Annotated in this window: 54 protein-coding genes and 1 tRNA gene (1 of these 55 cut by a window edge); 25 read left to right on the forward strand and 30 right to left on the reverse strand. The window is 64.3% G+C overall.

Annotated features, from left to right (window positions below):
- The 7 genes from AC1DT7_RS15385 to AC1DT7_RS15415 all read left to right on the forward strand — a co-directional run.
- Positions 1-575, forward strand: a 575-nt coding sequence (locus tag AC1DT7_RS15385) for an NmrA family NAD(P)-binding protein (protein WP_478036908.1), incomplete at its 5' end; no start/stop codon positions are given.
- Between the two features lie 72 nt (positions 576-647).
- A complete protein-coding gene (locus tag AC1DT7_RS15390; RefSeq protein WP_478036909.1) occupies positions 648-1,571 on the forward strand; it encodes an alpha/beta hydrolase in 924 nt (307 codons plus the stop codon).
- 42 nt (positions 1,572-1,613) lie between these two features.
- Positions 1,614-1,997: a hypothetical protein gene (locus AC1DT7_RS15395; protein ID WP_478036910.1), complete on the forward strand. Its 384-nt coding sequence runs from the start codon at positions 1,614-1,616 to the stop codon at positions 1,995-1,997.
- A gap of 453 nt (positions 1,998-2,450) precedes the next feature.
- The gene (locus AC1DT7_RS15400) at positions 2,451-3,668 is read left to right on the forward strand and encodes an MFS transporter (protein WP_478036911.1); all 1,218 of its coding nucleotides are present in this window, start codon (positions 2,451-2,453) and stop codon (positions 3,666-3,668) included.
- Entirely contained in the window at positions 3,665-4,927 is a 1,263-nt protein-coding gene (locus tag AC1DT7_RS15405; RefSeq protein ID WP_478036912.1) for an arsenic transporter, read from the forward strand. Before AC1DT7_RS15400 ends, AC1DT7_RS15405 begins: the two co-directional genes overlap by 4 nt.
- On the forward strand, positions 4,924-5,277 hold the full coding sequence (locus AC1DT7_RS15410) for a hypothetical protein (RefSeq protein WP_478036913.1): 354 nt from the start codon (positions 4,924-4,926) through the stop codon (positions 5,275-5,277). The genes AC1DT7_RS15405 and AC1DT7_RS15410 overlap by 4 nt, the downstream gene beginning before the upstream one ends.
- Complete coding sequence (locus AC1DT7_RS15415) at positions 5,274-5,903, forward strand: DedA family protein (protein ID WP_478036914.1); 630 nt, start codon at positions 5,274-5,276, stop codon at positions 5,901-5,903. Before AC1DT7_RS15410 ends, AC1DT7_RS15415 begins: the two co-directional genes overlap by 4 nt.
- A 177-nt stretch (positions 5,904-6,080) precedes the next feature.
- On the opposite strand, the gene AC1DT7_RS15420 is transcribed toward AC1DT7_RS15415, so the two are convergent.
- On the reverse strand, positions 6,081-7,058 hold the full coding sequence (locus AC1DT7_RS15420) for an SDR family NAD(P)-dependent oxidoreductase (protein WP_478036915.1): 978 nt from the start codon (positions 7,056-7,058) through the stop codon (positions 6,081-6,083).
- Between AC1DT7_RS15420 and AC1DT7_RS15425 the strand changes: the two genes are divergently transcribed.
- A complete protein-coding gene (locus AC1DT7_RS15425; protein WP_478036916.1) occupies positions 7,018-8,580 on the forward strand; it encodes an SDR family oxidoreductase in 1,563 nt (520 codons plus the stop codon). The two genes, AC1DT7_RS15420 and AC1DT7_RS15425, sit on opposite strands and share 41 nt — an antisense overlap.
- Before the next feature lie 155 nt (positions 8,581-8,735).
- Here the strand turns inward: AC1DT7_RS15425 and AC1DT7_RS15430 are convergent, their stop codons facing one another.
- The 4 genes from AC1DT7_RS15430 to AC1DT7_RS15445 all read right to left on the reverse strand — a co-directional run bounded on the left by AC1DT7_RS15430 (position 8,736) and on the right by AC1DT7_RS15445 (position 15,609).
- On the reverse strand, positions 8,736-10,085 hold the full coding sequence (locus AC1DT7_RS15430; protein WP_478036917.1) for a metal-dependent hydrolase family protein: 1,350 nt from the start codon (positions 10,083-10,085) through the stop codon (positions 8,736-8,738).
- A gap of 2 nt (positions 10,086-10,087) precedes the next feature.
- Positions 10,088-12,367, reverse strand: coding sequence for a TonB-dependent receptor (locus tag AC1DT7_RS15435; RefSeq protein WP_478036918.1), 2,280 nt, complete (start codon positions 12,365-12,367; stop codon positions 10,088-10,090).
- 256 nt (positions 12,368-12,623) lie between these two features.
- Entirely contained in the window at positions 12,624-13,136 is a 513-nt protein-coding gene (locus tag AC1DT7_RS15440) for an Lrp/AsnC family transcriptional regulator (protein WP_478036919.1), read from the reverse strand.
- A 253-nt stretch (positions 13,137-13,389) separates the two neighbouring features.
- Positions 13,390-15,609: a TonB-dependent receptor gene (locus tag AC1DT7_RS15445; protein WP_478036920.1), complete on the reverse strand. Its 2,220-nt coding sequence runs from the start codon at positions 15,607-15,609 to the stop codon at positions 13,390-13,392.
- 311 nt (positions 15,610-15,920) lie between these two features.
- Here AC1DT7_RS15445 and AC1DT7_RS15450 point away from each other — a divergent pair, with 311 nt between their 5' ends.
- On the forward strand, positions 15,921-16,685 hold the full coding sequence (locus tag AC1DT7_RS15450; protein ID WP_478036921.1) for an enoyl-CoA hydratase/isomerase family protein: 765 nt from the start codon (positions 15,921-15,923) through the stop codon (positions 16,683-16,685).
- A 4-nt stretch (positions 16,686-16,689) separates the two neighbouring features.
- Positions 16,690-18,315 carry an AMP-binding protein gene (locus tag AC1DT7_RS15455; protein WP_478036922.1) on the forward strand — a complete coding sequence of 542 codons (1,626 nt, stop codon included), beginning with the start codon at positions 16,690-16,692 and terminating at the stop codon, positions 18,313-18,315.
- A 6-nt stretch (positions 18,316-18,321) separates the two neighbouring features.
- Here the strand turns inward: AC1DT7_RS15455 and AC1DT7_RS15460 are convergent, their stop codons facing one another.
- From AC1DT7_RS15460 to AC1DT7_RS15490, 7 genes are all read right to left on the reverse strand, one after another.
- Entirely contained in the window at positions 18,322-18,876 is a 555-nt protein-coding gene (locus AC1DT7_RS15460) for an SDR family oxidoreductase (protein ID WP_478036923.1), read from the reverse strand.
- A gap of 11 nt (positions 18,877-18,887) precedes the next feature.
- Positions 18,888-19,613: an SDR family NAD(P)-dependent oxidoreductase gene (locus AC1DT7_RS15465; protein WP_478036924.1), complete on the reverse strand. Its 726-nt coding sequence runs from the start codon at positions 19,611-19,613 to the stop codon at positions 18,888-18,890.
- Positions 19,610-20,113, reverse strand: coding sequence for a nuclear transport factor 2 family protein (locus tag AC1DT7_RS15470; RefSeq protein WP_478036925.1), 504 nt, complete (start codon positions 20,111-20,113; stop codon positions 19,610-19,612). The genes AC1DT7_RS15465 and AC1DT7_RS15470 overlap by 4 nt, the downstream gene beginning before the upstream one ends.
- A gap of 10 nt (positions 20,114-20,123) precedes the next feature.
- Positions 20,124-21,239 (reverse strand): acyl-CoA dehydrogenase family protein, encoded by a 1,116-nt coding sequence (locus AC1DT7_RS15475; protein ID WP_478036926.1) that lies wholly within the window; start codon positions 21,237-21,239, stop codon positions 20,124-20,126.
- A gap of 14 nt (positions 21,240-21,253) precedes the next feature.
- On the reverse strand, positions 21,254-22,432 hold the full coding sequence (locus tag AC1DT7_RS15480; protein WP_478036927.1) for an acyl-CoA dehydrogenase family protein: 1,179 nt from the start codon (positions 22,430-22,432) through the stop codon (positions 21,254-21,256).
- Between the two features lie 78 nt (positions 22,433-22,510).
- The gene (locus AC1DT7_RS15485) at positions 22,511-23,395 is read right to left on the reverse strand and encodes an SMP-30/gluconolactonase/LRE family protein (RefSeq protein WP_478036928.1); all 885 of its coding nucleotides are present in this window, start codon (positions 23,393-23,395) and stop codon (positions 22,511-22,513) included.
- On the reverse strand, positions 23,395-24,270 hold the full coding sequence (locus tag AC1DT7_RS15490) for an amidohydrolase family protein (RefSeq protein WP_478036929.1): 876 nt from the start codon (positions 24,268-24,270) through the stop codon (positions 23,395-23,397). The genes AC1DT7_RS15485 and AC1DT7_RS15490 overlap by 1 nt, the downstream gene beginning before the upstream one ends.
- Positions 24,271-24,463: 193 nt before the next feature.
- Between AC1DT7_RS15490 and AC1DT7_RS15495 the strand changes: the two genes are divergently transcribed.
- Both AC1DT7_RS15495 and AC1DT7_RS15500 read left to right on the forward strand, forming a co-directional pair.
- Positions 24,464-25,870: a spinster family MFS transporter gene (locus AC1DT7_RS15495; protein WP_478036930.1), complete on the forward strand. Its 1,407-nt coding sequence runs from the start codon at positions 24,464-24,466 to the stop codon at positions 25,868-25,870.
- A 21-nt stretch (positions 25,871-25,891) separates the two neighbouring features.
- Positions 25,892-27,532 carry a long-chain fatty acid--CoA ligase gene (locus AC1DT7_RS15500; protein ID WP_478036931.1) on the forward strand — a complete coding sequence of 547 codons (1,641 nt, stop codon included), beginning with the start codon at positions 25,892-25,894 and terminating at the stop codon, positions 27,530-27,532.
- A 149-nt stretch (positions 27,533-27,681) separates the two neighbouring features.
- Here the strand turns inward: AC1DT7_RS15500 and AC1DT7_RS15505 are convergent, their stop codons facing one another.
- The 5 genes from AC1DT7_RS15505 to AC1DT7_RS15525 all read right to left on the reverse strand — a co-directional run bounded on the left by AC1DT7_RS15505 (position 27,682) and on the right by AC1DT7_RS15525 (position 34,177).
- Entirely contained in the window at positions 27,682-29,337 is a 1,656-nt protein-coding gene (locus AC1DT7_RS15505) for a flavin-containing monooxygenase (protein WP_478036932.1), read from the reverse strand.
- A 140-nt stretch (positions 29,338-29,477) separates the two neighbouring features.
- Positions 29,478-30,263, reverse strand: a complete 786-nt coding sequence (locus AC1DT7_RS15510) for an IclR family transcriptional regulator (protein ID WP_478036933.1) — start codon at positions 30,261-30,263, stop codon at positions 29,478-29,480.
- Positions 30,264-30,850: 587 nt separating this feature from the next.
- A tRNA-Ile gene (locus AC1DT7_RS15515) sits at positions 30,851-30,927 on the reverse strand.
- 14 nt (positions 30,928-30,941) lie between these two features.
- Entirely contained in the window at positions 30,942-31,982 is a 1,041-nt protein-coding gene (locus AC1DT7_RS15520; RefSeq protein ID WP_478036934.1) for a polysaccharide deacetylase family protein, read from the reverse strand.
- Positions 31,983-31,984: 2 nt separating this feature from the next.
- Positions 31,985-34,177 carry a sensor histidine kinase gene (locus AC1DT7_RS15525; protein WP_478036935.1) on the reverse strand — a complete coding sequence of 731 codons (2,193 nt, stop codon included), beginning with the start codon at positions 34,175-34,177 and terminating at the stop codon, positions 31,985-31,987.
- A 184-nt stretch (positions 34,178-34,361) separates the two neighbouring features.
- Here AC1DT7_RS15525 and AC1DT7_RS15530 point away from each other — a divergent pair, with 184 nt between their 5' ends.
- Positions 34,362-34,829 carry an Lrp/AsnC family transcriptional regulator gene (locus tag AC1DT7_RS15530; RefSeq protein WP_478036936.1) on the forward strand — a complete coding sequence of 156 codons (468 nt, stop codon included), beginning with the start codon at positions 34,362-34,364 and terminating at the stop codon, positions 34,827-34,829.
- Between the two features lie 56 nt (positions 34,830-34,885).
- Here AC1DT7_RS15530 and AC1DT7_RS15535 read toward each other — a convergent pair whose 3' ends face one another.
- Both AC1DT7_RS15535 and AC1DT7_RS15540 read right to left on the reverse strand, forming a co-directional pair.
- Positions 34,886-36,175, reverse strand: coding sequence for a hypothetical protein (locus AC1DT7_RS15535; protein ID WP_478036937.1), 1,290 nt, complete (start codon positions 36,173-36,175; stop codon positions 34,886-34,888).
- A gap of 54 nt (positions 36,176-36,229) precedes the next feature.
- The gene (locus AC1DT7_RS15540) at positions 36,230-37,477 is read right to left on the reverse strand and encodes a tetratricopeptide repeat protein (protein WP_478036938.1); all 1,248 of its coding nucleotides are present in this window, start codon (positions 37,475-37,477) and stop codon (positions 36,230-36,232) included.
- 248 nt (positions 37,478-37,725) lie between these two features.
- On the opposite strand from AC1DT7_RS15540, the gene yaaA reads away from it, so the two are divergent.
- Both yaaA and AC1DT7_RS15550 read left to right on the forward strand, forming a co-directional pair.
- Positions 37,726-38,478 (forward strand): peroxide stress protein YaaA, encoded by a 753-nt coding sequence (yaaA, locus tag AC1DT7_RS15545; protein WP_478036939.1) that lies wholly within the window; start codon positions 37,726-37,728, stop codon positions 38,476-38,478.
- Positions 38,475-39,164 (forward strand): SDR family NAD(P)-dependent oxidoreductase, encoded by a 690-nt coding sequence (locus AC1DT7_RS15550; protein WP_478036940.1) that lies wholly within the window; start codon positions 38,475-38,477, stop codon positions 39,162-39,164. The genes yaaA and AC1DT7_RS15550 overlap by 4 nt, the downstream gene beginning before the upstream one ends.
- Positions 39,165-39,203: 39 nt before the next feature.
- Here AC1DT7_RS15550 and AC1DT7_RS15555 read toward each other — a convergent pair whose 3' ends face one another.
- Positions 39,204-39,623: a hypothetical protein gene (locus AC1DT7_RS15555; protein WP_478036941.1), complete on the reverse strand. Its 420-nt coding sequence runs from the start codon at positions 39,621-39,623 to the stop codon at positions 39,204-39,206.
- Between the two features lie 182 nt (positions 39,624-39,805).
- Between AC1DT7_RS15555 and gyrA the strand changes: the two genes are divergently transcribed.
- The 3 genes from gyrA to AC1DT7_RS15570 all read left to right on the forward strand — a co-directional run bounded on the left by gyrA (position 39,806) and on the right by AC1DT7_RS15570 (position 43,823).
- Entirely contained in the window at positions 39,806-42,580 is a 2,775-nt protein-coding gene (gene gyrA, locus AC1DT7_RS15560) for a DNA gyrase subunit A (protein WP_478036942.1), read from the forward strand.
- 168 nt (positions 42,581-42,748) lie between these two features.
- Entirely contained in the window at positions 42,749-43,093 is a 345-nt protein-coding gene (locus tag AC1DT7_RS15565; protein ID WP_478036943.1) for a DUF952 domain-containing protein, read from the forward strand.
- Positions 43,094-43,169: 76 nt separating this feature from the next.
- Entirely contained in the window at positions 43,170-43,823 is a 654-nt protein-coding gene (locus tag AC1DT7_RS15570) for a GNAT family N-acetyltransferase (protein WP_478036944.1), read from the forward strand.
- 9 nt (positions 43,824-43,832) lie between these two features.
- Here AC1DT7_RS15570 and AC1DT7_RS15575 read toward each other — a convergent pair whose 3' ends face one another.
- From AC1DT7_RS15575 to AC1DT7_RS15590, 4 genes are read right to left on the reverse strand one after another with little or no spacing between them, the layout of a single operon-like run.
- On the reverse strand, positions 43,833-44,219 hold the full coding sequence (locus tag AC1DT7_RS15575) for a VOC family protein (protein ID WP_478036945.1): 387 nt from the start codon (positions 44,217-44,219) through the stop codon (positions 43,833-43,835).
- 23 nt (positions 44,220-44,242) lie between these two features.
- Complete coding sequence (locus AC1DT7_RS15580; RefSeq protein WP_478036946.1) at positions 44,243-44,674, reverse strand: DUF488 domain-containing protein; 432 nt, start codon at positions 44,672-44,674, stop codon at positions 44,243-44,245.
- Positions 44,649-45,314 (reverse strand): lysoplasmalogenase family protein, encoded by a 666-nt coding sequence (locus AC1DT7_RS15585; RefSeq protein ID WP_478036947.1) that lies wholly within the window; start codon positions 45,312-45,314, stop codon positions 44,649-44,651. The genes AC1DT7_RS15580 and AC1DT7_RS15585 overlap by 26 nt, the downstream gene beginning before the upstream one ends.
- Positions 45,315-45,358: 44 nt before the next feature.
- Positions 45,359-45,739: a VOC family protein gene (locus AC1DT7_RS15590; RefSeq protein WP_478036948.1), complete on the reverse strand. Its 381-nt coding sequence runs from the start codon at positions 45,737-45,739 to the stop codon at positions 45,359-45,361.
- Between the two features lie 146 nt (positions 45,740-45,885).
- Between AC1DT7_RS15590 and AC1DT7_RS15595 the strand changes: the two genes are divergently transcribed.
- The 5 genes from AC1DT7_RS15595 (at position 45,886) to AC1DT7_RS15615 (ending at position 49,931) form a co-directional block, all read left to right on the forward strand.
- Positions 45,886-46,434 (forward strand): GbsR/MarR family transcriptional regulator, encoded by a 549-nt coding sequence (locus AC1DT7_RS15595; protein ID WP_478036949.1) that lies wholly within the window; start codon positions 45,886-45,888, stop codon positions 46,432-46,434.
- A gap of 402 nt (positions 46,435-46,836) precedes the next feature.
- Positions 46,837-47,391, forward strand: coding sequence for a phage tail protein (locus tag AC1DT7_RS15600; protein WP_478036950.1), 555 nt, complete (start codon positions 46,837-46,839; stop codon positions 47,389-47,391).
- A gap of 22 nt (positions 47,392-47,413) precedes the next feature.
- Entirely contained in the window at positions 47,414-47,938 is a 525-nt protein-coding gene (locus AC1DT7_RS15605; protein ID WP_478036951.1) for a phage tail protein, read from the forward strand.
- Positions 47,939-47,952: 14 nt separating this feature from the next.
- On the forward strand, positions 47,953-48,537 hold the full coding sequence (locus AC1DT7_RS15610; protein WP_478036952.1) for a phage tail protein: 585 nt from the start codon (positions 47,953-47,955) through the stop codon (positions 48,535-48,537).
- A 206-nt stretch (positions 48,538-48,743) separates the two neighbouring features.
- Positions 48,744-49,931, forward strand: coding sequence for a sugar-transfer associated ATP-grasp domain-containing protein (locus AC1DT7_RS15615; RefSeq protein ID WP_478036953.1), 1,188 nt, complete (start codon positions 48,744-48,746; stop codon positions 49,929-49,931).
- Between the two features lie 34 nt (positions 49,932-49,965).
- On the opposite strand, the gene AC1DT7_RS15620 is transcribed toward AC1DT7_RS15615, so the two are convergent.
- The 4 genes from AC1DT7_RS15620 to AC1DT7_RS15635 form a co-directional block, all read right to left on the reverse strand.
- Complete coding sequence (locus tag AC1DT7_RS15620; RefSeq protein ID WP_478036954.1) at positions 49,966-50,256, reverse strand: PqqD family peptide modification chaperone; 291 nt, start codon at positions 50,254-50,256, stop codon at positions 49,966-49,968.
- A 38-nt stretch (positions 50,257-50,294) separates the two neighbouring features.
- Positions 50,295-51,185, reverse strand: coding sequence for a sulfotransferase domain-containing protein (locus tag AC1DT7_RS15625; RefSeq protein ID WP_478036955.1), 891 nt, complete (start codon positions 51,183-51,185; stop codon positions 50,295-50,297).
- Complete coding sequence (locus AC1DT7_RS15630) at positions 51,182-52,066, reverse strand: hypothetical protein (protein ID WP_478036956.1); 885 nt, start codon at positions 52,064-52,066, stop codon at positions 51,182-51,184. The genes AC1DT7_RS15625 and AC1DT7_RS15630 overlap by 4 nt, the downstream gene beginning before the upstream one ends.
- A 92-nt stretch (positions 52,067-52,158) precedes the next feature.
- The gene (locus tag AC1DT7_RS15635) at positions 52,159-52,317 is read right to left on the reverse strand and encodes a hypothetical protein (protein ID WP_478036957.1); all 159 of its coding nucleotides are present in this window, start codon (positions 52,315-52,317) and stop codon (positions 52,159-52,161) included.
- Between the two features lie 418 nt (positions 52,318-52,735).
- On the opposite strand from AC1DT7_RS15635, the gene AC1DT7_RS15640 reads away from it, so the two are divergent.
- Positions 52,736-54,616 carry an asparagine synthetase B family protein gene (locus AC1DT7_RS15640; RefSeq protein WP_478036958.1) on the forward strand — a complete coding sequence of 627 codons (1,881 nt, stop codon included), beginning with the start codon at positions 52,736-52,738 and terminating at the stop codon, positions 54,614-54,616.
- Between the two features lie 20 nt (positions 54,617-54,636).
- On the opposite strand, the gene AC1DT7_RS15645 is transcribed toward AC1DT7_RS15640, so the two are convergent.
- Positions 54,637-55,683: a 50S ribosomal protein L11 methyltransferase gene (locus AC1DT7_RS15645; protein WP_478036959.1), complete on the reverse strand. Its 1,047-nt coding sequence runs from the start codon at positions 55,681-55,683 to the stop codon at positions 54,637-54,639.
- Between the two features lie 354 nt (positions 55,684-56,037).
- On the reverse strand, positions 56,038-57,021 hold the full coding sequence (locus AC1DT7_RS15650; RefSeq protein ID WP_478036960.1) for a LysR family transcriptional regulator: 984 nt from the start codon (positions 57,019-57,021) through the stop codon (positions 56,038-56,040).
- A 116-nt stretch (positions 57,022-57,137) separates the two neighbouring features.
- Here AC1DT7_RS15650 and AC1DT7_RS15655 point away from each other — a divergent pair, with 116 nt between their 5' ends.
- Positions 57,138-57,184, forward strand: the start of a protein-coding gene (locus AC1DT7_RS15655; protein ID WP_478036961.1) for a carboxymuconolactone decarboxylase family protein. The gene runs 499 nt beyond the window's last position; only the first 47 of its 546 coding nucleotides appear in the window; its start codon is at positions 57,138-57,140; the stop codon falls past the right edge of the window.

Here is a 57,184-nt window from a genome sequence, read left to right on the forward strand (position 1 = left end):
AGGGCGAGGCCTATGCCGACGTTCCCCACTTCGCCAGCAAGATGACCGTCGAGCGCATGATCGACGCCTATGACCTGCCCGCGACGATCCTGCGCCCGGCCTATTTCATCCAGAACGACATGCGGCAGAAGGACGCCCTGCTCGGCGGCGGCATCTACGGCATGCCGGTCGGCGCCAAGGGCATTTCGATGGTCGATGTCCGCGACATCGGCGAGGCCGCCGCCAAGGAGCTCCTGCGGCGCGAGCAGGCGAGCGCGCCGCTTCCCCGCGAGATCTACGAACTGGTCGGTCCCGACGCGCTCACCAGCGATACGCTCGCGGCGCTGTGGAGTGAGATCCTCGCACGCCCGATCGCCTATGCGGGCGATGACCTGGACGGCCTGGAACAGCGTCTCAAGAGTTTCGGTCCGGCCTGGCTCGCCTATGACATGAGGCTGATGATGCGCCGCTACCAGGAGGACGGCGCCGTCGCGACCGACGAAGACGTTGCTCGCCTGACGGCACTGCTTGGCCATGCGCCGCGTTCATACCGTGACTTTGCTCAAGCTGCCGCTTCCAGCTGGTCACAAGGCTGATTGGGACTCCGCCGGTCTTATCGACCGGCGGCGCCGCAATGTTCCTTACGAACACGTTCAAGGACGAACCTGATGACCGAGACCTATCACAAGGAGTATCTGCTCGATCGAGCCGCGATGGTGGCGATGCGCGCTATGATCGCGCTCCAGCCAGCGGCCGATCTCGGCCCCGATGGCCGCGCCGCGTTCGACGACCTGATGGGGAGGACCCCGCCGGCCGACACCGCCACCTACGAAGCCGCCGAGGTCGGTGGCGTTTCGGGCTGGTGGTGCCGCACACCCGAGGCGACGCCGGGCGCCGCGATCCTCTATCTTCATGGCGGCGCGTATGTAGTCGGCTCGGCCCAGGCCTATCGGAACTTCGTGGGGCAGATAGCGCTACGCGCCAAGGTCGATGCGTTCGTTCCGGACTATGGCCTCGCGCCCGAGCGGCCATTTCCGGCTGGGGTCGATGACGCCGAGGCGGTCTATAAAGGGCTGGTTGCTGCGGGCATATCCCGGATCGCGATCGTCGGCGACTCGGCAGGTGGCGGGCTGGCGCTGGTCACCACCACGCGGATGACCGCCGCCGCGCGGGACGGCTTGGCGCCGAAACCGGCCGCCGCGGTCGCCATGTCCCCATGGACCGATCTCGCCTTGACCGGCGACAGCATGACGACCCGCGCCGATCACGATCCGTTGCTGACCCATGGGGCGCTGGAGCAGGCCCGCATCACCTATCTCGGAGACACCGATCCGAAAGATGCGGAAGCGTCGCCTTTATATGGCGATCTGACCGGCCTGCCGCCGGTGATGCTTCATGTTGGGGAAGACGAAATCCTGCTCGACGATGCGCGGCGCATGGCCAGCAGCATCGCAGCTGCCGGTTCGGTCGCCGAACTCCATATCTGGCAGGGCATGGTTCACGTGTTCCCGGCCAACCTCGCTCTCCTGCGCGCCGCCCCTGAAGCGCTCGAGATCATAGCCACCTTCCTGCGTTCCAATCTGCGTGATTGAGAGTTCCAACCCTGTCCTCTGAAAATTTGAAGGAGACTTTCGATGACTCGCATCCTGTTCGTTGGCCAGAAACCAGAGACCGTCGACTTTTCGGACCCCTCGCTGCCGCCGGGGTTCGATGCGGAGAAGATCAACGCCGGCATCGCCGTGGCGGTCGCGAAGATTCACGAGCGCGGCTGGGACGGCGACACGTGCATGATCACGCCCGACGACGCCGGGCGCGCCGTGCTGGAGACGCAGTTGAACAGCGCACATTATGACTGCGTCGTGATCGGCGGTGGTCTGAGGATCCCACCGAAGGGTCTCGTGTTGTTCGAGACGGTGGTCAACGCAGTCCACAAGGCGGCACCCGACGCGAAGATCGCGTTCAACACCCGTCCGGAGGATACGGCGGAGGCCGCTGCCCGTCAGCTTAAGGCCGGCTAAGCCCCGAAGCGATCATCGAGCGTCGATAACCGGCGTTTTGACGGCACCCCGGCTCGCAGGTAGGGGCGCCGGTTCCACCGATCTCAGCGGTCCACGGTGACGCGTGACCGGTTTCGTCCACGATTTTGGGGTGCGCGAGCGCCCGCTGCGACAGCTGACGTACCGGCCCGCACCATCGTGCGGGCCTGCGGCAAGCGTGTCGTGGTTCACTTTGCGTGAGCGCTCACTTAAACTCAAACTGAACGCGCCCGTTCAGCGTGATGGCACCCTGGTACCGTTACTGGAACCACACGCCCGCCTTCGGGTTTCGTGCCGACCACCCGCTCGAGGAAGCCCATCCATGATCTGCTGTCTCCGTCGAGCCAAGAACCTCAAGCCGAACGATCGCCCATCCGATTCGTCCCTGCAGTGACCCGGGCGACGGATCACCAAGCCGGGTCCAAACGCTCGCGCATGGCCCTCGAGGCGTTGAACTTCTCTATGGCCGACATGCAGGCAGGGATCGGCCCGTTTCTGGGCGTTTTCCTTCAGGGCAAGGGTTGGGCGACCGGTGCAATCGGCACCGTGATGACGATCGGCGGAGTCGCCGGAATGATCATGACCGCGCCGGCCGGCGCCTTGATCGACGCGACGCGAAGGAAACGCGTCGCCGTCATCGTGTCCGGGATTTTCACCGTCCTGGCGTCCACGCTTATCTGGTTTTCGCAAAGCGTCTGGGTGGTGGCGACGTCGCAGGTGGCGACGGCGATTGCAGGAGCAGCCATCGGGCCCGCCGTCGCGGGGATAACGCTGGGCATCGTGCGCCAAAAAGGATTCAACCGTCAGAACGGCCGCAATCAGGCGTGGAACCATGCCGGCAACATGGTGGGCGCGGCGCTGTCGGGATATCTTGGCTGGAGGTTCGGCTTCGGCGCCGTGTTCGTGTTGGCCGCCTTGTTCGGCGCGCTGGCAATCGTCTCGGTCCTGTTGATTCCGGAACACGAGATAGATCATCAAGCGGCGCGCGGTCTTGAAGGAGGCGATACCGACGACGGCGGCAAGGCCGAAGGCTTTCGGATGCTGGTCCGAAACAAGCCCCTGCTCATTCTCGCCGCCAGCCTTGCCTTCTTCCATCTCGGCAATGGCGCGCTTCTGCCGCTCTACACGCTGGCTGTCGCATCGACACACGGCAATCCGGCGATCTTCGCGGCGGAAATGATCGTCGTCGCGCAAGCGGTAATGATCGTGGCCGCGATCATCGCAATGCGGATGGCGGAGGCGCGTGGCTATTGGCTTGTGATCCTCATCACCTTCCTGGTCCTCCCGGCTCGGGGCCTGATCGCGTCGGCATACATCACCACCTGGGGCGTGTTCCCCGTCCAGATTCTCGACGGCGTAGCAGCGGGCCTGCAAAGCGTCGCCGTGCCGGGATTGGTCGCCCGCATCCTGGCCGGAACCGGCCGCGTCAATGTAGGCCAGGGCGCCGTCATGACCGTCCAAGGCATCGGCGCATCGCTTAGCCCGGCGATCGGTGGCTGGATCGCGCAAGAGCTGGGCTACCACGTGACGTTCCTCGTGCTGGGCGGGTTTGCCCTTGTATCCGTGGTGCTGTGGATCGCCGCCGCCGGGACATTGAAGCCGGCGTGCTCCGGTCGACCGGACAGGCCGCTTGCAAAGCGCGCCGCGGAATGATTGCTCCGATCACAGCGCGCTGGGCGATCTGGGGTATTTGCGCCCTGGCTACCGCCGGGGTGATCGTTCGCCCCTTCAAACTGCCCGAGGCAATTTGGGCCGTGATGGCAGCAGCAATCCTCGTCATTTTGGGTCTGTTGCCGCTCGGCTCGGCCGGTATCGCCGTGATGAAGGGCGCCGACGTATATCTCTTCCTCACGGGCATGATGCTACTGTCCGAAACCGCGCGTCGCGAAGGCCTGTTCGACTGGGTCGCCGTGCACGCCGTCACAATGGCACGCGGTTCGACGAGCAGACTCTTCACGCTTGTCTTCGCGGTCGGAACCGTTGTGACGGTCTTCCTGTCGAACGATGCGACCGCCGTCGTGATGACACCGGCCGTTTACGCCGCCGCGCGCAAGGCGAAAGCGGATCCGTTGCCGATGCTGTTCGCCTGTGCCTTCATCGCCAACGCCGCCAGTTTTGTGCTGCCGATCTCGAACCCCGCAAACCTCGTCATGTTCAGCGGGCAGATGCCCGCGCTCGGCAGCTGGCTGGCGTCATTCGCATTGCCGTCGCTGCTCGCCATCGGGATCACGTTCGGTGCATTGCGCTGGACGCAGCGAGACATGCTGTCCGGGAAATGCGAGACTCAGGTCACGGTAGCCCCGCTAAAGCTCGGGGGCGTGATTTCGCTCGCAGGCATCCTCGTCATCGCCGTCGTCCTTGTCACCGTTTCCGCTTTCGGTCTCGATCTGGGATTGCCGACCTTCGTTTGTGGTGCGGCAACCGTGACTTTTGTATGTGTTGGCGGTCGCCAGTCTCCTGTCCCGATCGCGCGAGGCGTCTCGTGGTCCGTCCTTCCTCTGGTTGCTGGGCTGTTCGTGCTGGTCGAAGCGTTGACACAAACCGGCCTGATTGACGTGCTCGGCACGGCCTTGCGAAACGCATCGTCCATCTCGCCGGCCTGGAGCGCAATCGGATCGGGATCGGCCCTCGCGCTTGGATCGAACCTCGTGAACAATCTGCCTGCCGGACTGATCGCAAGCGCGACGGTTGCGCAGGCCACTTCGCCCCGGATCGTGACGGACGCGCTACTGATCGGAGTCGATCTCGGCCCCAATCTTTCGATCACTGGTTCGCTCGCCACGATATTGTGGCTGACCGCAATCCGGCGCGAAGGTGAAAATGTCGGTTTCTGGCAATTTCTAAAGGTCGGGGCGATCGTGATGCCGCCCGCATTGCTCGCGGCCCTTGCGGCGCGCATGGTGATGGCATGATTTCACCTCGGCGGGGGCGCCGGCTCCTCATCATTCTGTTTGTCGCCGTGATCGCGTTCACAGGCTATCATCTGGTCCGAACAGTCAGTTCGGCTATCTACTGGCAGCAACATCGCGACGAACAGATCGAGCGCTGGATGCCGATCGGCTACGTCGCGCATTCCTACCATGTCCCGCCGTGGATATTGGAGCGTGCATTGGGCCTGCCACACAAGCCCGACCCGCGGCCGCTCGGACGGATCGCGAAGGAGCAGCGCCGCTCATTCGATGACGTGGTCGCGCGCCTCAACGATGCGATCGTGCATGCCCGCCCGCCCTATCCGCCTCCTGGCCCGCCGCCTCGACCATGACCGCGCAGGTTCTGGAATTGCTGACGACCTATGGTTTGCCGGCCTTGTTCGCGATGATGGTCATTGGTGCGGCCGGCATACCCTTGCCCAACTCGCTGATGTTGATTCTGCTCGGGTCGCTTGTGTCGCAGGGCGATATGGAGTTCTGGCCCGTCATCGCCGTCGGGACCCTTGGCGCCGTGATCGGGGATCAGGCTGGCTATGCCGCCGGACGCTTCGGCGGGCGACCGCTTCTGGGTGCCATCACTCGCCGTATCGGCGGCGCCGACAAAATCGACAAGGCCGAAGCGTTCTCTCGCAAATGGGCTGGGATAGGCGTGTTCCTGACCCGATGGTTGATCGGGCCGCTGGGTCCGTGGGTAAACGTAACCAGCGGATTGTCGGAATATCCGTGGTGGCGCTTTCTTGTCGCGGACGTCGCCGGGGAGTTTCTGTGGCTGCTGATCTACGTGTCGGTCGGTCGCCTTTTCAGCGACCAGGTTCAAGCGATAGCCGACGTGCTCGGAAATCTCACCTGGGTGATCGTCGGTCTTGCCGCCGCAGGTCTGCTAGGCTGGAAACTCTTTAGGCGCACACCGGCGACGGATGAGATCGACGGTAGAGCGACAGCGCAAATCGCACGTTAGCGGCACATAAGCGCCAAATGCCAGCTAGACCACGTGGGCCGGCCAATCGATCCGCTCGTCCGATCGGTCGACTCTAGCCTCGCGGTTGGTCCGATATACCTCGACCAACGTCAGGACGCGGCCGAACGGAACAGCGTTAGTGGAGCCGTTTGGACGACGCGAAGAAGTCGCGGCCGTTCAGGGTATGAAGGCGTGACCAAGACCGCCGTCCACTGCGATCGACTGCCCGTTGATGAAGCTCGATCGGTCCGAGGCCAGCCAAAGAGCGGTTTCGGCGATGTCCCCTGTTTCGCCCAGCCGGCCGAGCGGAGAGCGTTCGAGACGGCTGGCCATCGCCTCCGGCGTGAGCATCGCGAGCAAGCCCTCGGTGGCGATCGTAGAGGGTGCGATCGCGTTGACGCGAATGCCATGCCTTCCAAGTTCGATCGACGCGGACCGGGTCAGACCGTCCACGCCGGCCTTGACGCCGGCATAGATCAGCGCGTTGGGACTGCCGAGACGGCCGGCCATTGAGCCGATATTGATAATCGAGCCACCATTTTCCCGCATTGCCGGCGACGCCGCCTGGATACCCCAGACGATACCGCCGAGACCGATCCGCATCATGCGATCGAAGGTCTCGGGCACGATATCGGCTATGGGTTCATACTTGTTCCACATCGCGTTGTTGACCAGCACGTCGAGCCGGCCGAACGCCGCCAGGGTCTGGGCGACAGTGGCGTGTACCGCATCACGGTCGGCCACGTCGCAGCCGATGCCGATCGCCTTGCCGCCCGCCGCGTTGATTTCGTCGGCGACCGCGCCTGCCCAGGGCTGTTTGAGATCGACGATAGCCACGCTTGCCCCTTGGGACACGAACAGCGTGGCGATCGCCCGGCCAAGACCGCGCGATGCTCCCGTTACGATTGCCACCCGTCCGGCAAGTTCTCCCGCCATTGTCGCTCTCCCGCTGCTTTGTCTTCGACCTATCAGCCGCACGTTCGGCCGGTCACGCGTTCGGCGGAGGCGGTGGTACGTATCCCATCTGCGATAACCGCTCTCCTTCGACGGCGCGCTTTGCTCACGGACGGGCAACGCGGTTGTCTGCCGGCAAAGCGCATGACAGGAGAGTTTGATGTCCGTCCCACCTGCCCCGGCATCCCGCATCGTGATCATTACCGGTGCCGCCGCCGGGATCGGCCTGGCCACCGCTCGCGCATTTGCCGACGCTGGCGATACGGTGGTGCTGACCGATCTCGACATGTCTGCGGTCAAGGCGCGCGCGACGGCATTGGGTGACCGCCATGTCGGGTTAGTGATGGACGTCTCCGACGAAGCGATGGTGATCGCTACCATTGCCGCCGTCATGAACCAGTTCGGGCGGATCGACGTGCTGATCAACAACGCCGGAATCGTCGACCCGACTGCGAGCCAGGTGATCGGCAAGCCGATGAGCGAGGTGCGGCGGTTGATCGCGGTAAACGTGGATGGTTGCTATGTTGCCGCACGCGAGGCGGGGAAGATCATGATCAGCCAGGGATCGGGATCGATCGTCAACCTGTCGTCGGGGGCGGCGCTTTCGGCGCTGCCGGGGCGCACGCCGTACAGCATGACCAAGGCGGCGATCCTTGGTCTGACGGATGCGCTGGCGTGCGAATGGGCAACTAGCGGCGTGCGCGTGAACGCGGTGCTTCCCGGCTATGTGCGTACCGAAATCCTCGCCTCGCTGGAACGCGCCGGCAAATTCGATCCGAGCGTGGCCGGTGCCGCGGTGCCGCTGGGCCGGATGGCCGAGCCTGCGGAGATCGCCGCCGCCATCCTCCACGTCGCCGGCGCGCGCTATATGACCGGCGCTGCTTTCCTCGCCGATGGTGGCGTCGCTGCCTATGGCGGACGGGCGGCGGCCTCGCGCGCGCCGGTGAGCGGACGCGTGCCCAAGGGCACGGTGCTGGTAACCGGCGGCGCATCGGGTATCGGTGCGTCGATCGCCGATCACTTCGTGCGGCTGGGCGCGAAGGTGGTCGCGGCTGACGGTGATCGGAATGCCATTGCCACCCTGCCCGGCGATCGCACCGGCATCGCGCTCGACTTGACCGACGAGGAGGCGGTGGAGGCAGCGGTGGCGGAAATTACCGCGACGACCGGCCCCATCGCGGTGCTGGTCAACGCGACGAGCATCGACGACACGGCCACGCCGACGATCGACCGGCGCCTAGCCGATTTTCGGCGTACATTCGACGCCGGGGCGACGGGCACGATGATCGCCGCGCGCGTGGCGGCGCGGGCAATGGCCGCAACCGGGCATGGCGGCGCGATCGTCAACCTGGCTCCGGGCATGACAAGCGGTCGAATGCCGCGGGGGCCCGCTAATTCGGCGGTGGGGGCAGCGGTGACGATGCTGACGAAGAGTCTGGCGTGCGAGTGGGCGGAACACAATATTCGCGTCAACGCCGTGGTGTCCGGCCATGTCGAGATACTGCAATCAGCGGAGCTGGAGCCGACAGATCAGCGCGATCTGGAGCAGGCACGAGGTCGCATTCCGATGTGCCGCCTTGGCGATCCGGCGGATATCGCCGATGCGGTAGCCTTCCTGGCCTCCGACGCGGCAAGCTATGTCACCGGCATCAGCTATGCCGTCGATGGACCTTGCGGCGCGTCCGTTGCATCCGGCGATTTCGTACAGACCGCTGATTTATAGGATCCTGCCCATCGATTTCGACCGATCGCGCGGACGGGGGCTGGTTAGAAAGTACGTTCGCGCGGCGCCGGAGAGGCAGAGAGATGGTTCTCACTGTCCACTCACCATGTCCGCTCCGCGTCATTGCGGCGCCGCGCGAACCGATCTTTTTCCGCTTATTGCCCGGTCGCCTTGACGATCTGTCCGCCTTTCATGACGAACGCCACGCGCTGCAATTCGGTAATGTCGGTCAGCGGATTGCCGGTGGTGGCGATGATGTCGGCATAGCGGCCGGGCTTGATGGTACCGATATCGTCGGCGTCGCCGATCAGGTCGGCGGCGGCCGATGTCGCCATCAGGATCGCGTCGATCGCGGGAATGCCAGCCTTGACCAGCAATTCGAACTCGCGGCCATTCTGGCCATGCGGATAAACGCCGGCATCCGTCCCGAACGCCATTTTGACGCCGGCCTTATAGGCGTTGAACGCGTTCTGGCTCATCACCGGGCCGACCGCCAGCGCCTTGGCAGCGACCGATGGCTTGAGCAGTTCTGGATGCTGCTTGGCATATTGCACCACAGTATCGCCGGCGATCAGCGTCGGCACCAGATAAGTGCCGTTGCCCTTCATGATCTTGTAGCTCACATCGTTGGCGAACGATCCATGCTCGATCGAATCGACGCCGATCTGCGATGCATGATCGACTGCCACTGCGCCATGCGCATGCGCCGCGACCTTCATGTGCAGCGTGCGCGCCGTCTCGACCACTGCCTTGATCTCGGCATCGGTCATCAGCTGCGCGTGCGGATCGTCGCCGACACTGGCGACGCCGCCCGACGGCACGATCTTGATCAGGTCGACCCCGGCACGGTGATGCGCGCGCACCGCCTTGATCGCTTCTTCCGGCCCGTCGATGATGCCATCGGTCCATTCCGGCTTGGACAAGGCCTCGTCAAAGCCGGTGCTGAAATCGGCATGGCCGCCCGTCGGACCCAGAATGCTACCCGCGACCCACATGCGCGGGCCGGTGACCGTGCCCGCCGCAACCGCCTTTTTCAACGCGACGACCGCCGGCGTATAACCGCCGACATCGCGGACCGAGGTGAAGCCTGCGAGCAAGGTCTTGCGCGCATAGCCAGTCCCGTCGAGCAACTCGTCATAGGGAGTGCGGGTCACCTGATTGAGCATCGGCGAGCCCGAACCCAGTTGCAGCAGCAGATGGACATGGGTGTCGATCAACCCGGGCAGGACGGTGCTTTTCGACAGATCGATCACATCGGCGCCGGCCTGCTCGGTAAAGCCGGCGGTGACCGACACGATCCGGTCGTCATGGATCAGGATCGAAACATTGCTGCGCGTGGTGCGCGACACGCCGTCGATCAGCTGCCCGGCATGGATGATCACGTCCTTTGCCAGCGCCCCCGGCGCCGCGAGCAGGCTGATGGAAAGGGCCACCATCGCCGATCCGCGCTTGATGGTCCTGATCATGCCACTGTTGATCATCTCGCTGTTCCTCTTGTCCGCCATGGTCAGAAATGCTTCATCAGGTCGATGCCGATGGTGCGCGGGGTGATGCTGATCGCGCGCACCTTGTCGAGCCCGCCAAAGGCATTGGCGCTGAGCTTGGCGACGATCGCCGCGCTGTTGGTCAGATTGTTGGCGAACAGCGCCACACTCCAGTCATCGTCCGCGCCGCTGATCCCGGCGCGCAGCCCGATCGTGGCATAAGCGGGCAGTTCCCGCTGGAACGCGCTGGTGTGGCGGAATTCGGTCCAGGACGAGCCGCTATAATAGACGTCCGACCGCAACAGGCCCTTCAAATTAGGGCTCAGCGCCCAGCCATATTGCACGCTGCCCTGTACCGTGGCCTTGGGCACATAGGGGATCGGATCACCCTTGAGCCCCGGTGCGACCAACGTCTGATTGGCCTGGTTCTCCAACAGATGGGCATCGATGTAGGAGCCCGATGCCTGGAGTTGGAGCCCGGTCAGCGGCACCAATGTGGCCTCGACCTCAGCGCCGCGCACCCGTGCCTTGCCGGCATTGGCGATGAACGCGAAATTGGTCCCGGGCAGCGTGCCCGAGGTCTGCATATTCTGCCAGTCGATCTGGAAGATATCCGCATTGAAGGTCAGCATGCGGTCGAAGAACATGCTCTTCAACCCCAGCTCGTAATTCCACAAATGGTCGGAACTATAGGTTTGCAGGCTGGCAGGCAGGCCGACCGTCTGATTGACGCCGCCCGGCCGCTGGCCGCTCGATGCGGTGGCATAGACCATCACCCGGTCAGCCAGCTTGTAACTGGCATTGGCTTTGTAGAGCCAGCCATTCTCGCTGCTCGACTGGTCGGTCGACGGGCCGGCGACAAAGCCGACGATCGGGTCGGGCACGGTTACCGCGCCGGTGACGCGGCGGCTGTAATGGAAATACCGGATGCCACCAGTCACTGACAGGCGATCGGTGATCTCATAGGTCGCCTCGCCGAACCCGGCGGTCTGTCTCAATTGATCGGTGATGACGCGCTGACCGAGCAGGGTGCTCGCGGTGACCGGCAATATCGCGCCATTGCCCGGATTGACCCGTACGATATTGCTCTCGAAATCGCCGTCGCGGTTCGAATAGTAAAAGCCGGCTGTCCACTGCAGCGGGCCATGGCCGCTTGATGAGATGCGCGCCTCGGCGCTGTCGGTCCTGGTGATCTGCGGCGAATTGGCCACGGACGGCGCCTGGGAATTGAACGCGATATAATTGGGCGACCCGACCGGATAGAGCGCGCCGAATGTCCTGAAGAAGGACGAGAAATCATAGCTATAGTTGAAATCGCGATAGGCGTGCGATCCGATCGCGGTCAGCGTCACCGGGCCGAGATCCCAGTTGATCGTGCCGCTGTACAGCTGCGTCTTGTCCGACAGCGGCTCCTGCGCCTCATAGGTCGTTTTGTAGGCGCCAGCCGCGAGATAATAATCATTGAGCGAACCGCGTTGATTCTGGATCACGGCGAGCGCGTCGATCGTCAGTCCCTCGACCGGCTCGGCACGCAGCATCAGCCGCCCGCCCTTGCTGATCTGGCCGTTAATGTCCTTTTGGCCCAGCGTGATATTGTCGATATAGCCGGGCGCGTCCTGATAGAAGCCGACCGCGCGGATCGCCAGCTTGCCATCGATCAGCGGCACATTGACCATCGCCTGATTCAGGAACCCGACGCCGCCATGCGCGACATCGGACATTTGCCCTGCCACGGTGGCGGAGATGGTCTCCAGGTTCGGCTTGTTGAAGATCATCCGCACCGTGCCGGCCATCGACGATGATCCGTAAAGCGTGCCCTGCGGGCCGCGCAGCACTTCGACCCGCTCGACATCGAACAGGCGGATGGTCGGGGTCGTGCCGCCGGCATCGGCATTGACGCCGGCAGATCCGATCACTGGCGTTTCGTCATAATAGAGGCCGACCGTCGCTTCGCCCGCCGCGCGGATGTTGCGGATGGTCAGGCGCGACCCGGAAAAACCGCTTTCGCGCACCACCAGCCCCGGGCTGACGCGGGCGAGCGAGGTGGAATCCGTGATGCCCATGGTGCCGAGCGTCTGGCCGCTGACCGCAGTGATCGCGAGCGGTGTATTCTGAATGCTGGTCGACCGCTTCAACGCGGTGACGACGATATCGCCGCCCTGTTCCGTTTCGGCCGGTGTGGCGGCCGTTTCGTCGGTTGCGGTCTGGGCCTGTGCGGTCCCGGCCGCGCCGGTGATCGCCGTGGCGAGCAACAGCGCCTTCATACGAACATGGAAACGGCGGTGGCGCGGTTCGGTAGACATAGTCAATAACCCCAAATGGCGTTGCGCCCGGCGCGGACCTTCCCGCGATCCGCCTCAGGCCATGTGCCTGTTCAGGAGTTCCCCGCCGCGCGATTTCTGTGCCGGCATCTTCCGCGTCGATATGCGACAACGCCATGGCAACGCCGAAAATGACCCGCCAAATCATATTGGTGATTTGGCAATTTATAGTTGTTTTGCTCTACCCTGGGCGATGAAGCTGATTGATGAGTGTCGATTCACCCGCGAATCGTAGCCGTCATTCGCCTTCATCGAGCGCGTGGGGCTCAGGAACATGAAGTGGGCGCAGACTGCCCGTCTCCAGCGGCGTGATCGCTTTCAGCGCGAAGCTCGACTGAATATGTGCGACACCCGGTATGCGGGTCAGCTCGGCCAGCAGATCGCGATAATGTTCAAGGTCGCGCACTGCGGCATGAATCAGATAGTCGGACACGCCGGTGACCAAAAAAGCCGAGACGATTTCGGTCTGCGCACCGATCTTCGCCTCGAATGCGCGCAGCACATCATCGATCTGGCGCTCCATCGTCACGGTGATGAACACCGTCATCGCTCCGACCAGTCGGTCGCGATCGAGCCGCGCACTATAGCCCTTGATGATGCCGATCTCCTCCAGCCGGCGGACGCGGCGCAAGGTAGGGGTCAGCGACAGGCCGATCCGATCCGAAAGATCGCGCCAACTGATCCGCCCATCCTCGCTCAGCGCGTTGAGAATTCTGACATCATGATCATCGATATCCGCCGCTTTGGTCATAGCGCGCTCCATCCTCTCGTCCGGGACGGTCGGGGTATCAGGCGCGGAATCGCTTAACGAGATTTCCAATGTACACGAGCGGTTTAACAGGAATGTGATTCAGCGGGTGCCCGGGGATGACACTATGGGATCGACTTAGATTTCGGATGTCAAAAATGAGCGCCGATCCAAGAATCGGCGCCCAGGGCGTTGGAAGAGGGTGTGACGGCTCCGGAGCGGTGGAAGCGGCAACCCGCCGCTCCCGGCGCGACCATCAGAATTTATACTGGAACTCCGCGCCGATGACACGGCCCTTGTTGAGCGCCGAGAAAGTGCCGCCCGGGATGAACGGCAGCGGGCCGGAGATACCATAGGTCACCTTGTTCAGCAGATTGGTGCCGAACACCGACAATTTATACGGCCCCTTGGAGTATGACAGGTTGCCGTCGACCATCGTCGCGGCAGGCAGGATGCCGTTGTTGAGTTCGTTATAATAAGCGAGACTGCGATAATTCGCGCCGGCGCGCGCATCGACCGTCCCCGTGCCGACCGGGAGCGAATAGGCGATCGAGCCGCCATAGGTCCATTTCGACAGGCGCGGCAGCACGAGCGCGTAATCCTTCGCATCGATCACCCGATCGTTGTTGAGATCGGCGAAGATCTTGTCGTAATTGCCGTCGGTATAACCAAGCTGACCGGTAATCGTCAGGCCCCGTGCGGGCATGAAGACGACTTCCGCATCGACGCCCTTGATCGTCACATTGGCGGCGTTGGCGACCACCTGCAATGCGCCGACGCCGACGACGGGCGTTACGATCTCGCGCTGCACATTGTCGATCTTGTTATAGAAACCGGCCAGGTTGATGCGTGCGATGCGGCCGAATTCCTGCTTCAGGCCGATTTCGAAAGAATTCTGCGTTTCCTGGTCGAACGGCCCCGGCGGCACCGCGGTGTTGATGCTGCGCAGGTTATAGCCGCCGCTGCGGAATCCCTTGGCCCAGAAAGCGTAAAGCTGCGTGTCGCCGGTCGGCTTGTACTGAACACCGAGCCGCGGTGTGAAGCCGCTCCAGTCCTTCTTGCTGAAGAAGGTATAGTTGCACGTCCGCGCATCGAAGTTGCAGCCACCCGCGACGATGTTCGCGATGCGGACCTTCTTGTCCTCCTTGGAATAGCGCCCGCCGACGTTCAGCGTGATCTGGTCGTTCACATGCACGTCGAACGACGCGAAGGCGCCATAGCTGTGCTGGTTCTGCACGCCGCCGCCGGCGATGGTCAGCGTGCCGCCAGCCAGCAGGCGCTTTTCGAGATAATTGATCTGCTGTCCGAAATAATACAGGCCGGTGGTCACGTCGACCGCCCCGAACGTGCCGGCATAACGCAGTTCGTTGCTGAACTGGTTCTGCTCGGTTCGTGTATAAAAGTGATAATTGGTCACCGGCTGGGAATCGAGATCGGTGATCAGGTCGCCCTGAAAATTGCGGTAGCCCGCGATGTTGGTGATCTTGCCATCGCCGAATCCGATGTCGAAATTCGTTTCCAGGCTCGCCATGTTCCAATTGTTGCGCGACAGCCCTTCTTCGTTGACCGAGATCTTGAAGGTGTCACGGCCGAACAGGCCGAAATTGGTCGGTCGTGCGCCGTCGCCGAACTGATGGCCATGTTCGAAGCGACCGATGATCTCTACCGTCTCGGTCGGCGTGAAACGCAGCGCCGGACGGATGATAATCGTCTCTCCCTTACCGAAATTATGGTTGTTGTTGTACAGGTTGGTGAACCAGCCATTGTCCTTGTCGTAATAGACGGCGAGCTTCGCCTGGAGCTTATCCTTGATGAGCGGTCCGCTTATCACACCGCTGATGTTCTTCTCGAGGCCAGTCGACAATGCCGCCTTGAAATCGACGTGCAGCTGGTTGCTGGGCACGGTAGAGCGGATCACGACGGCGCCCCCGGTCACGTTACGGCCGAACAGCAGGCCCTGCGGGCCGCGCAGCACTTCCACCCCGGCAAGATCGAACGTATCGAGCACGACGCCGCCGCCGATGCCGAGATAGACGCCATCGATGAACGTGCCGACGGTGGGGTCGATCGACGGGATCGAGCTGTTGATGCCCAGACCACGGATCGAGAAATTGGCATAGCCGGGGCTGGTGCCGAGCTCGGTCAACTGCACGTTGGGGATGTTGTAGCTGAGACCGGCGATGCTGCGGACATGCTGGTCATCCAGCTGATCACTGCCAAATGCGGTGACGGCGAACGGCACGTCCTGCACGTTCTGCGCCTGGCCGCGCTTGGTGGCGGTAACGACGATATCGGCAAGGCCGCCCGGTTCGTTGGCCGGAATTTCGCTAGATTGCTGCTCCGGGGTGTCCGCAGCCGCCGGCGGGCTCGCAGGCGTGGTCGGCCCGGGCGATATCTGCGCTGCCGCCCCCTGCGGCAACCAGATCAGGGTGGCGCTGCCAAGCAGTAATACGGTCTTCAGGTCACGCACGAGCATCAAAATCCTCCCCTATGGGTCTGCCGCACGACGTCGCGTGCACTTTTTCTTGGCTGTTGGGCGCTGCCCGCCTTGAGTCCCTGGGACGTGGCGCAGTGCCGTTCGGCGCCGCTTTGTCGCCGCCGATGCAAACTTTACTCAATCGGCATACCGGTCAGGGATCGGAAAATCACAACCGGGATTAGCGGCTGGAACAATGCTGCGCAGCAAATCGCGTATGGGATACTACGCGCTGCCCTGATCCGCCCCGCTGATCCGCCGTCCGTTTTGTTAGATGGCACGCAGAGAAAACCAACCAGGAGAGTAGCGCCATGAGCCTGATCAAGCTGGAAGTCGCCGACTATGTTGCCGTCGTCACCCTAGACAACCCGCCCGTCAACGCGCAGCCGATGGAGCTCATCCAGGAACTGATCGCGATCTTCGACACGTTCAACGATCGCGACGACGTGCGTTGCGTCGTGCTGACTGGTGCCGGCAAATGCTTTTCGGCTGGCGCGGAACTCAAGAACCGCATGGATCTGTCGGCACCGGGCGCGCGCTGGGCGCGCAACCGCTGGGTGCGCGAAGTGGGTTATTGCATCGCCGATAACTCAAAGCCGACGATCGCCGCGGTGAATGGCCCCGCGCTGGGTGCCGGCCTCGGCCTGGTGTCGGCGTGCGACATCATCGTCGCATCGGAGCGCGCGGTGTTCGGCCTGCCCGAAGTCGATGTCGGGCTGATGGGCGGCGGCAAGCACGCGGCACGGATTCTGCCGCATTCGTTGGCCAGGCGCATGATGCTGACCGGCTATCGCGCGCCGGCGGAGGAACTGTACCGCCGCGGGGTGATCGAGGCGTGCCTGCCGCATGATGAACTGATGCCGTTCGTCATGGAGATGGCGGCCAACATCGCTTCCAAGAGCCCGCTCGCCACGCGCCTGGCCAAGGATAGCATGCGCACCATCGAGAACATGACACTGCGCGACGGCTACATCTACGAGCAGGGCAACACGGCAAAGCTGGCGCAATCGGAAGATGCCAGGGAAGCGGTGGCGGCGTTCGTCGAGAAGCGCAAGCCCGTCTTCCAGGGACGCTGAAGCGGTGGCCGGGGAGGACGCGGCACCGCGCCGCACGGCGATGGACTGGAACTTCGGCGACCTGCTGGACGCGACCGCCGCCAATGTGCCGGGGGAGCGGCCGGCGCTGATCCACGGCGCGCGCGTGATAAGCTGGGCCGAGTTTGACGCGCGCACCAACCGCGTCGCGCGCGCAATGCTCGCCGCCGGGTTGCCGACCGGTGCCCGCGTCGCGATCCTGGCGCGCAACATTCCCGAATTCATCGAGATCGCCTGTGCCGCGTTCAAGGCGCGGCTGTGCCACGTCAACATCAACTATCGCTATACGACCGCCGAAATCGAATATGTCCTGGCCGATTGCCAGGCGCAGGCGCTGTTCTACCAGGGCGAGTTCGCGTCGCTCGTCGCGCCATTGTTCGAGCGCCTGCATGACCTGAACCTCGACGTGCAGATCGACCAGGGCGGGACGTACGAAGCGATGGCGCGCTACGGCGACGGCAGTCCGCTGGATATCGTGCGATCGTCCGAGGACGGCTATCTGCTCTATACCGGCGGGACGACGGGCAAGCCCAAGGGCGTGATGTGGCGATCGGGCGATGCGCGCACCGCACAGCTGGAAGCGCCGACGATCAGGACCGTGGTGCGCGACATGGCCGATCATGTCGCGATGGTCGCCGGCGCGGCAGCGCCCGGCCGCGTCATTCCCGCCTGCCCGCTGATGCATGGCGCGGGCCTCAACAGTTCGATGGCGGAACTGGTCGGTGGCGGCACGGCTATATTGTTGCCCAATCCGCGCTTCGACGCAGAAGAATTGTGGGACGAAGCCGCGCGGACACAGGCGACGCGCATCCTGATCGTGGGCGATGTCTTCGCGCGGCCGATGGCACAGGCGCTGCAGAAATTCCCTGGCCGGTGGGATCTCGCGGCGATGCGCGTCATTTCCTCTGCCGGGCTGATGTGGAGCCGCGAGGTCAAGCAAATCCTGGTGCAGGCGCTGCCACAGGTGACGTTGGTCGATATTCTGGGAGCGTCGGAAGCGTCGGGCTTTGGCTATGCCATCACGACAGCGGCGAACGAGACCCCGACCGGATATTTCGAGCCGGGCCGGCACACCGTGCTGATCGAGCCGGAGACGGACCGCGTGCTGGAGGCCGGCGAACCCGGCGAGGGCTGGCTGGCACGGCGCCCGCCGTTCGCGCTCGGCTATCATGGCGATCCGGCGAAGACCGCCGCGACCTATCGCCGGATCGGCGATGAGACGTTCGCGATCCCCGGGGATATGGCGGTACGCGAGGCGGACGGGCGGCTGCGGCTGATCGGACGCGGCAACATGGTGATCAACACCGGCGGCGAGAAGGTGTTCGCCGAGGAGGTGGAGGAAGCGATGAAGCGCGCACCCGGCATCGAGGATGCGATCATCGTCGGCGTGCCGGACCCGGTGTGGGGCAAGAAGGTGATCGGCCTGGCGCGCACCTCCGATGGTTATGACGAGAGCGCCGCGCATGCCGCGATGCTGCAGGACCTGGCCGCCTACAAACTGCCCAAGCGGATCATTGTGCTCGACGACCTGCCTCGGCACGCGAGCGGCAAGAGCGACTATCGCCGCGCACTGGAGATCGCGCTTGAGGAACTGGGGCTGGCGGCGGCCTGACCTCGGTCAGCGGCGGCGGGCCTGACGAAACTTCAGGTTGTTGCCGCTATCGATCAGCACCGTCTCGCCGGTGATCGACAGGGCGTCGAACAACGCTGCAGCCTGGATTGCCGCATCCGCGATCACCAGGTCGTCGCCCGCCGTCGTGCCGAGCGGCAGCGCGACCAGATTGGCGCGCACGCCGTGGCGGCCGTATTCCATCGCCATACTGCGCACGATGCCGACCAGCGCGGCGCTGGCCGCCGCCTGCCCTGTGGCATGCCAGCGGCCGAGATGCGCGTCGGTGCCGATAACGACGATGCTGGCGGCCGGGGCGATGTGCTCCAACGCAGTCTGCAGCGCGGCCACGCGACCGAGCGTCGCGTCAATTAGCTGGGTGGCGAAGGCGCTATCGGTGAGATCGAGAAACGGTGTCTCCACCGCGCTGTCGGTGCCGTCGATCAGGACGGCATCGACGCCGTGCTCCGCCGCGACGTAAGCGCCACCCGCGATCAACCTGGCGGCGATCGCAGCGACGGCTCCGGCGGGTCCGATGGTCAGCAGGCGGTGCGGTGCGGTCATTGGCGTCATACTCAATACAGTCCCACGCCGATGGTCTTGCCGCCATCGACCAGCAATATCTGGCCAGTCATTGACCGGCCCGCGGGGGAGGCGAGATAGGCGACCGCTCCGGCGATCACCGCGGGGTCGAGCGGGCGGCCGCCCGGCTCCATTTCGGTCAGCTTTTCGCGCATGGCGGGCGAGAAACCCTCGATCATCCGCGTCTCGACCATGCCTGGCGCTACCGCGTTGACGACGATGCCGCGCCAGCGCAGCTCGACTGCCATGGCGCGGGTCATGCCGACCACCGCAGCCTTGGACGCGACATAGTGCGCGCCGCCGATCCCACCGAGATAGCCGCGCGAGGCGATGTTGACGATCACGCCGCTTTCCATGCGCCGGGCGGCTTCCTGCGCGACGATGAAGCTGCCCATCACATTGATGCGCAGCGCGCGGGCGAAATGCCCGGGCGTCAGCTCGGCGAAGGGCAGCATGTCGGCGGGGATTGCCGCGTTGTTGACGACCACGTCGAATGGTCCCCGCTCCTCCATCAGCGCCGCCACTGCTGCACGGTCCGTCACGTCGAGCGTCACATCGGCGATGCGAAGATCGGGCGTCTCATCGCCGGCAGCGGATGTGTCGATGTCGGCAGCGGTGACGTGCCAGCCCGCGGCCGACAGCACGCCCGCGATCGCCCGGCCGATACCCCGTGCGCCGCCGGTGACCAGCGCATGTCTGCCCGCCTCCAGCGCGGTCATCCGAACAGCGCGTAGACGGGATCGTCGGGATATCGTCCACCGACCGGCTTGCGCGCGCCGAAGCGTTCCTCCTCGCTGCCCTGGGGCAGTGGCATCTGCTCGACCCAGTCGTAGATCACCACGCGATTCAGGATGCGCCACTCCTCGCCGCGCTTTTCGAACCAGTCGACATAGCGGCCCTTCAGGTCCCATTGCTGCAGCCCGTCCGGGCCTGGCTGGCGTTGGAAGGCGGAGAAATAGGTCTCGACCGCCGCGCCGCCGTCGCGCAATTCGATCAGCATGTTGTGCAGCTGGTGGATGCCGCGATCGATTTTCGGCAGCACGCTCATCGCCCAGTCGCAAAACCCTTCCGCGCTGCCCTTGTACTGCCCGTGATCGTCGGTGCCGTCGGGCCAATAGGCGGAACGCAGCGCGGCTTCGTCCACACGGTCGATGCCGCGGCAATAGCGCAGCAGGCAGTCATGGATCATGGCGCGGTCGATCAGGTCGTGCGGGGTCACAAGGCTCTCCTCAGGCGGGCGTCGCGGCGAAGCGCGCGCGGTGATGGTCGGCGGGGCCGAAAGCGAGGTTGAGCATCATCTGGCGGCGCAGATGGTGACTGACGATCAGTTCCTCGCTGATGCCAACGCCGCCGTGCAGTTGCACCGCCTGCTGGCCGACATAGATGCCGCTTTCGGACACGCGCACCTTGCCCGCCGCAACGGCGCGGGCGCGCTCGGCCACGCCCCGGTGCAGGTTGAGCGTCGCGTGATAGGCCATCGACCGCGCTTCCTCGCCTGCGACGATCATGTCGACCATGCGGTGCTGCAACACCTGGAAGCTCCCGATCGCCACACCGAACTGCTGGCGCGTGCGGATATAATCGAGCGTCGCAGCTGACGCCGCCTCCATCGATCCGACCGCCTCGGCAAGCTGCGCTGCGATAGCGCGATCCACTGCCGCCTCGATGACCGGCAGCGCGCTTTCCGCATCGCCGACCGGCAGGGCAGCGACGTTCTCCAGGGTAAGCCTGGCGTGGCGATGGCCATCGATCGCGCGGAAGGTCTCGACCGTCAGACCGTCCGCTGCGCGCGGCAACAGGAACAAGCCGATGCCATCACGTTCATCGGTCCCGCCGGCGGTGCGCGCGGAAACGAGGAACCAGTCCGCGTCGGCACCATCCTCGACATGGGCCTTCGCGCCCCACAGCCGCCAGCCTTCCGGTCCCTGTTCGGCACGCGTGGCGACACGGTTGAGATCATAGCCGCCATCGGCCTCGATCAATCCCGCCGCAGCCAGAGCCTCGCCGGCACCGATGCGCGCCAGCAGGTCGGCGCCCGCATCGCTGCCGGCAAGCAGCGCCGGCACGAGCACACAACAACTGACATAGGGCACCGCGATCAGGTGACGACCGATCCCTTCCATCAACGCCATTGTCTCGACCGGGCCGCCGCCAAGCCCGCCATCGCCTTCCGCGATCGGCAGCATCAGCCAGCCCAGCTCCGCCATCTCGGCCCAGCGCCGTCTGGCAGCCTCCGGCCCGGCGGCCAGGATCTTCAGGCGATCGGACGCCGCCCATTTCTCCGCGCCAAAGCGATCGACGCTGTCTCGCAGCATCTGCTGTTCGTCGGAATAGCTGAAATCCATCGGAGCGGCCCTCCTTACAGGCCGAGCGCGCGGCGCGCGATGATATTGTGCTGGATCTCGCTCGATCCGCCATAGATCGAGGTGACGCGCGCATAGAGCGCGCCCTGCACCGCGTACGGCATGTCGGCGCCCGTGTCGGTGTCGCCGAGAGCGGCGAAATGCGCCGCCTCCGGCCCCAGCGCCTCGACCCACAAGGCGGTGCCGGCTTGAGTCAGCTGCGACCAGCGCAGCTTGACCATAGAGCCGCGCGGGCCGGAATCCGCGCCACGCGCCGCATCGTCCATCAATCGCAGCACCATGGTCTGCAGTGCAATTACTTCGATCTCATATTGTGCGAGCTTCGCCGCGAAGCCCGGCGTCTCGATCAGCGGCAGATTGCCGATCCGCCGCCTGGTCGCCGCATCACGAATGCCACGCACCGTCTGGGTCAGGAAAATGGCGGTGGCGGCGCTGACCATCCGCTCGCGGTCGAGCAGCACCTTGCCATAGCCCCAACCCCTGCCCTCTTCGCCCAGCAGATTTCCCACCGGAACGCGCACATCGTCGAAGAACAGTTCGTTGGTATGGTATTTCTCGTCCATCGTCGGGATCTTCTGCACGCGCAGGCCCGGCGTGTTCATGTCGACCAGGATCAGCGAGATGCCCTGCTGGCGCTTGGCCTCCTGCGAGGTGCGGGCGAGCACGAAGACGTGGCTCGCGACATGCGCATAGCTGGTCCACATCTTCTGCCCGTTGATGACATAATGGTCACCATCGCGATCGGCGCGGGTGCGCAATGCCGCGAGATCGGAACCGGCGCCAGGCTCCGAATAGCCTTGGCACCACCAATCCTCCAGCGTCAGGATGCGCGGCAGATAACGCGCCTTCTGTTCAGGCGTGCCATAGGTGAAGATGATCGGTCCGATAAGCTCCAGTCCCTGATGGAACTGCGCGGGAGCATCGGCGCGTGCCGCCTCGTTCCAGAAGATATATTGCTGCGTCGGCGTCCAGCCGGTGCCGCCATATTCCTTGGGCCAGGTCGGCGCACCCCAACCGCGATCGTTGAGGCGCCGCTGGTAGTAGACGAGGTCCTCGGGCTCGAGCCGGAGCCCACTGCGCACTCTGGTGCGCCAGGCGTCCGGGATGCCCTCGGCAAAAAATTCCCGCACCTCGCTCTGAAAGGCGAGGTCGGCGGCGTCGAAATCCAGGTTCATGGTTCTTTTCGATCCTCTCGGGCGAGATGGTGCGGTGCCGCTCCCGGCCGGGCAATGCCGGGTGCGACGCGCGCCGGACTATTCGCGGATGTGATTGTCCCGGTAGCGCCCCTCCTGCAGGCCCCGCGCGCCCAGCCCGGTAATGGCGACGATCCGCCCGGCATCGGGATGGTCGCTCTTCAGGCGCTGACCGGAGTCCGCGATGCTGGTGACATACAGCGTGTCGAGTCCCGGCCCGCCGAATGCGGGACAGGCAGGATACGGGATCGGCAGGTCGATGCTGCGCAGCATCCTGCCGTCGGGCGCGATGCAGGCGATCCGTTGCGCAAGGACGAGCGCAACCCAGAGATTGCCGTCGGCATCCACCGTGGCGCCGTCCGGGCCCGAGCCATGCGGTCGGCAATCGACCAGATCGCGGCGCGGCCCGATGGCGCCTGTTGCGGAGTCGTATGGGTGAGCGCGGATTACGCCCTCCAGGCTGTCGGCGAAATAGAGCGTTCCGCCATCGGGTGAGAAGCAGATCGCGTTGGTCAGCTTCAGCCCGCCTACCAGATCGCGTGCATTCCCCGCGTCCAGTTGCCACAACAAGGCGTCACTCGGCTCGGTGCCGGTGCCGTGCACATGCATCTGGCCGCTCAGGAAGCGACCGGCGCGATCGGCCTTGCCGTCGTTGAGCCGCAGCGTCCTGTCTTCCGGCAGCAGCGCGATGGCGCTCGCGCCGCCAGTTTCACCGTCGATGCGATAGAAGCCGTCCGCCAGCGCCGCGACCAGCCCGCCATCGGCCAGCCCAATACTTCCGATCGGCCGATCCTGCGGCAGCGTCGCGCGCAGCGTGCCATCGGTGGAGGCGGCGTGAATGAGCCCGGCGAGCGAATCCACCCACCACAGGCAGTGCCCTGCGTCATCCCATACCGGGCTTTCGCCGAGCCTGCAGCGATGCTCTCCGAAAAAGGCGATCTCCATCAATTCCGCCCCGCAATGCGATAAATGCACGCGGCGGTGTCGTGCCACAGCGCCCGGCGGTCGGTATCGGGCAGATCCTGGATGGCGGCGTCGAAGCGCGCGACAATCGTCGGGTAATCCGCCATCACCAGATCGACCGGGGCGTTGCTGCCGATCATCAGCCGATCGCTGCCGAACAGGCCGAGCAGGTGCAGGATCATCGGTCGGATCGTGTCCGCCGACCAGTCGCGTCGCACGAGCCCCGGCCCCGAGAGCTTCACCGCAACATTACGACAGGCGGCAAGCCGCGCCATGCCATCGGCCCAGACAGGGTTGCCATCGGCAAGCGCGAAATGCTCAATGACTATCCAGGTGTCGGGAAAGTCGCGCGCCAGCGTCGCAGCTTCCTCCAGTTGCTCAGGCCAGAGCATGATATCGGCTACGCCGCCCGCCGCGCCGAGCGCAGCATAGCCACGCCGCCAGTCGGCATCGGCAAACGGCGTGCGTGCCGGACGCTTCAGCCCGGGATTGCCCGGCCATTCGGTGGTGATACGGATGCCACGCCAATTGGCGAAAACGGCATCGGCGGCGATCCGTGCGCCGGCGTCTTCCGCCGCAAGATCGATCCGGGTCAGAAAGGCGTGCGGAAAGCCATGGGCATCGGCGACTGCTTGCATCGCCTGCGCTTCGCCGTCCGGCGGCGTAAAGGCGGCCTCGACATGCACGGAGGCGACCACGCCGGCGGCGCGCGCGTCCACCGTGAACGCCTCTACATCATAGTGTCGGCGCAGTTCCGCACTGTTGCCCCAGAAGCGCGCGACCGGCGCGGCGGACAGCATAGGATGATGTCCGCTGCCCACATCCCACAGATGATGATGCGCGTCGATGCGCCGCATGCGCTGCCTCTCCCGCCTTTTATCGGAGCCGAGAATGACGCGACGGATGCACAATATCCCGCGTCCCGCGGCGCGGCAGCAGCAATTTACATAGGTGATAATCGGCGCGTGACGCACGGCGCGATCAACATGCGTGGCTGTCGCCCTATCATCCCATCACGCCCCGGCGGCAGATCGGCGGCAGGAGAGTAACGTGACGGATCAGACGATAGCCCGGTTTCCGTTAACCAGCCCGGACGGCCTTGCGCTACCCGATCCGCTCGCCGGCGATCACGCCCCCTCCCCGACTCCGGGAACCACACCACACGACGGTGGCGACGCAAAGGTCTTCCCGCTCGGCATCATGCTGCTGATGATGCTGATCTACACGCTCAATTTCTTCGACAGGCAGATCCTGACCATCCTGGTCGAGCCGATCAAGGCGGACCTGGACCTGTCCGACAGCCAGATCGGCGCGATCAGCGGCCTCGCCTTTGCGCTGCTCTACACCGCCGCGGGCCTGCCGCTGGCGCGCTTCGCCGACAAAACCAACCGCGTGCACATGATCTCCGGCGCCCTTGCCGTGTGGAGCATCTTCACCATTGCCTGCGGCTTCACGCGCAGCTTCGGCCAGATGCTGCTGACCCGCGTCGGCGTCGGCGTGGGCGAAGCAGGCTGCACGCCGGCCGCACACAGCCTGATCACCGATTACGTGCCTCGCCATCGCCGTGCGCTGGCGCTCGCCATGTACCAGATGGGGGTGCCGTTGGGATCGCTGACCGGCCTGGTCGTCGGGGGCATCCTCGCCTCCACGCTCGGCTGGCGTTGGGCGTTCTTCATCGCCGGCGCGCCGGGATTGTTGCTGGCCGTGATCGTGCCATTCGCCATGAAGGAGCCGCGGCGCCAGACCAGCGCCGCCCCCGCGGTGCACATTCCGCTGCGCGCCGGGCTGGCTGTGCTGTGGCGCAAGCGATCGTTCGCGTATATCTGCGTGGCATCCGGCTTCTCCGCCTTCGGTTTCTACGGGCTCAGTGCGTTTTCAGGCTCGCTGTATATCCGTACTCACCCTGAGCAATTGGGTGCCCTGGCAAGCAGCGTCGGCATGGCGCCGACTGCCTTGCTCGGCGTCCTGCTCGGGCTGATGGTCGGCATTTGCGGCGGGCTCGGCACCTTTCTGGGTGGTTTCCTGTCGGATCGGGTCGCCCGCTCCAGCATCGCCAATTACGTGCTGTTCTGCGCCGTCGCGATTACTGCCGCCGCGCCCCTGTTCACATTGGTGGCGCTGGCTGGCGATATGCGCGTGTCGCTCGGACTGTTCGGCGCCGCGCTGTTCTGCCAGACGATGAGCTACGGCCCGGTCTATGCCGCGATCCAGACCGTCGCCGAACCGCGCATGCGCGGCATGGCGGTGGCGATTCAGATCCTGTTCGTGAACCTTATCGGTCTGGCGCTCGGGCCGCTGTTCGTCGGCGTCATGAGCGATCTGTTTACTGGCTGGTTCGGCGCGATCCAGGGTCTGCGCTTCGCCATTTCGCTGGTTGGCCTGCCAATGTTGCTGAGCGGCCTGATGTTCATTCACGCGACCCGCCTCGTCCACCGCGAAGACGCGGCGGCGGCCTGACCCCAAGATTCGGAGAAAGACATGATCGGCCTGATGCAACAGCAGCAGCTGACCACTGGCGCGCTGATCGACCATGCCGCGCGCAATCATGGCCGCACGGAGATCATCTCGCGCCGCGCGGACGGAGAACTGGAGCGGTCGGACTGGGGCACGGTCTCGCGGCGGGCGCGGCAGGTGGCGGCGGCGCTCGCGGCGCTCGGAGCGCAAGCCGGCGACCGCATCGCGACACTGGCGTGGAACCGGCTGCCGCACCTCGAGCTCTATTATGGCGTCACCGCGGCAGGCATGGTGCTGCACACGGTAAATCCCCGCCTCTTTGCCGAGCAGATCCGCTACATCGTCGATCACGGCGGTGCGCGCATCCTGTGCATCGATCCGGATCTGCTACCGATCGTGGAACCGATAATCGCGGACCTGGCCGGGATCGAGCGGGTCATCATCTTGTGCGCGGGCGACGAGATGCCGGAGAGCGCCCTGCCCGGCCTGCTCGCCTATCACGACCTTGTCGCCGCTGCCGAACCGATCGCAGCCTGGCCCGCGCTTGACGAGGATACCGCCTCCAGCCTGTGCTACACCAGCGGCACGACCGGCAACCCGAAAGGCGTGCTCTACAGCCATCGCTCGACCGTGCTCCACGCGTTCGCGGCGTGCGCGGCGGATTCCATGGCGCTGTCGGCGCGCGACACGGTGCTGCTCGCGCCGCCCCTGTTCCATGTCAACGCCTGGGGCTTGCCCTTCACGTCGGCGATGTGTGGCGCAAAGCTCGTGATGCCGGGATCGGCGCTGGATGGTGCGTCCATCTACCAGCTGCTTCGCGACGAGGGCGTCACCTTCTCGCTAGGTGTGCCGACCTTGTGGTTCTCCGTGCTCGACTATCTTGAACGCGAGGTAAGCGAAGCGGACCGCGCCGCGCTGAAACTCAACAGGGTGTTCATGGGCGGCGCGGCGACGCCTCGCGCGCTAATCGAGAAATTCCGCCATCTGCTCGGCGTCACCGCCAACCAGGCCTGGGGCATGACGGAGACGAGCCCCGTATCCACCGTGTGCCAGCCGCTTGCGCATCAGGCGGAGCTGAGCGGCGATGCACTGACCGATATATTGGCGTGCCAGGGGCGTGCGGTGTTCGGTATCGAACTGCGTGTCGAGAATGAGGATGGCAACGCGTTGCCGCACGATGGTGTGGGCTCCGGGCTGCTCAAGGTTCGCGGGCCATGGGTGCTCAACGCGTATTACGGGGCGGAACCGGGTTCGGCAGTCGATGCCGATGGCTGGCTCGACACCGGCGACGTGGCGCGGATCGACGCGGACGGCTTCCTCCACCTCACCGATCGCGCGAAGGACGTGATCAAGTCAGGCGGGGAGTGGATCAGTTCGATCGATCTGGAAAACGCCGCCACCGCGCACCCCGCAGTGGCCGAGGCGGCGGTGATCGGAGTGCCGCATCCGCGCTGGCAGGAGCGGCCATTGCTCCTCCTGCGCCTGCATCCGGGCGAACGCGTCGAAAAGCCCGCGATGCTCGATCATCTGACCGACCATGTCGCCAGATGGTGGCTGCCCGACGACGTGCTGGTCGTCGACGACCTGCCGCACACTGCGACGGGCAAGTTGCTCAAGACCGAATTGCGCGCTCGTTACCGCGACCATCTCGGCGGTGTGGGATGATGACCGGCCGAAGCTGACATAAGGGCGTTCCGGCTTCACGCTCCCGAACCTTAGCAGAAGTCCCAGCGCATATTCTTGCCGAGGTGCGGCACGCTGCACGCCACCGAAAGTGTGGCGCGCAGCGTTGGGGGCGTTGGTTCCGGCCGCGATCAGGCGTTCGCCAACGCGCTGGAAGGTTCGAACATCAGTTCGACATAGCCGCAATCCGCCGCTGCCCGGCAATATTCACCATAGCTCGCAAACCCGCCGGCAAACATCGTCAGTCCGCGTGTCTTGCCCTCGACGTTTGCGCCGACATACCAGGTGTTGGCCTTTGAGAGCAGCGTCTTCTCGGCGAGCACACGGACGATCTCCATCCAGCGTTCCTCGCTCTCCGGGGTCGGCTCGGCCGTCGCCATGCCAGTTCCCTCCATATGGTCGAGCAGCGCGCAGATCCAATCGACATTCTGTTCGTTGATCGAGATGATGTTGGCGAGCGCCGCCGGTCCGTTGGCGCCGCAAACCATGAATAGGTTGGGAAAGCCGGCCAGCATCAGGCCGAGATAGGATATGGCACCGTCTTGCCACTTCTCCCGCAGATCCTGCCCGTCGCGCCCACGCACCTCGAAGGCCATCAGCGCGCCGGTCAGCCCGTCATAGCCAGTCGCAAGGATCAGCGCATCGAGCGGCACCTCCCCGTCCTGCAGCTTCACGCCGGTCTCGGTGATCTCGGAGATCGGGTTCGCGAACAAATCGATCAGATGCACATTCGGCTTGTTGAACTGCTCGTAATAGCTGGTGTCGAGGCACGGGCGGCGCGCGAAGATCGGGTAGCCGCGCGGTTTCAGCGCCTCGGCAGTTGTGGGGTCTTTCACGACGTCACCAATCTTTCCGCGCACAAACTCCGCGACCTGTTCGTTCGCATCCGTATTGCTCATCAGGTCGGAGAATGTGCCGAGAAAGGCATGGCCACCCGCCTTCCAGGCATCTTCCATCAACTGCTGACGCTGCGCACGCGGCAGGCTGAAGAACGGGCGGGTCGATGAGGGGCGCACGCCGCCAAGCTGGCTGGCGCGCGCCGCGGCGCGCAGGCCGCCATAATGGTCTTTGATCTCCTTCACATGCTCGGGATCGAGCTTGTCGTTCCGCATCGGCATGGTGAAGCTGGGCGTCCGTTGGAAAACGTATAATTCTCCCACCGCCTTGCCGACCTCGGTTACGATCTGGATCCCGGTCGAACCGGTACCGATCAGGCCGACGCGCCGGCCGGAGAAATCGACCTGCTCATGCGGCCATTTCTGCGCGCGAAAGATATCGCCCTCGAACCGGTCGAGGCCGGCGATCTCCGGATCCTTTGGGATCGAAAGAGGTCCTGTCGCCATGATGCAATAGGTCGCCTCATAGATATCACCCTGGTCGGTCTTGACCGTCCACAGGCGGCGATCCTCATCCCACACCGCGCTGACGACGCGCGTCGCGAAAGTGAAATCCTTGCGCAGGTCGAGCTTGTCGGCGACGAAATTGGCGTAGGCGAGAATTTCAGGCTGCGCGGCGAATTGCTCGCTCCACGTCCATTCCTGCTGGATCTCGTCCGAGAAGGAATAGCTGTAGTCGACGCACATCAGATCGCACCGCGCGCCCGGATAGCGGTTCCAGTACCACACGCCGCCGACATCGCCGCCGGCCTCGATGCCGATGACGCGCATACCGCGCTCGCGAAGCCGATAGGTCATGTACATGCCGCCAAAACCGGCGCCGACCACCACGGCATCCAGAGTCACGACGCCGCCGGAAGCCGGCCGCCGCGGTTCTTCACTCTCGCCCATCTTGAAAACCTCTCCACATTCAAGCGTATGGAGCGACAATGCGGCGGATGGCGGCAGAGCGGATGACAAACCGCCGGCCCCCTGCGAAAATCACATATGCGGATCGTGAGCCTTGAACGAACACGCTGCAGCGCCGGCCTTTACTCCTCCTCGACGCCGGCCACAGCCGCCCGCGTGGCATGGGTGCGCTCGTTGAATTCGGCGATCATCTCGCGCATCACCGCCAATATGTCGGACTTGTTGCGCGATATGCGATCGGCCAGGCCCCCGACGCCGATCGCCAGTGGGATGCCATGCAGCTCGGCATCCAGCGCGATCGAGATCGACGATACATCGGGCGTGGGCCAGTTGGGGAAGTAGCAATAGCCAACCTGCCGGATCCAGCCGACATCTTTCATGATCTCGTCATAACTGACGCGGTCGTCTTTCATCTCGTAATGATTCGTGTAGCGGCACAATTTATCGATCGCCCGATCGGTCATCCGGGCCATCATCGCACGCCCTCCGCTCGAATCGACCAGCAGCCGCATCGTGCCGTCGGGCGGCACGTTCTTGAATTCGTGATCCGGGCCCCGCAGGAACAGATATTGGACGAACAGGTCGTTCTGTGTCGATAGGCCGACGGTCTCGTCTGTGCGGCGCTGCATCTCGTTGACCAGATCGCGAAAGCCGCCTTCCGCCTGGATATAGCCCGCCACCCAATTGCCCAGCTGGTTAAGCCGCATGGTCGGCAGATACGTGCGCTTGACGCGGTTGTAGTTCAGATAACCGAGCAGGACCATGCTCTTGAGCAGATTGGTCGTGCTCGATTGCGGATAGCCAAGCTCCGAATAGATTTCATGGAGCGCCATCGGACGTCGGCGTTCGGCAAAAAGCTCCAGCACCTCGAATGTTCTCATTGCCGATTTCACGGCGCGTCGTTGCATCATCTTCTCCGTGCCGCCGCTTGATCGGTACCGGCGATGCGTTGGCACCTACCACCGATGCTTGGCTAAATCGACACGCTGGGTCGGATTGAGCTGCTCAAATCTGGGGTTTGCTCGAATGAGCCCGAGTGGGAAGTCCCTGGGTGGCGTAGGCCTGGAACCGTACGACTGAAACAGATCAATTCCGTATCGTCATCGCCCTCGGCAGGCGCCCGGTGGCGACCAAACCGGCGCCTGATCCGTCATCCATTCCTCGGCCTGCTTGCGAAACGTCGCGTTTGCGGCGTCGATCTCGGCATCGCGCTTCTTCTGCGCCTCATGAGCCGGATCCTTTCCCGCGCGAACCAGCTTGCGTGCTTCGTCGGGCAGTTCTCGGGCGCCGACCAGTCCGACGTCGGGTTAAGCCGGAGCGTCAAGAGCTCCTCTTTCACGCCGAATCGATACTTGTAGCGCCACGACCTCGCGCCGCTCTTCGTGACCAGGAGAAAGAGCCCTCCCGAATCGGCGAGAACCCGCAGAACAATCCCAGGAACCTGTTGAATAACAACGGTTTCCTGATACCATATCGAAGAGCTGAGAGGTAGTCTTGGTGGGCCCGGCAGGACTTGAACCCGCAACCTATCCGTTATGAGCGGACAGCTCTAACCAGTTGAGCTACAGGCCCCACCAAGCCGCTCGTTAGCGGAGCGTCCGCTCCGGTGGCAAGGCCGCAGCGTCGATGATCTGTCCAAGCGATGCCGCCGCGACGCCGCGACGCTCCAGATCGGCGAAGATCCGGTCCCACCAATGGTAGAATGCAGCAAGATCCGATGCATCGCGCACATACGGGGTATGTCCCGGGGCGACCGAGGGCGAATGGAAGGAGAAGTTGAGCACCCGCACCCCTTCCCCCACCGCGACGGCCACCGCCTCGCGCGCATCCGCGAGCGGCATCTCCTCCGGCGTCAGCGCGACGCGGGACAAAAGATGCGTCCGCGCGAAAAGGCCGCGCCCCTTGGGCAGCTTGCCGAGCGCATTGTACAGCCCGATCCCGCCGCGCCGCGCCAGCCCGGTGAATACGGTGGTCAGCGGCAGTTCGATCATCGGGCCGACATGGAAGCCATGGTTGCCGATCGCGGCAAAATCGGGTCCGCCCTCGTCGCCATAGCGATAGGAAGAACGCATCGAACTATCGAGTCTGTAGCCGCGCGCGGCGAGCAGGCGGAACGTCGCCGGGCCGATGCCGTAGCGGCCGGCGCGATAAGCGCGCGGCGCGACGCCGAAGGCAGTCTCGATCGCCCCTGTCAGCGCGTCGATCTTGGCTGCTTCCAGCGCCTCGGGCAGGTTTCCGGCAAAGCTGTTGGCAGGCGCCAGCACTTCGTCGAACGGCGGATTGACCCATGGATGAAGCTGGGTTCCGACCGCCGATATGCCATCGGCGAGCACCGAGCGCAGCAGGTCGATCGCCACAGGATCGGTCGCGATCGGGTAATCCACCATATAGGTCAGCGGCACGCCGCGGTCGGCGAAGCGACGATGCGCCTCGGGGATAGCGGTGACATGCGAAAGGGCATGATTGTCCCGCCCGAGCGGGGCATTCCAGTCAAACTCTTCCTCGGTATCGACGAAAATCGTGAAGCGCGTGCCGAAATCCTCGGGCCAGGCGATCAGATCGGCGGCGGAAGGCGGCGGGACGCGGTACCCCGGCACCGCACCATCGGAAGAGGTGGATTGGTCCACGATCAGCTGGAAGAAACCTGCTCCACGCTGGCGATAACGGCGGCCGGCAGCCGCAAAGTCAAGGCTTTGTCACCAATGACGAGCGCACCGCGCAGCTCGGTGGCGAGATTGCGCGCGAGCCGCAGGGCGAAGCCAGTGCCGAGCAGGGGCGCCCCTTCCCTGTCCGCCTCGGTCTCGGCGTCGATCGTCAACAGACTTTCGCCGTCATAGGCGGCCAATGCGGCAGGGCGATCGAACACGATCGCGATCATCGAATCCGTATCGAGCGTCGCCGCGATTCCGATCCGCTCGCCTCGGCCGCCGGATGCGACCAGCGTTGCCATGAGCCGCCCGATCAGGCGCTCCACCGCACGGTCATCCCCCGCGATGGTCAGGTCGCCGACGCTGGCCTGGACGTCGATCGTCGTGCCGCGCAGCGTCGCGAGCGGCGACAGGTCGCTCGTAATCCGCTCTAGCAGCGGCACCAGCGGCACCTCTCCCGGACGCAGGTCGAGTGCCTTGGATTCGATCCGCGCCGCCATGTCGATATCGTCGATCGCCGTCAGCAGGCTGCCCGCCTGGCCGCGGATATCGGTCGCAAAACCACGATAGGCCTGGGGCACCGGTCCAAGCATCTGCGCCTCGATCATCTCGGCAAAGCCGGCGATCGCATTGGTCGGCGTGCGCAGTTCATGGACGAGCTGGCGCAGTGCGTCGGACGCCGGGTTGCGCACCGCGCGCGGCTCGGCGGTCTCGTCGGGGCGCGGACGCCGCGCCGTGCCCCTATAGCCGGTGAAGCGGCCGCTCTCGCGGTCGAACACCGGAATGCCGGTTACCCGCCAATGGCCGGCCGCATCCGTATCGCCACCGACGACGAGGCGTGCATCGGCAAACCCCGCGCGTCTGCGGAACGCTCCCGTCACGGCACCATCGACTCGCGATCCGCCCGGCAGCGCAGCAAGATCGAGCGAGAGGCCGATCAGCGGTGCGCGCGTCGCGCCCTCGATCCAGCGAACGACGCCCGACGCATCGGTCTCGAACCGGAAACTCTGCGCCTGGACCGCTTCGAGCTCGAACAGTTCCGGCGGCATCTCGGCGACCATCGGCGCGGCAGGCGATTCTTCGCGCTGCCGCTGATAGGCGTCGATCCGTGCGACCAGTTCGGCGATCTGGAACATGCCGCTCGCCGCCTCGGCCGGCGGCGGCTGCAGCGCGGTTATCTCGATCACGTCGGCGCCCGCCTCCGGCGCCGCAACTGACCCGGCCTCGTCCAGAAGCTCGACCGCCTCGACGGGTTCATCGGGCTCGACCGGCCGCGAATCAACCTCGGGCCCGGCCACCTCGAGCAGTTCGAGGATGTCCGCCAGTTCGTCGTGCTCCGTATCCTCATGCTGGCGCAGCGCTTCCGCTACGACCGGCAGGCCACGCGCGACGCTGCCGAGCGAGACGAATGTCGATTCGGGTGGCACGGTCTCGTGCGGCTCAACGGCTGACCCTTCGACCTCGGGCGTCTGAGCGATATGCCCGGCTACGGCAGCCTCTTCGGTCGCGCGTGCCGGTTCATTGGCGGGCAATGGGCCGAGCACGTCGGTCCAGTCGATCGTCATGGTTTCGACAGGCGGATGCTCACCGATAGGGGCGGCCTCAGCGCCCATAGTCTCAACCGTTTCAGTCTCGACGACCTCGACCGGCCCTGTGTCGGGGGCCTCGACGGCAGGCGGCGCTTCTTCGATCCGACGAGGCATCACGGGCCGCTGGATCCGCACCGGTGTAGGCGCAACGGCGTTGCCGGACGACAACACGAAATCGACGCTACCGAACCCTTCCAGCGCGCGATTCACCGCTGGCGGCAGGTCGCGGCGATGGCGCAGGACAGAACGCGCGGCGGGCGACATGCCAGTCAGCATCTCGACCCACTCTTCGGCACGCAAGCGTGCCGTACGCAGCACGGGCGCTGCGATGGCGGCGTCGTCTTCGGCAAAAAGCTGGACGAGCGCGGCCGGCGGATCGGCAAAAGCCAACCCGCGTGCGCTGGCGGCGCGAATCGGTGCGGGCACATGCGCGCGAATCGCCTTGAGTTTCGCGATGGCGTTGATACCCGGCGGCACACGCCGGCGTCCGATCAGGTCGACCAGTTGCCGCCATGCGGATTGCGCGCCGAACGGCGTCGACATGTCTGCCGAGAGAACCGTTTCGAGACTGTCGTCGAAGCGCAAAGGTGATATCCCCGACCGGTTCGCGATGGTCGCGCCGTAAGGATTTCTTAACCGGCCAGACTCGTGAGTGAAACACCTGTTTTTGGTACGTAGCAATGTGGGACAATTGCGTTCGCTCGCAATTATCTTATGCTGAAGGGCAGCCGCTCGCCAGAAAGACAGAGCCGGCGGGGAGCTTTATGTAATGGCGTTTGATTCGATCGACCGGCGGATTCTGGGTTTGCTGCAGGATGATGGCCGGATGACGAATGTCGATCTGGCTGAACGGGTGGGTCTGACGGCCCCGCCATGCCTGCGCCGGGTGCGCACGCTCGAGGAGGCCGGTGCGATCCGGGGCTATCATGCGGAGCTGGACGCGGCCACGCTCGGCTATCCGATCACCGTATTCGCGATGGTCAGCCTGCGCAGCCAGGCCGAGCATGACCTCGCCGCGTTCGAGGATCATGTCGCGCAGATTCCTGAGATTCGCGAATGCCACATGCTCAATGGCGAGATCGACTTCATCCTGAAGATCGTCGCCACCGACCTGAAGAGCTTCCAGGAAATCCTGACCACGCACCTGACGCCGGCGCCCAATGTGGCGAGCGTGAAGACATCGCTGACGATCCGCACCGCCAAGGCGCTGCCCGGCATCCCGGTTCGGCACGACTGACAAAAAAAAGGGGCGGTCGCGCCGCCCCTTTTCCGAAATGTCTCCCGTACCGGCCGTCAGGCGGCCGGTGGATTGTCCAGCCAGATCTTCCACAGGGTCGCCGTATTGCTGTCGGGCGGGGTGGCCACCGTGTCGAGATCGGCCCGGGCGCGCGCCTTGTCGCCGGACAGCGCCAACGCGATCCCGCGGTGCAGACGGACGTCGTCGGCATCCTTGACGGTCTTCTGCAACGCCAGGTCATACATCTCGACAGCCTTGGCATAGGCCCCTTTGCCGATGCTCAGATTGCCGACCTGAGCCGCCATCTCGCCATTGGCGGCCTTGCGTGCCGCGGCTTCCGTCGGCGCCGCCGCCGGAGCAGCCTTGCCCTTGGCCGCGGGCCCTAGCAGGCGAGCGCTTTCGGCTTCCTTGGGCGGAATCGCGCCCGATGCGCGCCCTTCCTCGATCACCGCCTTGGCCTCGTCCCTCAGGCCGAGATTGGTCGCGCGGCGGGCATATTCCAGATATTCCTTCTCGCCGGCCAGGCTTTTGGTCGCACGCATCAGGCGGAACAGGTCGACGAAGCGCGTGTCTCGGTCCTTGCGCACGGCCACGCTCAGCTTGGTCTCGTCCTCGTCCTTGAACCCGTTGAACGCGATCGCATCATGCCAGTTCGCCCTGGTACCATAGGCGGCGAGCCATTTTCCGGTCCATGCGGCCGTCTCCGGCGCGTTCTTCATGTTCAGCCGCCGCGTGGCGAATCGATACCAGCTCTCGGGCGGCTTCTTGCCGGCCGCAATCTGCGCCGCGATCATCGAATCGAGCTCGGCCGCGCCGGCCGATACCTGGCCAGCCTCCATATTGGCACGGACGAGTTGCAGGTTCAGCTCGTCGTCGCGCAGCCCATTCTCCCGCGCCTGGCGATAGAATTGCACCGCTTTGGCATAATCCTTCCGCGCGAAAGCGAAGTCGCCCAGCGTGTAATTGTACCGCGCCGCATCGTCCTTCGACGTGCGCGGATCGGCGATGAGCTCGGTCAGCGGCTTCACCATCGCCGTCTGGCTCTGCACGGTCGCCGGCGACACGCTCAGCAGCCGCACCCGCAGGGTGCGGCCGATATAGCGCTCGCTGTCGTTGCTCGCATTCTGCTCGATCGTCGCGATCGCGCTTTCGGCGCCAGCCAGGTCGTTGGACTTCAGCGCCAGCGTCGCCGCCGCCGCTGAATCCCTGACCTGCTTGGACAGGACGAAATTCGTCGGGCTGTCCCCCAGCACCACCTCCTTCTTGCCCGCGGCGTTCGCCGCGCCAGGAAGTGTCATGCAGCCAAGAAGCGCCACCGCCAGCGCCGTCGTCGAGATTGTCTTCATTGCCGAAACTCTCCAAATACGGCGCTGGCGGTCATGCGCTCTTTATCGTGTGAATCACGCCAGCGTCGGCGAGTCCAGCCAGATCGTCCACATCCGGGCGATATCGCCCAGCGGCGAGCCGGTGACCTTGGCGAACGCAGCCTTGGCCTCTTCCTTCTTGCCCTGGTTCGCCAGTGCGACACCGATATGCATGTTGATGACATTCGCATCGCCCGCACCGCCGGCCGCAGCGTAGGATTCCGCCGCCTTGGCGTAGTCGCCCGCCGCCAGGTAGATGTCCCCGGCAACGGCGGGCTTGGACTTGCCGGCAGCAGTCGCCGCCGAGACTTCCGACTTAATCGCCGCCTGTGCCGCGGTGTTGACGCGCGTGACGCCATCGTCGTTCGCCGGGATCTTGCCCGCCGCACGGCCCTCGCTGATCACCGCGGCCGCTTCCCAGGGAAGGCCCGAATCGAGCGCGGTCTGGGCGTAGATGTAATAGTCGTTGCCGTCGCTCAGCACCTTGCTGGTGCGCATCAGGCGAAACATGTCGAGCTTCTGGCTCTTGGTGAACTTGGTGCCGGACGGGTCGGTGACCTTGCGGAAATTGTTCACCGCCGTGCGCCAGGTGCTCACCTTCGGATAGGCCTTGAGCTGGCGCACGACCCAGGCCTCGGCCTGCGGAATGTCGCCCTTGGCGTAGAGGTTGCTGGCGGCAAAGGCGTACCAGGTCTCGGGCGCTGCACGACCGGCGGCGGTCTCGGCGGTGATCGCCTTGTCGAGTTCGGCGATCGCCTGCGGCACGTTGTTGGTCGCACCATAAGCGCGGGCGAGCGAGACGGGCAGGTCGGTGCCGGTGTAGCCAAGCTCGCGCGCCTTCAGCAGGTACGGAATGGCAGCCGCATCCTGCTTCTGGTCGAGCGCGATCGATCCGCGCACATTGTTGTACGATGCGAGCGACTCGGGCGGGGTCTTGGGGTTCGGGATCAGGATGTCGAGCGCCTTGGCGACGCCGTCATTGTCGTTCTTCGAGCTGGCGATCTGCAGATGGAAGATGCCGACGAAATAACGATCGTCGTCCGTCTTCGCGAGCGGCTCGGCCACGGCGAGCTTTGCTTCCGCGGTGGCGAAGTCCTTCGCCTTGATCGCGGTGTCGACCTCTACCGCCGGCTTGGCGAATTCCTTCGAGGGCACGACCTTGGGTGCCGCGTCCTTACCCTTGTCGTCCTTCTTCTGCTTCTGGGCGACGGCAGGCGTCGCGACCATCGCCGTGGCACCAAGGGAAAGCATCAACGCATATGCAACAGGATGGACCAGCTTCATCAGGGAAAACTCCTCAAGCGGATTGGGGGCTGCCGTTCAATTCGCAGATGCCTCTAGTTGGCAGGGCATCGCCATTCAAGACGACGGGCCATTCAAGACGACGGATTGTCGTCGATCTGTCATCGAGGCGCTGAACGCTGATTGAACGCGTTCGGCTCCCTACAATCGACGCTAGCCCGACATCGCCCGTGACGCCATCCCAAGGCACCCCTTTGACTCAGCCCGATTCAACCGCCTAGGCGCGGGGCGTGATCACCCTGCTCTCCCCCGCCAAGACCCTCGACTATGACAGCCCGGTTCCGCCGGTCGAGGCAACGACGCCGCGTTTTGTTGCCGAGGCGAGCGCCCTCGCCGCTTCCGCCGCCAATCTCACCCAGAAGCGGCTGTCCGACCTGATGCACATCTCGCCGAAACTGGCCAAGCTCAATGCCGATCGTTTCGCCGGCTTCGACGCCCAGCCGGAACGCCCGGCGCTCTACGCCTTTGCCGGCGACGTCTATCTCGGGTTCGAGGCGCAGACGCTCGATGAATCGGCCATCGCCTTCGCACAGGACCATGTCCGCATGCTCTCCGGCCTGTACGGCCTGCTCCGCCCACTCGACGCGATGCGGCCCTATCGCCTCGAAATGGGCACACGCTGGGCGCCGCGCCGCAAGACCCTCTATGACTGGTGGGGCGACCGAATCGCGCAAGCCGTGCGTGAGGATGTCGAGGCGGAAGGATCGGGCGTGGTGCTCAATCTCGCGAGCCAGGAATATTTCGGCGCGGTCGCCGACAGGCTGGCGGGCCTTCGTGTCATCAACGTCGACTTTCGCGAGCCCGGCCCGGACGGCCCGCGTTTCGTCAGCTTCCACGCGAAAAAGGCGCGCGGCATGATGGCCCGCTGGCTGTGCGAGCACCGCATCACCGATGCCGACTCGATGAAAGGTTTCGACAGCGCCGGCTATCGCTTCGATGCCGGGGCGAGCACCCCCGACAGCTGGCACTTCGTCCGGTCATGAGCGGCAGCGCAGTCGTTTTCGGCGCGTCGGGCGGAATCGGCGGCGCCTTGTGCGAGGCGCTGGAGGAGGAAGGCGCGTTCGACAAGGTCCACGCCTTTTCCCGCAGCACGACCGGCACCGACCTGACCGACGAAGCGAGCATCGCCGCGGCGGCGGCGATCATCGCGAAGGGCCCCGCCCCGACCCTCGTCATCGTCGCGACCGGGCTTCTCCATGAGTGCGACCACGGCCCCGAAAAGGCGATGCAGGAGCTCGATCCGACATGGCTCGCGCGGCTGTTCGCAGTGAACACGGTCGGCCCTGCCCTGGTCGCGAAGCATGTCCTGCCATTGATGCCGCGCACCGGTCGCACCGTATTCGCCGTCCTTTCCGCGCGGATCGGCAGCATCGCCGACAACAAGCTCGGCGGCTGGTATGGCTATCGCGCGTCCAAGGCGGCGCTCAACATGATGGTCCGCACCCTCGCCATCGAGGAAAAGCGCCGCAACGACCGCGCGATCCTGGTCGCACTTCACCCCGGCACGGTCGATACCGATCTGTCGCGCCCCTTCCAGGGGAACGTCACACCGGGCACCCTGCTCACCCCGTCGCGAGCGGCAGTTCAATTGCTCGACGTCATCGACGGCTTGAAGGTCACCGACACGGGCAAGCATTTCGCCTGGGACGGCACCGAGATCGCGCCCTGACCGGTCAGAGCCCCTGATCGCTCAGAGCCCCCTGATCGCTCAGAGATTGTCGATGCTGTCGCGGATACGGAACGTCCCATAGCCTCCCGAAATGCTGTCGGGGCTGCTGCTTATCACGGTATAGGCGATCCCGTGGCGGAGCCCGCGAGACGGTACGGTCGCACGATAACACCGGGGTGTCCGGTTATAGGTCAGCGGAAATTGCACAAGAACGGCGCTCGCACAGCCAGGAATGGTCGCATCCCGTTCGATCCGCCACACGATCAGATCGCCATCGCGAACCTCGATGTCTTGCGCGGTCTCGACATTGTCCTTCTTCTTGAAGGGCCAAAACCCCTTGTCGCTGCTGCTGAAGACGAGGTCGCTCCCCTTGATGGTTGCGATAATCTCATGGGGCGGTGGCTGACATCCAGCCAATATCGGCAACAGCATTGCCACGATCGGTCGGCACACACGCATCGGCTCTCCCCTTCAGCTGCCGCAATAGGCCCCACAAAAAACCCATCACACAAGTAGGATTTCGAGCCCCTCACGTGTGCGCACGCGCGCACGCGTGGCGCACACGCGCGTGACAAATGCGGCCGGCCTCGCTAGAACCGTCATCCAGTAGACACATAACTTTTTCCGAAAGATTCGAAAACTTGACCGACGAGACCATCCTCGCCGACCCTTCCGATATTTCACCGATCTCGATCGTCGACGAGATGCGTTCGAGCTATCTCGATTATGCGATGAGCGTGATCGTCAGCCGTGCGCTGCCGGACGTGCGCGACGGGCTGAAACCGGTGCATCGCCGCATCCTGTTTGCCAGCCAGGAGGGCGGCTTCGTCCCCGGCCGGCCGTACCGCAAATGCGCCAAGATCGTCGGCGACGTGATGGGCAATTACCATCCGCACGGCGACAGCTCGATCTACATGGCCCTCGCCCGCCTCGCCCAGGATTGGGCGATGCGCGTCATGCTGATGGACGGCCAGGGCAATTTCGGATCGATGGATCCGGACATGCCTGCGTCGATGCGCTATACAGAGGCGCGGCTGACCAAGGCGGCGATGGCCCTGCTCGAGGATATCGAGAAGGACACGGTCGACTTTGCACCCAACTATGACGGGTCCCGCGAAGAGCCGACCGTCCTCCCGGCGCGCTTCCCCAACATCCTGGTCAACGGCGCCGGCGGCATCGCGGTCGGCATGGCGACCAACATCCCGCCGCACAATCTCGGCGAAGTGGTCGATGCCTGCCTGGCCTATATCGAGCGCTCGCTCGACGGCGGCGACGCGATCACCATCGACGAGCTGATGGAAATCGTGCCCGGTCCGGATTTCCCGACCGGCGGCATCATCCTCGGCCGCGCCGGCTGCAAGGGTGCCTATCATGAGGGCCGCGGCTCGATCATGGTGCGCTCGCGCCACGTCGTCGAGGAAGGGCGTAACGACAAGCGCTCGATCGTGCTCACCGAGATCCCGTATCAGACCGGCAAGAACGCCCTGGTCGAGAAGATCGCCGAGGCCGCCAAGGACAAGCGGATCGAGGGCATCTCGGACATCCGCGACGAATCCAACCGTCACGGCGTTCGGATCGTCATCGACCTGAAGCGCGACGCGACCGCCGAAGTCGTGCTCAACCAGCTCTGGCGCCACACCCCGGCCCAGTCGAGCTTCCCGGCCAACATGCTCGCCATTCGCGGCGGCCGGCCCGAGACGCTCAACCTGCGCGACATCATCGAGGCCTTCGTCAAGTTCCGCGAGGAGGTCATCACCCGCCGCTCGAAGTTCGAGCTGGCCAAGGCCCGCGAGCGCGCCCACATCTTGCTCGGTCTGGTCGTCGCGACGACCAATCTCGACGAGATGGTCAAGATCATCCGCGGGTCGTCCAGCCCGCCCGTCGCGCGTGCCGCACTGATGGCGCGCGAATGGCCGATCGCCGAGATCGCACCCTACATCAAGCTGGTCGAGGCGGTCGAAAAGGAGATCGAGGGCGACGTCTATCGCCTGTCCGACATCCAGGTCCGCGCGATCCTCGACCTGCGCCTGCACCGCCTCACCGCGCTCGGCCGCGACGAGATCGGCGACGAGCTCAAGACGCTCGCCGAATCGATCACCGAACTGCTCTCGATCCTCGGCGATCGGGTGAAGCTCTACGGCGTGATGAAGGACGAGCTCGCCGCCGTGCGCCTCGCCTTCGCCACCCCGCGCAAGACCGAGATCGCCGCCGCCGCCGACGGCATCGACGACGAGGATCTGATCGAGCGCGAGGACATGGTCGTCACCGTGACCATGCAGGGCTATATCAAGCGCACCACCCTCGACACCTTCCGCGCCCAGCGCCGCGGCGGCAAGGGCCGCGCCGGCATGGCGACCAAGGAAGAGGATATCATCACCGAGCTGTTCGTCACCTCGACGCACACGCCGGTGCTGTTCTTCTCCACCCTCGGCAAGGTCTATCGCATGAAGGTCTGGCGCCTGCCCGAGGGCGGCGCTGCCACCCGCGGCCGGCCGATGATCAACCTGCTGCCGCTGGCCGATGGCGAGACGATCTCGACCGTGCTGGCATTGCCGGAAGACGAGACCGAGTGGGGCAAGCTCCACGTCATGTTCGCCACCGCCAAAGGCAATGTGCGCCGCAATTCGATGGATGCGTTCACCAACGTGCCGTCGAACGGCAAGATCGCGATGAAGTTCGAGGGCGAGGATGAAGACGATCGTCTGATCGGCGTCGCCCTGCTCGACGAAGCCGACGATGTCCTGATGGCCACCCGCCAGGGCAAGGCGATCCGCTTTGCGGGTGACGAGGTCCGCGAGTTCCAGAGCCGCAATTCCACCGGTGTGCGCGGCATCAGGCTCGCACCGGGCGATGAGGTCATGTCGCTCTCGATCCTGCACAAGGTGGGTGTCCGCGACCAGGACGAGCGTGACGATTATCTTCGCCACGCCCCCTGGAAGAACACTGAGGTAGCCGATCGCGCGCCGCGCGTAATGGACGACGCCCGTTTCGAAGAACTCATGGGCCGCGAGCAGTTCATCCTCACGGTCTGCTCGAACGGATACGGCAAGCTGTCGAGCGCCTTCGAATATCGCCGTACGGGTCGAGGCGGCCAGGGCATCACCAATATCGACAACATCGCCCGCAACGGCCCGGTGGTCGCGAGCTTCCCGGCATCGAAGGGCCATCAGCTCATGCTGGTGACCGATCAGGCCAAGCTGATCCGCATGTCGCTCGGCGATCTGCGCGTCATCGGCCGCGGCTCGGCGGGCGTCAGGCTGTTCGACGTCGGCAAGAACGAGCATGTCGTCTCGGCCGCCCGCATCGAGGAAACAGAGGAAGAGGCCGAGGTCGATCTGTCCGACGGCCCCATCGCCGGCGAGCCGACCCCGGACGGTGACACCGGCGAAGACCTCGCCGATGGCGGCGAGGCCTGAGAAAGCCGCGCTCTCTTCTCCCCTCCCGCTCTGGCGGGAGGGGTCGGGGGAGGGCCTGTCAACTTAAGCGAACGGCCGGAATGATTGGACAAGCCCTCCCCTGGCCCGTCCCGCAAGCGGAAGGGGAATAGCTTTACCGATATCCACGCCGCGCCCGGAAGGAATCGCATGACGCCAACGACCGCTTACAAGGTGCTGACCGCCGAACAGATGGCGGTGCTCGAAACCGGCAGCTTCGCCGGCGCGCCGATCGACCTGACCGATGGCTATATCCACCTGTCCACCGCGGAACAGCTCGACGAAACCATCGACAAGCATTTCGCCGGCCAGCCCGACCTGCACATAGCCGCGATCGATCTCGACGCGCAGGGCGACACGCTGAAATGGGAACCGTCGCGTGGCGGCCAGCTCTTCCCGCACATCTACGGCCCCCTGCTGCTGGAAACGGTGATCGCCTACGGCCCGATGGAGCGCGACGAGGACGGCAGAGTGAAGCTTCCCGTCGCGGGCTGACCGCCGCGGCAGCGCAGGGCAATGAACTGCCGACCCAATGGTTGCGTCCCTTTGATATCATAGAGATCGTGCACGCGTGACGAACAGCTCGCCATCCTCACCGGTCGATCCATTGCTCGTGAAGGGCTGGCTGACGGCGCGGTCGCTGGCGCGCGGCCTGCCGCCGCCGGTCGAGGACCATGGTGGCTGGCGGGTCGACACCGACCTCCCGACCGAAGCGCGGCGCTTCGTGTTTGCGGACGCGGGTGAACCGTTGCGTGCGCTGGCGGAGTCTATTGTCGCCCCCCTGGTTTTCCTGAAGCTCTGCGGATCCGAGGCGACAATGCGGGCGCTGGTGCCCGCGCAATGGCGGATCCAGGGCGGCAGCTATCTGATGACCTGCGAACGACAGATCGTTGGCCCGGCAAGGCCCGAGGCGAGATATCGGGTGGACGTGTCCCGCAGCGGCGCCGTTACCGCCGTCCGGATCGTTACCGGTGACGACGAGCTCGCCGCAAGCGGCTTTGCCGCAGAGGTGGAGGGCCTGTTCGTCTATGACCGCATCGTCACCGAACCGGCCCACCGCCGTCGCGGGCTCGGCATCTTGGTGATGACGACCCTCGGCGCGGCACGGCGCCATGCCGCGTCGAAACAGGTGCTGGTCGCCACCGAGGACGGCAAAGCGCTATATTCAGCGCTCGGCTGGACCGTGCGTTCGCCCTATACGAGCGCCTTCATTCCGGCGCGTTGACGCTGCTGCCTATTCCGGCCGGTGACAGACCGCCTCTACATTGATCCCATCGGGATCGATCACGAACGCACCGTAATAGTTCGGATGATAATGCGCGCGGATGCCGGGCGCGCCATTGTCCTTGCCGCCATTCGCCATTGCCGCTTCGTAGAACGCGTCGACCTGCGCCCGGCTTTCGGCGGTGAAGGCGATATGCATGCCCGCACCCTTGGGTCCTCCATTGCCGACCCAGAAGGACGGCTTGCCATTCTTGCCCAGACCAAGGCCGTGATAGCCGCCGCTCTCTTCCGGCGTCACTTCCATCACCAGCCCGATCCCGAGCGGCGCGAGAGATGTTTCGTAGAAGCGGCGGGACGCATCGAAGTCCGACGCAGCGATGCCCATATGGTCGATCATGCTTGATCCTTTCGAGTCAGAGTTCAGGCGAACAGGTCTATTATCTCGGCATCACCGCCGACCGCGTCCAGCAACAGGGTGCGGTGACACACGCACGGATCGCGCTCGAAGCAAAGCAGCGCACTCGGCTTCTCCGCCGCAAGATCCAGCATCTGCGCTGCCTGGGCCTGCGCTTCGGGCAATTCGAGCTGCCCGGCATAGACTTCTTCCAGTGTCTCGCGGTCGCCCTTCTTCGCGGCATCCCGGCCCCGCTTGGGCGTGCCGAGCGCCTTCAGATGGACATAACCGATCCCGGCCTCGAGCAGCGATGCGGCGAGCGACGATTTGGAAAAGCCCGGCCGCCGCGACAGCGGCAGGGCGCGGACGTCGATCACCCGCTCCACGCCCGCGCCTTTCAGCGCAGCGAGGAAGTCGGCCATCGTCGTGCCTTCATAGCCGATGGTGAAGATCTTCATTGCGCTTCCTCGCTTCGAGGGTTCTCAGCACGCCATAGGCGATCAGTGTCTGGCCGCCGAGATAAAGCGGCCAGATCGTGAAGGCCGGCACGATCGAGCCCTTCAGCGGCCCGAGTTCGGCGAAGATCAGCAGGTCCGACGCAGCGAACATCAGGGCACCGGCTGCGACGATGGTCCGCGGAAACCGGCTATACCAGGCACTACCCGCCATCCCGCCCAGCCCTGCGGCATAGAAGGTCGCGCCGATATCATGGGTGATGGCGAAGGCTGTAGCGGGGACGGCCAGCGCGATCGCAATCGCCACGGTGCCGCCTTCCTTCCGGCGGTTCGTTAGATAGAGCAGGATCGACACCAGATGTCCCGCCAGGAAAGCCACCCCGCCGATAACGATGCCGGATGTCTCCAGGACCACGTCCCCCAGCGTCCCCAGCGCAAGCACCGCGGTGATCAGCCAGCCATTGCGGTCGCGCGCGGCGAGGCCGGCGCAAAGCGTCAGCAACCCGACGCATACGCCCTTCCAGGCGACGAACAGCCAGCCGGAAATCCCAAGATGGCTCGCTGCCCAGAACGTCACGCCCGCAATGGTCGCCGCGGAAAAGAGCCAGAAATGCGGGAACGGCGCTGCATTGGTCTCGGTCATGACATCGGTATCGCGCTCCGCGACCGATCGCGCAATCCGTCGCCTCAGCCGGGCAGGTGGCAGACCACCTCGACATTGATGCCGTCCGGATCATGCACGAACGCCGCGTAATAATTCGGATGATACTGCGCCCTGATGCCGGGGGCGCCATTGTCCTTGCCGCCCGCCGCCATCGCCGCCTGATAGAAGCCATCGACTTGGTCTCGGGTGGCCGCGCGAAACGCAACATGTGTCCCCTCGCCCGGTTGCTCATTGTCGGCGAACACGAAAAACTGCTCGCTGTCGCCCATCACCACCGCGGTGCCGCCGGTCTCGTTCTCGTCGATAACCTCGAGGACGCGGACACCGAGCGGCTCAAGCGCCGCTTCGTAAAAAGCGCGGGACTTCGCCAGGTCCGTCACCGCCAGACCAATATGATCGAGCATGCTGCACTCCTCTCTTTCTCTCTTCCCCGACCTCCGCCGGCGAAGCAGTATTTGGTCGACCGCCAGGCCGCCACAACGCACGAACCCCACCCATTGACGCAGCCCCCAACATCTCGTATTTCTGTCTTTACAGAAATGAGAAACACATGACCCTCACCGATCATCCCGACGTCAAGGCTTTCATCCTGCATTGGGGGGAGATGGGCACTCAATGGGGCGTCAACCGGTCGGTCGCGCAGATCCATGCGCTGCTCTATCTCTCCGACCGGCCGATCGATGCCGAGGCGATCGTCGAAGCGCTTGGCCTCGCCCGCTCCAACGTCTCGACCGGGCTCAAGGAATTGCAGGGGTATGGCATCGTCCGCCGGGTCCATGTCGAGGGTGACCGGCGCGACCATTTCATCGCCGAGACCGATCTGTGGGAAATGCTGATGCGCATCACCGCCGAACGCAAGCGTCGCGAGATCGACCCGACCCTCGCCCTGCTAGCCGAACTGTCCGAGCGGATGAAGAACGACAAGACCGCCCCGCCCCATGTCCGCGAGCGCGTGACGCGCATGCATGAGTTCATCTCGACGCTAGGCGGCTGGTACGAACAGGTCCGCACCCTGCCCAAACCGACCCTGGTCACCTTGATGAAGCTCGGCAGCAAGGTCGCCCGCTTCATCCCGGGCGGCAAAGGCAAGAACGAATAGGAACCGCGTTCGACGATCGCCCATTCCCACATTCGACCGTCACGCCAATTCAACGAATGTGCGAAGCGCTGGCGGCTCCGCTTCCCTCGGCGACATCCTCGCCGATTAATTCAGCGAGCGTGAGGTAATGCCATCCACGGGCCCCGAAATGGCGTCCATCACCCCATTTCCACTTGTCGATGCCCCAATATATCATCCATTCCAGAGGTGTTCAGCCTCTTTCAGATCCCGGCACACCATGTCGCGGCAAGAACTAAATCCGTTCTGATCGCAGTTGGCTGATTGGAGCCTCCGAGCCTATCGACCTTGCCCGCGAACCATGGTTTTCTGACCTCGCCCTACACGCTCCAGGCCAGCCGGCAGATCGCGTGTGGCATCGGGTTGACGATCACGGGAACTGCTATGTCGGATAGTTGGCTCAGCGAAATTCGAATCTTTCCGTACGGCAAGATACCGACTGGATGGCATCTCTGCGACGGCACGATCATCCAGGTCACGTCGAACCAGGCCTTGTTTGCCCTGATCGGAAGTCGGTACGGCGGCGATGGCAAGACCACCTTCGCGCTGCCGGACATGCGCGGACGTGTTCCGGTCCATCTCAACCCCGCTGACCCCAACTGCAACCAGGTGGGCATGGCGGGCGGGGCCAATAGCGTGGCCCTCACCGTCAATCAGATTCCCACGCACAGCCATCAGGTGGGGGCGTTCAACGCCAATGGGACCGTTCCCATCCCGGTGAACGGCTTTCCCTCCGCTGTGGCACCGAACGGGACGGCCGGGTCACCATCGCCGCCACAGATATATGGCCCGCTACCCACCGGCACCGGGACAACCACGCTGCTCAACGCCGGGTCGGTTGTCGCCGAAGGCGGTGGGCAGGCACATGAGAATCGCCAGCCGACCATGGCGATGAACTGGTGCATCTGCGTCACGGGCTTCTTCCCATCCAGGAACTGAGCGGACAGCGAGGAACGCAATAATGGATCCCTATATCGGCGAAATCCGCCTGTTTGCCAGCATCTACGCGCCACGCGGCTGGGCCCTGTGCGCCGGCCAATCACTGCCGGTTACCGGCAACGAGGCTCTCTACACGCTACTCGGCACGACCTATGGCGGTGACGGGATAACCACCTTCAACCTTCCGGACCTCCGCGGGCTGCTCGTTTGCGGGACGGGCCAGGCCTCTGGGTCACCCAATAATTATGTATTGGGGCAGACCTTCGGTGTCGCGCAGGTTACCGTGACAGAGGCGCAGATGCCGTCACATACCCATCCGCTCACGGCATCCAAACAAGCGGCGAGCGCCCTCACCCCGGCAGGCAATGTCTTCGCGGCGCCGAGCAGCGTGCCGGAATATGTCAATTCCGGTGCTACGGGCTTCGTAGCCCGAAATTTGGCGGCGACCGCGCTATCCAGCGAGGGCGGAAGTCAACCGCACGCCAACCTGATGCCGACAATGGCAGTGAACTACATCATCTGCATCCAGGGTATATTTCCCATCTGAAGGGGTCCAATACGATGAGTGATCCATTTATCGGCGAAATTCGTGGCTGGGCGTGTACTTACGCTCCCCGCGGCTGGGCGCTGTGCGACGGCCAGCAGATGCCGATCCTCCAGGCGCAGGCCCTCTTCGCCATTATTGCCGGTCTCTATGGCCCCTATACGCAGCAGATGTTCACGCTGCCCGATTTGCGCAGCATGTCGCCGATGGACGCGGGCAACCCTGCTCCGGCCTGGGTTGCGACGGGCATGCCGGCCACCGTCGCGGTGGCCGAGAAGCTCGGGACGAGTTCGGTCACGCTGAACTACAATCAGATGGCCAATCACACCCACCAAGCTGTCGCCGCGACCGCTCCCCCGGCCTCCATGACCGTAACGCCTAGTCCGAATGCCTATGTCTCGCGCCCGCTGATACCTCCGTCCGGGAGCTTTCCGACAGGTGTGTCCTATAGCGCGTGGACGAACAGCGGCACGCCCGACGTGACGATGGCGCCTCAGTCAATCGGCCCGGTTGGCGGTGGCCAGGGCCATGAGAACCGGCAACCTTTCCTGACCTTCAATTTTTGCATCGCGCTCGAAGGCCTCTATCCCTCACGGAACTGATCGTTCGCCTACCGGCGCTCCTTTCACGAGACATCAGTGAAGCGCCGCGAGGCCGTTATCGGACATGGCTTCCCACGCCGGATCGAGTATTCGATCACGATGAGTTCGATGTCGCATGAGAACGGTGCAAAAGTCGCGATTCCCGATCGGACTGGAAAGACACCGGTTCAGTCACGGGTCGTCGTACCGCATAGCCGTCCGTCGCAATGGTGAGTGGCTTCCGTCGCGCCTTCGCGGCGCTGGGCGCCTATGGCCAATATGGCTTTCCGTTTCTGCCAGGCCCCGCCCCCACGCCCACGGCACGGCTCAGACGGCTCACCGGGCCGAGCTATCTGCCGAAACGACGCCGGCTCCTTCGTCCATTCGTGTTCGCCGCCATGGTCCTGTCATGGCCTGTGGGCGCGCTGGCAACGGCGATCAGGGTCCAGCGGCAGGATGCACGGCCCGGACGCCTGCGTCGCGTCGTTGACGCCTGGTGGCTGGCGATGACGCGCAACGTGCCGCCATTCGAATATCGTGCCTACCGCCTCGACCAGCCGGATTCTCGCCCGGACCTGCTCCAGTTCGTCTTCTGGCCTGACCTGCGTGCGCTCGCGGCGCTGAACGCGCGGCGCGGCGCGGAGGAACAGGCCGTCAGGGACAAGGCGCGCTTCGCCAGCATCTGCGAGACCCACGGACTGGCCTCCATACCCACCCTGGCAGCGTTCCGGGACGGCCTCCACGTGACACCGGCGGCGCCGTTCGTTCCCGACGTGCCCGAACTGTGGGTGAAGACCCTCACCGGCCATGGCGGCGACGGCGCCGCGCTGTGGCAGCGTACCGACGATTCCTATCGCAACGCCAATGGCCCGCCAGTCGCCGCCGACAAATTCGCCCAGCATGTCGGCGGCACCGACTGCATCGTCCAGCCAAGGCTCCTGAACCATGCGGCAATAGCCGATATCAGCAATGGCGCGCTTGCCAGCCTGCGGATCATCACGGGCATCGATCGCGAGCGCCGCGCGGCAGCTGTGGCCGCGATGCTGTATCTGCCCAGCGGCGATCGGATCACGTCCGTCTCCGGCATCGGCTGCGCCATCGATATGGACCATGGCATGCTGACCAAAGCCCTGGACTTTCGCAACGGCGCTGTGGACATCACGCGACATCCCGATACGAACGCAGAGATAATAGGAAGGACGCTACCCTTCTGGCCGGAAAGTCTGGCCCTCGCGGTTCGCGCTCACGAAACCGGGTTTGGCCGGTTCGTCTTTCTCGGCTGGGACATCGCCCTTACTTCCGAGGGCCCCCTGTTGATCGAGGCCAATTCCGGCTGGCTCGCCCTGCATCTTCAGCTGCTCAACGGCCCCCTTGGCCGGACAGCATTTTCGCGGATACTGAACGAGTATCTATGAACAGGTCGTCCGCCGGCCGGTTTCAGGGCCGACTTCAGGCAATGCTGACAAGATTCTCGCCGGCCAGATGCTCGATTACCGCCCGGACTTCGGCGCGGCAGACCTCCGGATCGACATCGTACTCCCCGGTCAGGCAATCGATAAGGTCGGCCAAGGTCCGGGGTGTTTCGATAAGCTCCCAGATTCGCCGCGTGACGGGAGACAGCTCGAAATAACTTCCCTGTTCCACGCTCAGCATCAGCAACTTGTCACCCAGTGGGGCGCCAAGCGTGCCTGGACCACGTTGCAGAACCATGGCCTCGTCGATCGGAACGGACGGAATCATCAAATGCTTTCCCGAAGTATGAAGATTGAAGCTGACACCTATGGTGATGTCCTGGCCGCTGCCTCGCGACCGCGCGGATATCCCAGCCTTTCCATCATGAGACCATGCGCGCGCTCGAGCGAGTCCACAAGATCGCTATCAAGCAGCGCGCGGCCTTCACCGGGCTCGGCCCGCCGGAAGAAGGGGATTTCGGGTTTGAAGCGTTCCGAGAATCCATGTTTCAGCTCTTCCCGCTGGAGCCGCGCGAAATCCGTAAAGGCAATGGCGCGCTCGACATCGCCGGGCGCGACCCGGATCTTCAGGAACTCCAGCGCGCGCGTCAGCCATTCCGCCGGTGACGCCAGCAAATCCTCGTACCGGATGAGCAGCGTCGGAACCACATCCTGGTCGAGCCAGCTCGCCACGTGCGAGCTCCAGTCCTGAGTCTTCTGGAATATCTGCTTGGAAAAATGCCTGGGGATGCCCTGAAGGTCACCCTGCGGATCGTTCATGAAAGCTACCGTCCTGCACGGCGACCAGTTCCAGAAGGTGGCGAGGGACACGGCAATATCGCGCGGATCCCGCACCAGATAGAGCGCCACCTGGCCCGCGCTGGCTCCGTGGACCGGAATGCCCTCGCGATTGAAGCGATACGCGTCGTGGCTCTTGAAAAAACACCGATCAGCCTCGGCGCGCGCTTCCGCATCGCAAAGCCGGGGCCGCAACAAGTCCTGCTCCTCGGCGGTCAGCAGCGAGGTTTCGATCAACGATGCCTCGTCGATGATGCTGCGCGGCAAGGGCCCTGTTCCGACGGTGATATGCTGATCCGGCGTCCACTGCGCGGCTTCGGGTTTCAGGAGATGCATCATCATCAGGCGCATCCAGGTGTTGCCCGACTTCATGTAGGACGCGATCCACACGGGACCATCCGGCCCGCCCGACGATGTCACACCAGCGATTCCCAATGCGCCTTCAGGCAGGCGACGCTGCGCGCATTGTCAGCAACGGCGACCGAACGACGAAAGACGTAGACGGGCACGCGATCGACAAGCTCCGCCATCAGCGCGAATCGCTGAGAGACATCGTTGATCTGGTTGGCGAGAAGGCGGCGATAGCGCTGGTGATCGAGCATGACCGCAGCTTTCCCGGGGGACAACAGCTCGATGATGGGATCGGCACGCTCCGGCAGGGATTCGAGAAGATAGATGCCACGGAGCGGGAGCACGGTTTCCGCACGCTGTGCCGGAAGCTCGACATGGAATTTGTGGATCTGGCTGCGCACCGCCTTGCGACGGTGATCGGCCACGTCCATCCAGTCGATCACATCCTCCCACAAGCGGAACCTGCGCCCATCCGCCTGAAGAACGGGAAAGGCACCGCCAAGATCCAGAGCGGAAACGTCGTCGCTCACGATTTCGCAGCCGCCGTGCAGACAGAGCAACGCTGCGAGGGTGGACTTGCCTGCACCCGAGGCGCCGCTGAAGGCGAAAACATTGCCGTTGGAGGCCACTGCAGATGCGTGCAGGAGCAGCGCGCCCCGCTGATAAAGGGCGATCGCGGTCGCCGTTCCGATGATGAAGATCGCCGCATCGTCCAGCGCTACGCCGGCAACCGGTTCGACGACGATATCAGTTCCGGACGTCACCAGGAAGCGAACGACCCCGGGCACTTCGACCAGAAACGAGGGAGGGGCGGACTGCCAGTTCGGCCCAATCAGGACCGCGCCATCCAGAGCAGCGGGAACGCTGCCAAGTCGAATATAAAGATCGGCAGGCTCGCTGCCGCTGTCCTCGATACTGCCGTATAACGAGATATCCGACTGCACGCGCAAGCCGGATATCCGATAATATCGCGATTCGACGACAGTTACCGGCGCAGGCATACGCATCCAGCCGGTGATCGAACGTCAGATCGGGCGAAGCGTCAGGACGCCGGGCCTGTCGTGGACGTGAATTCAGTCAGCGTCCTGTATTTCCCCTGCGTCTCGCGATTCAGGTCATAGCGCTCGAAGGTGGGCGTTTCCCAAGATTTGCGATCGCTGGAAAGTGCGTTCCCGTTGGACGGCTTGGTCTCGTAATCCATCCCGATATTCCTTCAGTTACCTCGAGGCCCCGATTGTCGTCATCTACGGTCGCGGCATTCAAGTCAAGATGATATGGTGCAGTTGCGAACAAATCTACCATGCCACAGGGTTAATTGTAAGAACATTCCGCATTATAAAAACATGCTCCCCAATTCGTGATCGTTCGCGAATCGGAACGAGCTCGGGGCAATCCTGATTGTTCTGGGTTTCTCGGCGGCCGTGGTCCGCGGGCAAGTTGCTGTTCCAGCCAGATGGAAAACACTCTACGGCGAAAAACATGCTCGGTTTCGACACCCCGGCCTTTCGCCGTTGCGCCAGCTGGCATGACCGCGGCGGGACTGCTTACCTGCTCCGCGCAATGAACCCGGAATCTCCGTCGGGATCCTGGGTCCGCATCGCTCAATGGCCGGGAACGCAATGCGCCTGATCTGCGGCATATGGCATCTCGACGGCAAACACGTCGATCTCGCCATGCTCGACTCGATGGCGGCGGGAATGATCGCGGCGGGCCTCACCCCCGAGGTGCGTCGGTCAGTCGAAGGCAATGTCGGCTTTGCCGTGGTGGATTTCGCCGCGACGGCTTCCGCCCCCCCTGCCCCCGTATCCCATAGCGGCATCATGCTGGCAGCCGATCGCCGGCTCGACACCCCCGGACAACTCGCAGCGTCGCTGGATTGCCCTGGCGCTGACCAGGATATCCTCATCGGAAAGGCGGTCGAACGCTGGGGAAGCGACGCGCCACGCCATCTGTCCGGCGACTTTTCCTTCGCCCATTGGGACCCCGAGGCACGCCGGCTGTTGTGCGCGCGCGACATGTTCGGGGTCAGGCCCTTTTACTATGCGTGGCGTCCGGGGGAGTGCTTTGCCTTCGCCTCGTTTCCGTCAGGTCTTCATGGCGGCGGGCTGGTGCAGCGAACGTTCGACCGCGTGGCGCTGGCGCGTCACCTCGTCCAGCAGCAAAGGCCCGGCGAAGCATTGTTCACGGGTATGGCACGCCTTCCCGCCGCCCATTGCCTGGAGGTTTCCGCGGACGGCCTGGCAGTGCGGCGCTACTGGGCGCCGGATGCTCGAATTGCACGCCGCCGACATGTGACGCCTGACGAGGCCGCGATCGGCCTGCGCACTCTTCTCGATGCGGCCGTGCGCAGTCGCCTGCCTGAATCGGGCAACGTTGCGGCACATCTGAGCGGCGGGCTCGATTCGTCCGCGATTGCCATCCTGGCCGCGCGCCAGCTTCACGAAAGCGGCCGCCAACTCCATGCCTGGTCGTTCCTCGACGTCCAGCGCAATGATGTCGTGCTCGACGACGAAACCGCTTTCGTTCAGGCCGTGCTGGAACAGGAATCCGGAATTGCATGGACCGCGGTGCGTCCACCGCGCGATGATATCGACCCTGGCGCATTCCATTCCGACCTTCCGCTACCGGTCGGGCCGGAAGATCCCGATTGCGCGGTCTGCGCCGGCGCGGCCGCGGCCGGAGCGCACATCGTCCTGTCCGGCTGGGGTGGTGACGAAGCGGCCACCTTCAACGGGCGCGGCGCGCTGGCCGAGCTTTTGCTCAAGGGCCGGTGGCGTACGCTGGCCCGCGAATGTTCGGCGCTCAGGCGCGAACGCGGCGTGAGCATCGCCGATATCCTGCGCGGAGAAGTGATCGGCTACCTGCTCCCTACCTTCTGGCACGCGGCGCGATCCCGCAAACGCGGCGACGGGCTCAGGCACCGGCTCCTGCAGTGTTTACCGAACGACATTGCGGCGGCGCTCGGGAAAGACCGGGACGGCGCGCTGTCCATGGGGCCGGACGCCGGGGCAAACCGTACGCGGCTGATCGGTTCGTCCCATATCGCACAGCGATGCGAGAACTGGGCGGCGCAGGGCGCGCAGCATGGTGTCGCCTTCGCCTTCCCTATGCTCGACCGCCGGGTTGTTGAGTATGCACTGTCGCTTCCCAGCGAGTTGTTCCTCCGCGACGGCTGGAAAAGGCGGGTGTTCCGGGACGCCATGAAAGGGGTGCTGCCCGACATGATCCGTGAGCGCCACGCCAAGGCCACACCCTTCCCGGCCCTCCCGTTGATCATGGCCGAGCAGAAGGAAAAGCTGGCGGCGCGGGTCGATGAGGTGGCGGCGAACGACACGGTACGAACCGTTCTCGATGTCGACGCGCTACGCGCGCAAGTCGCAGCCCTGCCCGATCCGGCGACGATCAAGGCCACGCTCAGCGGCAATCCGGCTCCTTCGGCTGATGCAGCCGCGCTACGCCAAATCCTGCGCCTGGCCGTCTATATAGCGCAGGACCGTTGATCGCGCCGTCAGGCCCTCTTTCAGTCTACCAGTTCCGCCCAGATACTGAACGTCTCCCGATCATGGGCTCCAACCACGGCAACGGCCTGGCCAGCCACCACCTCCATCGTATCGCGGAACGGATAGAATAAGGTCGCCCAACAGGATGAAGCGCCAGGGCCTGGCCGATTCTCGTAAACGATCTCGTCGTCCATCTTCAAATGGATCCATTGCAGCACGCCATTGATGGGACCGCCATCGGCGACCACGGTGGCACGCTGCTCCGCCGGACGAAATGGACCGCCCGAGCGGAAGTCGAATTGCATCAGATCCGCGCTCGAACTCCGAACGTCGAGGGTCGGATCGCCGATAGCATGCGGCCACACCGCGGCTTCCAGCACGTTGAACCCGGACAGGTCGAATCCGTCGATGATTCCCATGCGCCGCTTTTCCAGGGCACTGCTCCAGGCGAGCGCCACCCGAACCGTCCCCGCTTCCGGGATCATCCGACCATCGGGTTTCAGCCAGCGAGCCGACTCCTCCATGACCGCGAGGCACCCTTCGCCGATCAGGTTATTGCTGACGATCTCGGATACCAGCACGTCCACCGCACCGCCCAGATCCTGCTCCACATCGAGGTCGGACGAATGCCGGGGGATCAACCGGACACGATCCGCGAACCCGTTGGCATCGAGAATCCGCGTCGCCGCCCCGGCGACCGCCGCATTCTGCTCACAGGTCACGACGTCCTGCGCTCCGGCACGCGCTGCCATCATCGCGAGCAACCCGGTACCCGTGCCGATATCCAGAACGCGGGATTGGGGAGTCACCGCACGACGCAGGGCCTGGTCATAAGCCTGGTTACGGGCATGATCGCGCACGATCACGAAATGCCAGTCAGGCACCATTTCCTTGAGCAGCGTTTCTGCCTCGCGGGCAATAGACGGAGCCGGGCCCATCGCGAGCACATCGTGGACAAGTGCCGCCGCGCGATCGGGTCGAGTCCCGGTCATGGCCTTCGCGATGTTGACCAGGGCCCGCGGATCGCCTGCTCCCTGCTCGGCAAGCATTTCCAGCGCGTCATGCATATCGGCTCTTACCACGCGCGGACCTCCCTGCGCACCACAAGGCAAGGATGCGCGCCATCAGTTCGTTAAGGCTTTCCTTGATCCGATGCGAATAGTGTTTTGCAACAAAATTTGCCGCGCCACAGTTCAACGCTTCCTTTGGCTGCGATCACTTGGCGTAATCGCCCTGAACGGCAGGAACCGGCGCCATTCTGTCGAAAGGGACGGCATTGATCTCACCAATTCAAACCAGGTGTTTGGTCGTATGGGGCGAACCGATCGAGAATGTCCGCGCTTGCCCGGTTGCAGCCGACGATATCGACCTCGCGCCCGTCGCGCAGGGGGCGCGTCACGATGGCAACTCGGCCCGTTCAATCAATGAGCGTGGCGTTCCCGAGCGGGCCCTGTCCCGCCTCCTTTAATACCGTCATCGGCTCCAGAGATTGGCCCGACCGGAAACGACCGGCCAGTCAGGTCCATCCCGTCGAAATGCGCGCGCGCGGCCTCTACGAACGCGCGCACGTTGACTGACGCCCGGCGGTTCGCCTGATAGACGAGATGAATCGGGAGAGACGGCGGGGCGATATCATCGTGCAGCGCCACCAATGTGCCGGCACCGATCGCATCGATCGCCTGATAGGACAGCACCCGCGCGATTCCCATGCCGTCGATGGCAGCGGCGACCGCCGCATCGGCGGTGTTGACTATGAGGCGCGGCTCGATCCGGATTGCCGGCTTGCCGGTTGGTCCGAACCGCCATTCAGGAGAGCGGTCGATCTCGGCGAACGAGATCAGGTCGTGATCGTGCAGCGACGGGATGTTCGCGGGGACGCCCCGCGCTGCGAGATAGGCCGGGCTCGCCACCAGAATACGACGCACCTCGGCGACTTTGAGCGCGTGCAGCGAACTGTCGGACAAGTCGCCGATCCGCACCGCCACGTCGATTCCTTCATCAACCAGCCTCACCACCCGGTCGATCAGCGTCAATGACACCCTGAGGGCCGGATGCATGCGCAGCAGGCGGTTCGCCAAAGGCAGAATGTGCAGCCGCCCAAAAGCGACCGGGGCGGTGACGACGAGCGTCCCGCCCGGTGTGGCGCCGTCCCCGCGCAACGAGAGCGCCGCATCGTCGAGTTCGACCAGCGCGGCGCGGCAGCGATCCAAATAGGCGGCACCCTCCTCGGTCAACCGGACCGACCGCGTCGTTCGGCGCAGCAGCGCTGTTCCGAGCGACGCCTCGAGCGACGCCACCGCGCGGCTCGCCGCAGTCGGAGATATCCGCATGTGGCGCGCGGCCTCGGCGAAGCTCGCCAGGTCGGCGACCGCAATGAAAGTGCGCAGCTCTTCCAGTCGGTCCATAATTATCCCGATATCCGCATGAGTGAAATGTATGATCAATGGATTATCACAGTTCTTGGGAAGTGACATCTTCAATGGGCAGACGGCATCCAGCCGCTCTGGCCGGAGAAAGTTGCATGTCCCGCCTCGCCATCACTGCCCGCGAAGATGCCCTCGCTGCAGC

This window comes from Sphingomonas sp. P3_C6 (genome assembly GCF_056402595.1).

Coding starts and splice junctions, on each gene's coding strand:
- AC1DT7_RS15390 (WP_478036909.1), top strand. CDS start 648: ATGACCGAGACCTATCACAAGGAGTATCTGCTCGATCGAGCCGCGATG.
- AC1DT7_RS15395 (WP_478036910.1), top strand. CDS start 1,614: ATGACTCGCATCCTGTTCGTTGGCCAGAAACCAGAGACCGTCGACTTT.
- AC1DT7_RS15400 (WP_478036911.1), top strand. CDS start 2,451: ATGGCCCTCGAGGCGTTGAACTTCTCTATGGCCGACATGCAGGCAGGG.
- AC1DT7_RS15405 (WP_478036912.1), top strand. CDS start 3,665: ATGATTGCTCCGATCACAGCGCGCTGGGCGATCTGGGGTATTTGCGCC.
- AC1DT7_RS15410 (WP_478036913.1), top strand. CDS start 4,924: ATGATTTCACCTCGGCGGGGGCGCCGGCTCCTCATCATTCTGTTTGTC.
- AC1DT7_RS15415 (WP_478036914.1), top strand. CDS start 5,274: ATGACCGCGCAGGTTCTGGAATTGCTGACGACCTATGGTTTGCCGGCC.
- AC1DT7_RS15425 (WP_478036916.1), top strand. CDS start 7,018: ATGTCCGTCCCACCTGCCCCGGCATCCCGCATCGTGATCATTACCGGT.
- AC1DT7_RS15420 (WP_478036915.1), bottom strand. CDS start 7,058: ATGATCACGATGCGGGATGCCGGGGCAGGTGGGACGGACATCAAACTC.
- AC1DT7_RS15430 (WP_478036917.1), bottom strand. CDS start 10,085: ATGGCGGACAAGAGGAACAGCGAGATGATCAACAGTGGCATGATCAGG.
- AC1DT7_RS15435 (WP_478036918.1), bottom strand. CDS start 12,367: ATGTCTACCGAACCGCGCCACCGCCGTTTCCATGTTCGTATGAAGGCG.
- AC1DT7_RS15440 (WP_478036919.1), bottom strand. CDS start 13,136: ATGACCAAAGCGGCGGATATCGATGATCATGATGTCAGAATTCTCAAC.
- AC1DT7_RS15445 (WP_478036920.1), bottom strand. CDS start 15,609: ATGCTCGTGCGTGACCTGAAGACCGTATTACTGCTTGGCAGCGCCACC.
- AC1DT7_RS15450 (WP_478036921.1), top strand. CDS start 15,921: ATGAGCCTGATCAAGCTGGAAGTCGCCGACTATGTTGCCGTCGTCACC.
- AC1DT7_RS15460 (WP_478036923.1), bottom strand. CDS start 18,876: ATGACCGCACCGCACCGCCTGCTGACCATCGGACCCGCCGGAGCCGTC.
- AC1DT7_RS15465 (WP_478036924.1), bottom strand. CDS start 19,613: ATGACCGCGCTGGAGGCGGGCAGACATGCGCTGGTCACCGGCGGCGCA.
- AC1DT7_RS15475 (WP_478036926.1), bottom strand. CDS start 21,239: ATGGATTTCAGCTATTCCGACGAACAGCAGATGCTGCGAGACAGCGTC.
- AC1DT7_RS15480 (WP_478036927.1), bottom strand. CDS start 22,432: ATGAACCTGGATTTCGACGCCGCCGACCTCGCCTTTCAGAGCGAGGTG.
- AC1DT7_RS15485 (WP_478036928.1), bottom strand. CDS start 23,395: ATGGAGATCGCCTTTTTCGGAGAGCATCGCTGCAGGCTCGGCGAAAGC.
- AC1DT7_RS15490 (WP_478036929.1), bottom strand. CDS start 24,270: ATGCGGCGCATCGACGCGCATCATCATCTGTGGGATGTGGGCAGCGGA.
- AC1DT7_RS15500 (WP_478036931.1), top strand. CDS start 25,892: ATGATCGGCCTGATGCAACAGCAGCAGCTGACCACTGGCGCGCTGATC.
- AC1DT7_RS15505 (WP_478036932.1), bottom strand. CDS start 29,337: ATGGGCGAGAGTGAAGAACCGCGGCGGCCGGCTTCCGGCGGCGTCGTG.
- AC1DT7_RS15510 (WP_478036933.1), bottom strand. CDS start 30,263: ATGCAACGACGCGCCGTGAAATCGGCAATGAGAACATTCGAGGTGCTG.
- AC1DT7_RS15530 (WP_478036936.1), top strand. CDS start 34,362: ATGGCGTTTGATTCGATCGACCGGCGGATTCTGGGTTTGCTGCAGGAT.
- AC1DT7_RS15535 (WP_478036937.1), bottom strand. CDS start 36,175: ATGAAGACAATCTCGACGACGGCGCTGGCGGTGGCGCTTCTTGGCTGC.
- AC1DT7_RS15540 (WP_478036938.1), bottom strand. CDS start 37,477: ATGAAGCTGGTCCATCCTGTTGCATATGCGTTGATGCTTTCCCTTGGT.
- AC1DT7_RS15550 (WP_478036940.1), top strand. CDS start 38,475: ATGAGCGGCAGCGCAGTCGTTTTCGGCGCGTCGGGCGGAATCGGCGGC.
- AC1DT7_RS15555 (WP_478036941.1), bottom strand. CDS start 39,623: ATGCGTGTGTGCCGACCGATCGTGGCAATGCTGTTGCCGATATTGGCT.
- AC1DT7_RS15565 (WP_478036943.1), top strand. CDS start 42,749: ATGACGCCAACGACCGCTTACAAGGTGCTGACCGCCGAACAGATGGCG.
- AC1DT7_RS15575 (WP_478036945.1), bottom strand. CDS start 44,219: ATGATCGACCATATGGGCATCGCTGCGTCGGACTTCGATGCGTCCCGC.
- AC1DT7_RS15580 (WP_478036946.1), bottom strand. CDS start 44,674: ATGAAGATCTTCACCATCGGCTATGAAGGCACGACGATGGCCGACTTC.
- AC1DT7_RS15585 (WP_478036947.1), bottom strand. CDS start 45,314: ATGACCGAGACCAATGCAGCGCCGTTCCCGCATTTCTGGCTCTTTTCC.
- AC1DT7_RS15590 (WP_478036948.1), bottom strand. CDS start 45,739: ATGCTCGATCATATTGGTCTGGCGGTGACGGACCTGGCGAAGTCCCGC.
- AC1DT7_RS15595 (WP_478036949.1), top strand. CDS start 45,886: ATGACCCTCACCGATCATCCCGACGTCAAGGCTTTCATCCTGCATTGG.
- AC1DT7_RS15600 (WP_478036950.1), top strand. CDS start 46,837: ATGTCGGATAGTTGGCTCAGCGAAATTCGAATCTTTCCGTACGGCAAG.
- AC1DT7_RS15605 (WP_478036951.1), top strand. CDS start 47,414: ATGGATCCCTATATCGGCGAAATCCGCCTGTTTGCCAGCATCTACGCG.
- AC1DT7_RS15610 (WP_478036952.1), top strand. CDS start 47,953: ATGAGTGATCCATTTATCGGCGAAATTCGTGGCTGGGCGTGTACTTAC.
- AC1DT7_RS15615 (WP_478036953.1), top strand. CDS start 48,744: ATGGTGAGTGGCTTCCGTCGCGCCTTCGCGGCGCTGGGCGCCTATGGC.
- AC1DT7_RS15620 (WP_478036954.1), bottom strand. CDS start 50,256: ATGATTCCGTCCGTTCCGATCGACGAGGCCATGGTTCTGCAACGTGGT.
- AC1DT7_RS15635 (WP_478036957.1), bottom strand. CDS start 52,317: ATGGATTACGAGACCAAGCCGTCCAACGGGAACGCACTTTCCAGCGAT.
- AC1DT7_RS15640 (WP_478036958.1), top strand. CDS start 52,736: ATGCGCCTGATCTGCGGCATATGGCATCTCGACGGCAAACACGTCGAT.
- AC1DT7_RS15645 (WP_478036959.1), bottom strand. CDS start 55,683: ATGCATGACGCGCTGGAAATGCTTGCCGAGCAGGGAGCAGGCGATCCG.
- AC1DT7_RS15650 (WP_478036960.1), bottom strand. CDS start 57,021: ATGGACCGACTGGAAGAGCTGCGCACTTTCATTGCGGTCGCCGACCTG.